This window comes from Klenkia brasiliensis, from assembly GCF_900100695.1.
GTDB classification, from domain to species: domain Bacteria; phylum Actinomycetota; class Actinomycetes; order Mycobacteriales; family Geodermatophilaceae; genus Klenkia; species Klenkia brasiliensis.
Window position 1 is genome coordinate 562302 of sequence record NZ_FNCF01000001.1, and the last position, 57290, is coordinate 619591.

General features: G+C 74.7%; 51 protein-coding genes and 2 tRNA genes (2 of these 53 cut by a window edge). 19 read left to right on the forward strand and 34 right to left on the reverse strand.

The features are described 5' to 3' along the window. Both BLT39_RS02855 and BLT39_RS02860 read right to left on the reverse strand, forming a co-directional pair. Positions 1-361: the 5' portion of a tRNA adenosine deaminase-associated protein gene (locus tag BLT39_RS02855; protein ID WP_091058251.1), read on the reverse strand. 101 nt of this gene lie to the left of the window's left edge; the window shows 361 of its 462 coding nt (coding positions 1-361); the start codon lies at positions 359-361; its stop codon lies off the left edge, out of view. After that, complete coding sequence (locus BLT39_RS02860) at positions 361-1023, reverse strand: O-methyltransferase (RefSeq protein WP_091058255.1); 663 nt, start codon at positions 1021-1023, stop codon at positions 361-363. Before BLT39_RS02860 ends, BLT39_RS02855 begins: the two co-directional genes overlap by 1 nt. Before the next feature lie 10 nt (positions 1024-1033). Here BLT39_RS02860 and BLT39_RS02865 point away from each other — a divergent pair, with 10 nt between their 5' ends. The 3 genes from BLT39_RS02865 (at position 1034) to BLT39_RS02875 (ending at position 2871) form a co-directional block, all read left to right on the forward strand. Then, positions 1034-1606, forward strand: a complete 573-nt coding sequence (locus tag BLT39_RS02865) for a hotdog fold thioesterase (RefSeq protein ID WP_091059343.1) — start codon at positions 1034-1036, stop codon at positions 1604-1606. Continuing rightward, on the forward strand, positions 1603-2511 hold the full coding sequence (locus BLT39_RS02870; protein WP_242658109.1) for a prephenate dehydrogenase/arogenate dehydrogenase family protein: 909 nt from the start codon (positions 1603-1605) through the stop codon (positions 2509-2511). The genes BLT39_RS02865 and BLT39_RS02870 overlap by 4 nt, the downstream gene beginning before the upstream one ends. A gap of 123 nt (positions 2512-2634) precedes the next feature. Beyond that, the gene (locus BLT39_RS02875; protein WP_207507535.1) at positions 2635-2871 is read left to right on the forward strand and encodes a DUF2630 family protein; all 237 of its coding nucleotides are present in this window, start codon (positions 2635-2637) and stop codon (positions 2869-2871) included. A 1-nt stretch (position 2872) separates the two neighbouring features. Here BLT39_RS02875 and BLT39_RS02880 read toward each other — a convergent pair whose 3' ends face one another. Continuing rightward, positions 2873-3421 (reverse strand): MarR family winged helix-turn-helix transcriptional regulator, encoded by a 549-nt coding sequence (locus BLT39_RS02880; protein ID WP_242658110.1) that lies wholly within the window; start codon positions 3419-3421, stop codon positions 2873-2875. Between the two features lie 3 nt (positions 3422-3424). Continuing rightward, positions 3425-4543, reverse strand: coding sequence for a hypothetical protein (locus tag BLT39_RS21750; protein WP_109502085.1), 1119 nt, complete (start codon positions 4541-4543; stop codon positions 3425-3427). A gap of 202 nt (positions 4544-4745) precedes the next feature. On the opposite strand from BLT39_RS21750, the gene BLT39_RS02890 reads away from it, so the two are divergent. From BLT39_RS02890 to BLT39_RS02910, 5 genes are all read left to right on the forward strand, one after another. Beyond that, positions 4746-6026, forward strand: coding sequence for an alpha-hydroxy-acid oxidizing protein (locus BLT39_RS02890; protein WP_091058261.1), 1281 nt, complete (start codon positions 4746-4748; stop codon positions 6024-6026). Positions 6027-6040: 14 nt separating this feature from the next. Then, on the forward strand, positions 6041-7432 hold the full coding sequence (locus BLT39_RS02895; protein WP_242658111.1) for an amino acid permease: 1392 nt from the start codon (positions 6041-6043) through the stop codon (positions 7430-7432). A gap of 136 nt (positions 7433-7568) precedes the next feature. Further along, positions 7569-7850 (forward strand): MSMEG_0570 family nitrogen starvation response protein, encoded by a 282-nt coding sequence (locus BLT39_RS02900; protein ID WP_091059358.1) that lies wholly within the window; start codon positions 7569-7571, stop codon positions 7848-7850. Positions 7851-7873: 23 nt separating this feature from the next. Next, positions 7874-9340, forward strand: a complete 1467-nt coding sequence (locus BLT39_RS02905) for an NAD-dependent succinate-semialdehyde dehydrogenase (RefSeq protein ID WP_242658112.1) — start codon at positions 7874-7876, stop codon at positions 9338-9340. An 88-nt stretch (positions 9341-9428) separates the two neighbouring features. Further along, positions 9429-10538, forward strand: coding sequence for an ROK family protein (locus BLT39_RS02910; RefSeq protein ID WP_131801384.1), 1110 nt, complete (start codon positions 9429-9431; stop codon positions 10536-10538). On the opposite strand, the gene BLT39_RS02915 is transcribed toward BLT39_RS02910, so the two are convergent. The 4 genes from BLT39_RS02915 to BLT39_RS02930 form a co-directional block, all read right to left on the reverse strand. Beyond that, positions 10528-11667, reverse strand: a complete 1140-nt coding sequence (locus BLT39_RS02915; protein WP_479723790.1) for an ABC transporter ATP-binding protein — start codon at positions 11665-11667, stop codon at positions 10528-10530. The two genes, BLT39_RS02910 and BLT39_RS02915, sit on opposite strands and share 11 nt — an antisense overlap. A 154-nt stretch (positions 11668-11821) precedes the next feature. Beyond that, a tRNA-Arg gene (locus tag BLT39_RS02920) sits at positions 11822-11894 on the reverse strand. 21 nt (positions 11895-11915) lie between these two features. Beyond that, positions 11916-12005: transfer RNA gene (locus tag BLT39_RS02925), tRNA-Ser, on the reverse strand. A 74-nt stretch (positions 12006-12079) separates the two neighbouring features. After that, the gene (locus tag BLT39_RS02930; protein WP_091058270.1) at positions 12080-13267 is read right to left on the reverse strand and encodes an MFS transporter; all 1188 of its coding nucleotides are present in this window, start codon (positions 13265-13267) and stop codon (positions 12080-12082) included. A 141-nt stretch (positions 13268-13408) separates the two neighbouring features. Between BLT39_RS02930 and BLT39_RS02935 the strand changes: the two genes are divergently transcribed. Continuing rightward, positions 13409-13939: a CGNR zinc finger domain-containing protein gene (locus tag BLT39_RS02935; protein WP_091058272.1), complete on the forward strand. Its 531-nt coding sequence runs from the start codon at positions 13409-13411 to the stop codon at positions 13937-13939. A 153-nt stretch (positions 13940-14092) separates the two neighbouring features. On the opposite strand, the gene BLT39_RS21975 is transcribed toward BLT39_RS02935, so the two are convergent. After that, positions 14093-15127 carry a hypothetical protein gene (locus BLT39_RS21975; RefSeq protein WP_091058275.1) on the reverse strand — a complete coding sequence of 345 codons (1035 nt, stop codon included), beginning with the start codon at positions 15125-15127 and terminating at the stop codon, positions 14093-14095. 131 nt (positions 15128-15258) lie between these two features. Between BLT39_RS21975 and BLT39_RS02945 the strand changes: the two genes are divergently transcribed. Further along, complete coding sequence (locus BLT39_RS02945) at positions 15259-16704, forward strand: bifunctional phosphatase PAP2/diacylglycerol kinase family protein (protein WP_207507536.1); 1446 nt, start codon at positions 15259-15261, stop codon at positions 16702-16704. Here BLT39_RS02945 and BLT39_RS02950 read toward each other — a convergent pair. Further along, complete coding sequence (locus BLT39_RS02950) at positions 16686-17330, reverse strand: hypothetical protein (RefSeq protein ID WP_131801385.1); 645 nt, start codon at positions 17328-17330, stop codon at positions 16686-16688. The genes BLT39_RS02945 and BLT39_RS02950 overlap by 19 nt on opposite strands. Before the next feature lie 132 nt (positions 17331-17462). Here BLT39_RS02950 and BLT39_RS02955 point away from each other — a divergent pair, with 132 nt between their 5' ends. After that, the gene (locus tag BLT39_RS02955) at positions 17463-18068 is read left to right on the forward strand and encodes a DoxX family protein (RefSeq protein WP_242658113.1); all 606 of its coding nucleotides are present in this window, start codon (positions 17463-17465) and stop codon (positions 18066-18068) included. Further along, positions 18065-19093 (forward strand): PHP domain-containing protein, encoded by a 1029-nt coding sequence (locus BLT39_RS02960; protein WP_091058286.1) that lies wholly within the window; start codon positions 18065-18067, stop codon positions 19091-19093. Before BLT39_RS02955 ends, BLT39_RS02960 begins: the two co-directional genes overlap by 4 nt. A 9-nt stretch (positions 19094-19102) precedes the next feature. On the opposite strand, the gene BLT39_RS02965 is transcribed toward BLT39_RS02960, so the two are convergent. From BLT39_RS02965 to BLT39_RS02980, 4 genes are all read right to left on the reverse strand, one after another. Continuing rightward, positions 19103-19804, reverse strand: a complete 702-nt coding sequence (locus BLT39_RS02965; protein WP_091058290.1) for a hypothetical protein — start codon at positions 19802-19804, stop codon at positions 19103-19105. A gap of 75 nt (positions 19805-19879) precedes the next feature. Continuing rightward, positions 19880-21199, reverse strand: coding sequence for a UDP-glucose dehydrogenase family protein (locus BLT39_RS02970; RefSeq protein ID WP_091058292.1), 1320 nt, complete (start codon positions 21197-21199; stop codon positions 19880-19882). Between the two features lie 41 nt (positions 21200-21240). After that, positions 21241-21984 (reverse strand): hypothetical protein, encoded by a 744-nt coding sequence (locus tag BLT39_RS02975; RefSeq protein ID WP_091058295.1) that lies wholly within the window; start codon positions 21982-21984, stop codon positions 21241-21243. Between the two features lie 80 nt (positions 21985-22064). After that, positions 22065-22526: an FAD synthase family protein gene (locus tag BLT39_RS02980; RefSeq protein WP_091058299.1), complete on the reverse strand. Its 462-nt coding sequence runs from the start codon at positions 22524-22526 to the stop codon at positions 22065-22067. A gap of 311 nt (positions 22527-22837) precedes the next feature. Here BLT39_RS02980 and BLT39_RS02985 point away from each other — a divergent pair, with 311 nt between their 5' ends. The 3 genes from BLT39_RS02985 to BLT39_RS02995 are packed head-to-tail and all read left to right on the forward strand — an operon-like array spanning position 22838 to position 26611. Then, positions 22838-24235 (forward strand): YveK family protein, encoded by a 1398-nt coding sequence (locus tag BLT39_RS02985; protein ID WP_165640104.1) that lies wholly within the window; start codon positions 22838-22840, stop codon positions 24233-24235. Continuing rightward, entirely contained in the window at positions 24232-25476 is a 1245-nt protein-coding gene (locus tag BLT39_RS02990; protein ID WP_091058308.1) for a hypothetical protein, read from the forward strand. Before BLT39_RS02985 ends, BLT39_RS02990 begins: the two co-directional genes overlap by 4 nt. Beyond that, positions 25469-26611, forward strand: coding sequence for a glycosyltransferase (locus BLT39_RS02995; RefSeq protein ID WP_091059370.1), 1143 nt, complete (start codon positions 25469-25471; stop codon positions 26609-26611). Before BLT39_RS02990 ends, BLT39_RS02995 begins: the two co-directional genes overlap by 8 nt. A gap of 12 nt (positions 26612-26623) precedes the next feature. Here the strand turns inward: BLT39_RS02995 and BLT39_RS03000 are convergent, their stop codons facing one another. The 7 genes from BLT39_RS03000 to BLT39_RS03030 all read right to left on the reverse strand — a co-directional run bounded on the left by BLT39_RS03000 (position 26624) and on the right by BLT39_RS03030 (position 42124). Next, on the reverse strand, positions 26624-27877 hold the full coding sequence (locus BLT39_RS03000; RefSeq protein WP_242658114.1) for an MATE family efflux transporter: 1254 nt from the start codon (positions 27875-27877) through the stop codon (positions 26624-26626). 61 nt (positions 27878-27938) lie between these two features. After that, positions 27939-31208 carry a PKD domain-containing protein gene (locus BLT39_RS23225; protein WP_131801386.1) on the reverse strand — a complete coding sequence of 1090 codons (3270 nt, stop codon included), beginning with the start codon at positions 31206-31208 and terminating at the stop codon, positions 27939-27941. 227 nt (positions 31209-31435) lie between these two features. Further along, positions 31436-37159, reverse strand: coding sequence for a PKD domain-containing protein (locus BLT39_RS03010; protein ID WP_091058314.1), 5724 nt, complete (start codon positions 37157-37159; stop codon positions 31436-31438). Between the two features lie 221 nt (positions 37160-37380). Further along, a complete protein-coding gene (locus BLT39_RS03015) occupies positions 37381-38019 on the reverse strand; it encodes a DUF4352 domain-containing protein (RefSeq protein WP_091058318.1) in 639 nt (212 codons plus the stop codon). After that, positions 38016-38801, reverse strand: coding sequence for a CDP-alcohol phosphatidyltransferase family protein (locus BLT39_RS03020; RefSeq protein WP_091058321.1), 786 nt, complete (start codon positions 38799-38801; stop codon positions 38016-38018). The genes BLT39_RS03015 and BLT39_RS03020 overlap by 4 nt, the downstream gene beginning before the upstream one ends. Next, positions 38798-40000, reverse strand: a complete 1203-nt coding sequence (locus BLT39_RS03025; protein WP_207507537.1) for a DUF1972 domain-containing protein — start codon at positions 39998-40000, stop codon at positions 38798-38800. The genes BLT39_RS03020 and BLT39_RS03025 overlap by 4 nt, the downstream gene beginning before the upstream one ends. A gap of 579 nt (positions 40001-40579) precedes the next feature. Then, positions 40580-42124: a sugar transferase gene (locus tag BLT39_RS03030; RefSeq protein ID WP_091058328.1), complete on the reverse strand. Its 1545-nt coding sequence runs from the start codon at positions 42122-42124 to the stop codon at positions 40580-40582. 328 nt (positions 42125-42452) lie between these two features. Here BLT39_RS03030 and BLT39_RS03035 point away from each other — a divergent pair, with 328 nt between their 5' ends. After that, the gene (locus BLT39_RS03035) at positions 42453-43562 is read left to right on the forward strand and encodes an LCP family protein (RefSeq protein ID WP_091058332.1); all 1110 of its coding nucleotides are present in this window, start codon (positions 42453-42455) and stop codon (positions 43560-43562) included. On the opposite strand, the gene BLT39_RS03040 is transcribed toward BLT39_RS03035, so the two are convergent. After that, positions 43542-44198 (reverse strand): GNAT family N-acetyltransferase, encoded by a 657-nt coding sequence (locus tag BLT39_RS03040; RefSeq protein WP_131801387.1) that lies wholly within the window; start codon positions 44196-44198, stop codon positions 43542-43544. The genes BLT39_RS03035 and BLT39_RS03040 overlap by 21 nt on opposite strands. Beyond that, on the reverse strand, positions 44179-45639 hold the full coding sequence (locus tag BLT39_RS21980) for a hypothetical protein (protein WP_091058339.1): 1461 nt from the start codon (positions 45637-45639) through the stop codon (positions 44179-44181). Before BLT39_RS21980 ends, BLT39_RS03040 begins: the two co-directional genes overlap by 20 nt. A 187-nt stretch (positions 45640-45826) precedes the next feature. Here BLT39_RS21980 and BLT39_RS23230 point away from each other — a divergent pair, with 187 nt between their 5' ends. Further along, positions 45827-46363 carry an acyltransferase gene (locus BLT39_RS23230; protein ID WP_278246931.1) on the forward strand — a complete coding sequence of 179 codons (537 nt, stop codon included), beginning with the start codon at positions 45827-45829 and terminating at the stop codon, positions 46361-46363. Here BLT39_RS23230 and BLT39_RS03055 read toward each other — a convergent pair. The 4 genes from BLT39_RS03055 to BLT39_RS03065 form a co-directional block, all read right to left on the reverse strand. Next, a complete protein-coding gene (locus BLT39_RS03055; RefSeq protein ID WP_242658115.1) occupies positions 46357-47829 on the reverse strand; it encodes a sugar transferase in 1473 nt (490 codons plus the stop codon). The genes BLT39_RS23230 and BLT39_RS03055 overlap by 7 nt on opposite strands. Before the next feature lie 176 nt (positions 47830-48005). Continuing rightward, positions 48006-48152 (reverse strand): hypothetical protein, encoded by a 147-nt coding sequence (locus tag BLT39_RS22195; RefSeq protein WP_165640105.1) that lies wholly within the window; start codon positions 48150-48152, stop codon positions 48006-48008. A gap of 69 nt (positions 48153-48221) precedes the next feature. Further along, positions 48222-48806 (reverse strand): arsenate reductase/protein-tyrosine-phosphatase family protein, encoded by a 585-nt coding sequence (locus BLT39_RS03060; protein ID WP_091058341.1) that lies wholly within the window; start codon positions 48804-48806, stop codon positions 48222-48224. A gap of 3 nt (positions 48807-48809) precedes the next feature. Further along, positions 48810-49226, reverse strand: coding sequence for a hypothetical protein (locus BLT39_RS03065; RefSeq protein WP_091058344.1), 417 nt, complete (start codon positions 49224-49226; stop codon positions 48810-48812). 113 nt (positions 49227-49339) lie between these two features. On the opposite strand from BLT39_RS03065, the gene BLT39_RS22200 reads away from it, so the two are divergent. Then, a complete protein-coding gene (locus BLT39_RS22200; protein WP_165640106.1) occupies positions 49340-49723 on the forward strand; it encodes a hypothetical protein in 384 nt (127 codons plus the stop codon). A gap of 11 nt (positions 49724-49734) precedes the next feature. Here the strand turns inward: BLT39_RS22200 and BLT39_RS03075 are convergent, their stop codons facing one another. Continuing rightward, complete coding sequence (locus BLT39_RS03075) at positions 49735-50388, reverse strand: arsenate reductase/protein-tyrosine-phosphatase family protein (protein WP_109502089.1); 654 nt, start codon at positions 50386-50388, stop codon at positions 49735-49737. Positions 50389-50745: 357 nt separating this feature from the next. On the opposite strand from BLT39_RS03075, the gene BLT39_RS03080 reads away from it, so the two are divergent. Beyond that, on the forward strand, positions 50746-51837 hold the full coding sequence (locus tag BLT39_RS03080; RefSeq protein WP_165640107.1) for an LCP family protein: 1092 nt from the start codon (positions 50746-50748) through the stop codon (positions 51835-51837). 51 nt (positions 51838-51888) lie between these two features. On the opposite strand, the gene BLT39_RS03085 is transcribed toward BLT39_RS03080, so the two are convergent. The 6 genes from BLT39_RS03085 to BLT39_RS03110 form a co-directional block, all read right to left on the reverse strand. Further along, on the reverse strand, positions 51889-52557 hold the full coding sequence (locus BLT39_RS03085; protein WP_131801388.1) for a hypothetical protein: 669 nt from the start codon (positions 52555-52557) through the stop codon (positions 51889-51891). 122 nt (positions 52558-52679) lie between these two features. Then, positions 52680-53348: an arsenate reductase/protein-tyrosine-phosphatase family protein gene (locus BLT39_RS03090; protein WP_165640108.1), complete on the reverse strand. Its 669-nt coding sequence runs from the start codon at positions 53346-53348 to the stop codon at positions 52680-52682. Between the two features lie 63 nt (positions 53349-53411). Continuing rightward, positions 53412-53615 carry a hypothetical protein gene (locus tag BLT39_RS03095; RefSeq protein ID WP_131801389.1) on the reverse strand — a complete coding sequence of 68 codons (204 nt, stop codon included), beginning with the start codon at positions 53613-53615 and terminating at the stop codon, positions 53412-53414. Between the two features lie 69 nt (positions 53616-53684). After that, positions 53685-55067 carry a sugar transferase gene (locus BLT39_RS03100; RefSeq protein ID WP_242658116.1) on the reverse strand — a complete coding sequence of 461 codons (1383 nt, stop codon included), beginning with the start codon at positions 55065-55067 and terminating at the stop codon, positions 53685-53687. Positions 55068-55397: 330 nt separating this feature from the next. Continuing rightward, entirely contained in the window at positions 55398-56783 is a 1386-nt protein-coding gene (locus tag BLT39_RS03105) for a tyrosine-protein kinase domain-containing protein (RefSeq protein WP_091058363.1), read from the reverse strand. 238 nt (positions 56784-57021) lie between these two features. Next, positions 57022-57290, reverse strand: partial view of an O-antigen ligase family protein gene (locus BLT39_RS03110; RefSeq protein WP_091058366.1) — the 3' end only. It continues 1015 nt past the right edge of the window; only the last 269 of its 1284 coding nucleotides appear in the window; its start codon lies beyond the right edge, outside the window; its stop codon occupies positions 57022-57024.

Consider the following 57290-nt stretch of genomic DNA (forward strand, 5'->3'; position numbering starts at 1 on the left):
CCAGGTCGGCCCGGGGCAGCCCGGCGTCGGCGAACAGGTCCAGGTCCCCGGCCGGGTGCTCGGACTCGTCGTCCGCGTCGACCTGCACGCCCTCGATCCCGTAGCGCTCCATCACCTCGGCGGCGAGCAGGAACTCCGGCAGCGCGCCGTCGCTGATCATCGCCCGCACCATGCCCCCGGGTCCGGTGGTCAGCGCGACGAAGTAGAGCCGGCTGTCCACGACGAACACGAACGGCCCGGGCCACTCCCCGGTGAGCGCGGCCTCCAGCGCCGGCAGCTCGGAGGCCGCGTCGTCGGCCAGCAGCCGCGCCGCCCAGCCGGTGCCCGACCGGGCGACGTGGACGGCGAAGGAGGTCAGCATCAGCGCACCCGCAGCAGGGTCAGCCCGTCGGCGACCGGCAGCAGCACGGTGTCGAAGCGGGGGTCGGTGGCCAGCGCGGCGTTGAGCGCGGCGATGGCCCGGTCGTCGGCGTCGGCGGGGTCGAGCACCCGGCCGGCACGCAGCGTGTTGTCCAGCACCAGCAGGCCGCCGGGGTGCATGCGGGGGTGCAGGGCGTCGACGTAGCCGGCGTACCCGGTCTTGTCCGCGTCGACGAAGGCCAGGTCGAAGGTGGGCCGCAGCGGCAGCGCGGCGACCAGGTCGGCGGCCTCGCCCAGCCGCAGCTCGATGCGGTCGGCCACCCCGGCGCGGGCCCAGTACCGGCGGGCGACGTCCGTCCAGTGCGCGTCCCGGTCCAGGCACAGCAGGCCGCCGTCCTCGGGCAGACCCCGGGCGATGGCCAGCGCGGACAGCCCGGTGAACGTGCCGACCTCGACCGCCCACCGGGCGCCGGCGACGCGGGCCAGCAGGGTCAGGAACGCCGCCTGCTCGGGTGCGACCTGGTAGGTCGGGCGGCCGTCGCCGGCGGCGGTCATCCCCGCGGTCTCGGCCACCAGGTCGGTGACGACGTCGTCCGGCGGGTCGGCGCAGCCGCGGACGTAGTCCGCCAGCTGGGCGCTCAGGAGGAACGACTGCGGCGTCATGGGTGCGATCATGGCCGACGTGCCCGAGCCCGACATCTCCCCGGAGCTGTTCGCCGCGCTCGCCGCGGACCCGCTGGCCGCGCAGCTGGGCATCGTGCTGGAGCAGGTCTCCCCCGGCTACGCCCGCGCGTCGATGACGGTGGGCCCGGCGCACCTGAACGCCGCGGGCACCGCGCACGGCGGGGCGACGATGGCGCTGCTGGACGTGGTGCACGCGGCGGTGAGCAACAGCCACGGCACGCTCGCGGTCGCCCAGGACGTGCACACCGAGTTCCTCTCCCCCGGCCGGCCCGGGGACGTGCTGGTCGCCGAGGGCACCGAGGTGCACCGCAGCGCCCGGACGGCGGTCTACCGGATCGAGGCCCGCGCGTCGGACCACCGCCTGGTGGCCACCGCGCTGGCCCGGGTGTTCCGGCTGGGCACGCCGTGGGAGCTCCCCGGCGAGGAGGAGGTGGTGGCGATGACCGCCCCACCGCCGGTGCCGCCGACGATGCAGCTGTCGCAGGTGGCGCAGCCGCTGCCCACCCCGGGCGAGGGCACCAACCCCTCGGGCGAGCTCCCCCCGCCGGACGAGCTGCGGTGACGCTGCCGGTCCCCACCATGGAGGCACCGCCGGTCGCGGTGGTCGGGCTGGGCCAGCTGGGCGGGTCGCTGGCCGCCGCGCTGGTCGCCGCCGGGCGCACGGTCACCGGCTGGGACACCGACCCCGCCGCCCGGGACGCCGCCGCGGCGCGCGGGGTGCGGATCGCCCGCGAGCTGGCCGGGGTGGTCGTGCTGGCCACCCCCATCCCGGCGCTGGCCACCGCGCTGGACGAGCTGGACGTCGACCCCGCCGCGACCGTCACCGACCTCGGGTCGGTCAAGGTGCCGGTGCTGGCCGCGCTGGGCGAGCGCTTCGGCGGCCGCTACGTGGGCGGGCACCCGATGTGCGGCACCGAGCGCAGCGGGCACGCCGCGACCGACCCCGAGCTGTTCCGCGGGGCCCGGTGGGCGGTGTGCCTGGAGCCGGGCACCGAGCTGCCGCGCTGGCTGCGGGTGGCAGAGGTGGCGCTGGCCGCGGGCGCCTCCGCGGTGCCGGTGACCGCCGCCGAGCACGACGCCGCGGTCGCCGCGATCAGCCACGCGCCGCACCTGCTCGCCGCCGCACTGGCCGCCGCGGCCGCCGACGCCGGGCCGCTGGCGCTCGCGCTGGCCGCCGGCAGCTTCGGCAGCGGCACCCGGGTGGTGGGCAGCGACCCGGCGTTCGTCACCGCGATGGTCGAGGGCAACGCCGGTCCGACCGCCGCCGCGCTGGGCCGGGTGCGGGCCCAGCTGGAGCGGCCCTGGCCCGAGCTGGTCGCCGCCGGGCACGCCGTGGTCACCCGCCCGCAGGACCGCCGCACCGTGCGCGTGCCGCTGGACCGCGCCGCGCTGCTGGCCCTGGGCCGCGCCGGCGGCGCCGTGGAGCGCCGGCTGGCCGCCTTCGTGGAGGGCTGGCTCCCCGCCTGACGCCCGCCCGGGGGCCGTCGGGTGACGGCGGGGGCCCGGAACGGGCCGATTCCGGGCCGCAGGCGTCAGATGACGCCCGACGGGGGACGGTGGGGGGACGAGACGACGCCTGAGGAGGCAGTGGTGGACGAGAAGGACATCCTGGGCCGCATCCACGAGCTGGTCGAGGAGGAGCACCGGCTGCGCGACACCGCCCACGAGCACGGGGACGACGAGCGCACCCGGATGGCCGAGCTGGAGCGGCACCTGGACCAGGCGTGGGACCTGCTGCGCCAGCGGCGGGCCAAGCGGCAGTACGGCGAGGACCCGGGCGAGGCCGCCGAGCGGCCGGAGTCGCAGGTGGAGACGTACCTGCAGTAGGTCAGCGGGGCGGTCGGGCCGCCGCGCCCAGCCGGGTCAGCGCATCGGTGACCGGGCCGGCGGCGGCGCCCAGCGCGCCCAGCAGGTGGGCCAGCAGCCGGTCGTGGGTGCCCCCGGCCTCCGCCATCCGCTCGCGCCCGCGCTCGGTGAGCCGGGCGCAGGTGGTGCGCCGGTCGGTGGCGCCGCGCTCGCGGGTGACCCAGCCGTCCTCGGCGAGCCGGGCGAGCGCCTGGCCCACCCCCGCCGGGGAGGACCCGACCTCGTCGGCCAGCCGGCCCACCGACATCCGCTCGCCGTGCACGGCGTCGACCAGCCGGAGCAGCCGCAGGTCGGCCAACGAGAGCCCGTGCTGGGCGCGCAGCGCGCCGTCCAGCCGGCGGGAGACCCGCTCGTGCGCCTGCCCGATCCGCAGCCACGTCTCGGCCGGACCGGGGGCGGCGCCGGCCATGCCGCGCAGGTCCCGCGGGGGGACGGCGGCACCGCCGGCCCGCCCCGCGTGGGAGGGGCGGGGCCGGCCGTACCGGCCGTGGCGTTCCTGGTCGGCGGCCACGGCTCAGCCCGCCGCGCCGGCGGGCGGCTGCCGGTCGTCGGCGCGGGGACGGCGGGCGGCGAGCACGGCCAGCGCGGTGGCCAGCGCGAGCAGCAGCAGGCCGGCGGCCATCAGCGGCAGCGGCGTGCGGCCGGTGCCGCCGGGGACGTCGCGGGCGGCGACCTGCAGGGCGACCTCGGTGGCCGAGGAGGAGTCCCCGCCGACCAGCCGGACGACGGCGGGCCCGAGGACGGCGTCCTGCGGGATCTGCACGACCGCCTCCACCCGGCCCCGGTCATCGGCGGTGACCGTGGCCAGCGGCGCGGTGGTGCCGGCCAGCGTCAGGGTGACCTGCTCGCCGGGGGTGAACCCGGTGCCCCGGATGGTCAGCACGCCGCCCGGCGCCACCTGACCGGTCGAGGACGATCCCCCGACGGTGGGCGGCGGGGCGGGCACCGAGGTGGACGGCGCCCCCGGGGTCGTCGTCGGGGCCGGCCGGGACGGGGTCGGCGACGGCGTCGTGGGGCGGGGCGCGGTGGTGGTCGGCGCGCTCGGCGCGGGCCGGGTCGTCGGGCCCGACGAGGTGGACGGCGCCGTGCCCGACGGGGAGGTCGGCGCCCCGGTCGTCGGTGCCGGGCTGCCGGTCGGCCCGCTGGTGGGTCCGGTGGGCCCACCGACGGTGGCGCACTCCTCGGCGGTGGGCCGGGTCCAGCTGCCCAGCTGCACCGGGGCCTCGGCGCCCTCGGTGCCGGTGACCGCGACCGCGACGTCGGCGGTGGCGCCGGGGGCCAGCTCGGCGCTCTCCAGCACCACCTGAGCGCCGGGGGCCAGCGGCTGCGGCGCGCCCTGGGCGGCGCCGTCGAGGGTGAGGGCGACGGCGTGCTCCTCGGTGCCGTTGGTGACCTCCGCCCGGACGAACCCGTCGGAGCAGTTGGGCCCGTGCACCAGCCGGGCGGTGGGCCGGCCGGGGTCCACGACCGCGGAGGCGCTGGGCGTCGGCTCCGAGGTGGCGGTGGGGGTGGCGGTGGGCGTGGAGGTGGCGGTGGGCTCGGCGAGCGCGGGGCCGGCGAGCAGCACGCCGGGCAGCACCACGGCCAGGGCGAGCACCCCGCCCTGCAGCAGGGTCGGCAGGCGCAGGGGCACCGGTCGTGCCGTCGCGCTGCGCACCCCGCACCTCCCCGTGACTGGTCGACCGGGGGCGCGGCCGCGGGCCCCGGGCACCCCATGATGACCCGTGGCTCCCCCTGGTCGTCCAGGGGTACCTGCAGGTCCCGGGCGTGTCACCGGCGTGTCGGGGCGGGTGGGGCCGGTGGTGCGACGGCGCCCCGGTGGTTAGCGTCGCGCAATGCATGCAGGGGCGGGCACCGGTCGGCGGCGGCAGGACGAGGTCTACCGGGCGGGCGTGTACGGCCGCCGTCCGCGGGTGCCTACGGTGCACACCGCGCTGGCGGAGGCGGCCCGCCGGCGGCTGACCGACCGGGCGCTGGGCTACGTCGCGGGCGGGGCCGGCGGCGAGGCCACGGTGCGCGCCGACCGCGCGGCGTTCGACCGCTGGCAGGTGGTGCCGCGGGTGCTGCGCGACGTCAGCTCCCGGGACACCTCGGTCGAGCTGTTCGGCCGGCGGCTGCCGGCACCGCTGCTGCTGGGGCCGGTGGGCGCGCTGGAGCTGGTGCACCGGGAGGCCGACCTCGCCGTCGCCCGGGCCGCGGCGGCCACCGGCATCCCGATGGTGTTCTCCAACCAGGCGTCGGTGCCGATGGAGACCACCGCCGCGGCCATGGGGAACTCGCCGCGGTGGATGCAGCTGTACTGGTCGACCTCCGACGAGCTGGTGGAGAGCCTGCTGCACCGCGCCGAGGCCAGCGGCTGCGAGGCGGTGGTGGTCACCCTGGACACCACGATGCTGGGCTGGCGGCCCCGCGACCTGGACCTCGGCCACCTGCCCTTCGCCCTCGGCAAGGGCATCGCGCAGTACACCTCCGACCCGGTGTTCCGCCGGCTGGTCGCCGAGCGCGCCGCCGCCGCGGGGCCCCGCCCCCCGCAGCCCCGGCCCACGGTGGCCGCCGTCCGGGCGCTGGTGGGCATGGCCCGGGCCTGGCCGGGGTCGCTGGCCGACAACCTGCGCTCCCCCCTCCCCCGCGCCGCGGTCGAGACCTTCCTGGCCATCTACTCCCGGCCCTCCATCACCTGGGCCGACCTGGCGTGGCTGCGCTCCCGGACGTCGCTGCCGCTGGTGCTCAAGGGCGTGCTGCACCCCGACGACGCCCGCCAGGCACTGGACGCGGGGGTGGACGGGCTGGTGGTCAGCACGCACGGCGGCCGGCAGGTGGACCGCTCGGTCGGCGCGCTGGACGCGCTGCCCGGCGTGGTCGAGGCGGTCGGCGACCGGGTGCCGGTGCTGCTGGACTCCGGCGTCCGCAGCGGCGCCGACGTGCTGGTGGCCACCGCGCTCGGCGCGCGGGCCTGCCTGCTGGGCCGCTCCTACGTCTACGGCCTGGGGCTGGCCGGGGAGGCCGGGGTCCGCCAGGTGGTGGAGGACGTCGTCGGCGAGTTCGACCTGACCCTGGGCCTGACCGGGCACACGGCGGTCGACCAGCTCTCCCCGGGCGTGCTGCGCCGGGCCTGACCTACCGTGCGGCGGTGACGTCCCAGCTGCTCCGCCGCAAGCCGGCGTCCGCCGAGCCCGACACGGGCCTGGCCCGCAGCATCGGCACCTTCGGGCTGATGGCGCTGGGCATCGGCGCCACGATCGGCACCGGCATCTTCTTCGTGCTCAGCACCGCGGTGCCCGAGGCGGGGCCGGCGGTCACCGTCGGGTTCGTGCTCGCCGCGGTCACCGCCGGGTTCACCGCGCTCTGCTACGCCGAGCTGGCCTCGGCCATCCCGGCGTCGGGTTCGTCGTACTCCTACGCCTACGCGACGCTGGGCGAGCTGGTCGCCTACGTCGTGGGCTGGTGCCTGGTGCTGGAGTACGCGGTGAGCTCGGCGGCGGTCAGCGTGGGCTGGTCGGAGTACCTGGACCAGCTGCTGCGCGACACCCTCGGCGTGCAGCTCCCCGCCGCGCTGGCCGCCGCCCCGGGCGCGGGCGGGGTGGTCAACGCCCCCGCCCTGGTGCTGGTGGCGCTCTGCGCGCTGCTGCTGGTCCGGGGCGCCAGCGAGTCGACGACGGTGAACGCGGTCATGGTCGTGGTGAAGGTCGGCGTGCTGCTGCTGTTCGTCGTCCTGGCCCTGACCGGGTTCGACAGCGGCAACCTGACGCCGTTCGCCCCGCTGGGGGTGGCCGGCATCAGCGCGGCGGCGGCGGCGATCTTCTTCTCCTTCATCGGCCTGGACGCGGTGTCCACCGCCGGCGAGGAGGTCCGCGACCCGCGGCGCACGCTGCCCCGCGCGGTGCTGGGCGCGCTGGTCGTGGTGACCGTGGTCTACCTCCTGGTGGCGTTCGCCGCGGTGGGCGCGCAGCCGGCGGGCGACTTCGAGGGCCAGGAGGCGGGCCTGGCGGTCATCCTCGAGCGGGTCACCGGCGCGACCTGGCCGTCGGTGGTGCTGGCCGCCGGGGCGGTCGTGTCGATCTTCTCGGTGACGCTGGTGACGATGTACGGCCAGACCCGGGTGCTCTACGCGATGAGCCGGGACGGCATGGTGCCGCGGGTGTTCTCGCGGCTGCACCCGCGCACCCGGGTGCCCGTGCGCGGCACGCTGTTGGTGGCGCTGTTCGTCGGCGCGCTGGCCGGCTTCCTGCCGCTGGACTTCCTCGTCGACCTGACCTCGATGGGCACCCTGGTCGCCTTCGCCGTCGTCTCGGTGGGCGTGCTGGTGCTGCGCCGCACCGACCCCGACCTGCCGCGCGGGTTCCGGGTGCCGGGCTACCCGGTGGTGCCCGTGCTGTCGGTGTTGTTCTGCCTGTACCTGGTCGCCGGGCTGTCGGCCACGACCTTCCTGCTCTTCGCCGGCTGGCTCGCGCTGGCGGGGGTGCTCTACGTCGGCTACGCCCGCCGGCACTCCACCCTGCGGGACACGCCGGACAGGGGTTGACGCCTCCGAGTGGCCTGGGTCACAGTGGTCGTGGGCGGGGCAGCCGGCAGATGAGATGGCTCCTCAGCACCACCGACGGAGACCGACCAACGCGGCCAGACCGCCAGGACCGGCGCCCCGCCCCACAATGACCGCCATGCCCGAGGTCGAGTTCGACGTGCACTGGCCCGACGGCCGCTCCGAGTGGGTCTACTCGCCGTCCCTGGTGGTCGAGGACGTCTTCGCCGCCGGTCACCCGTACCCGGTCGCGGAGTTCGTCGAGCTGGCCCGCTCGGCGATGGCGACCGCGAGCGACCGGGTGCAGGCCCGGTGGGGGTTCCCCTGCTCCCGGGCCGCCGCGACCCTGGCCCGCATCGAGCACCGCGCCGCCGGGTTCGCCGACGGCGAGGTCACCGTGGTCGCCTTCCGCCGGCGCTGACCGATCGTCCTAGGGTGGCCGCCGTGACCTCCAGCGTGCGCCTGACCGGCATCGAGTCCCCCGTCCCCACCGGCCTGTTCGTCGGCGGGGAGTGGCGGGCGGCGTCGTCGGGGGCGACGTTCGACGTCCTGGACCCGGCCGACGGCTCGCTGCTCGCCCAGGTCGCCGACGGCACGACCGACGACGTCACCGCCGCCGTGGACGCCGCGGCCGCCGCGCTGCCCGGGTTCGCCGCCACCCCGCCCCGGCAGCGCTCGGAGATGCTGCGCAGGGCCTTCCAGATCATGACCGACCGGGCCGACGAGTTCGCCCGGCTGATGAGCCTGGAGAACGGCAAGGCGCTGCCCGACGCGAAGGCGGAGCTGACCTACGCCGCGGAGTTCTTCCGCTGGTTCGCCGAGGAGGCCGTGCGCATCGACGGCGACTACCGGGTCGCCCCGGCCGGCGGCACCCGCACCGTGGTCACCCACCAGCCGGTCGGGGTCTGCCTGCTCGTGACGCCGTGGAACTTCCCCGCCGCGATGCTCACCCGCAAGCTCGGCCCGGCCATCGCCGCGGGCTGCACGAGCGTGGTCAAGCCCGCCGAGGACACCCCGCTCACCGCGCTGCTGCTCGCCCAGGTCCTCACCGAGGCCGGGGTGCCCGACGGCGTGGTCAACGTCGTCCCCACGATGGACGCCAAGGAGGTCGTGGCCACCGCGATGGCCGACCCCCGGCTGCGCAAGATCAGCTTCACCGGGTCCACCGAGGTCGGGAAGGTCCTGCTCAAGCAGGCCGCCGACCAGGTCCTGGTCTCCTCGATGGAGCTCGGCGGCAACGCGCCCTTCGTGGTCTGCGCCGACGCCGACCTCGACGCCGCGGTCGACGGCGCGATGCTGGCCAAGATGCGCAACGGCGGCGAGGCGTGCACCGCGGCCAACCGGTTCTACGTGCAGGCCCCGGTCGCCGAGGCCTTCGCCGGCAAGCTCGCCGAGCGGATGGCCGCGATGACCACCGGCCGCGGCACCGACGAGGGCGTGACCCTCGGCCCGCTGGTCAACGAGGAGACCGTCGCCAAGGTCGACCGGATCGTCACCGACACCGTCGGCGCCGGCGCGCGGGTGCTCACCGGCGGCACCCGGCCGCAGGGCCCGGGCTTCTTCTACCCGCCCACCGTGCTGGTCGACGTCCCCGTGGGCGCCCCGGCGCTGACGGAGGAGACCTTCGGCCCGGTCGCCCCGATCACCACCTTCGACACCGACGAGCAGGCCCTGGCGCTGGCCAACGCCACCCCGTTCGGCCTGGTCGCCTACGTCTTCACCGGCGACCTGGCCCGCGGCCTGCGGTTGGCCGAGGCCCTGGAGTCGGGCATGGTCGGCATCAACCGGGGCGTGGTCTCCGACCCCGCGGCCCCCTTCGGCGGGGTCAAGCAGTCGGGCCTGGGCCGCGAGGGCGGGCACGAGGGCATCGGGGAGTACCTGACGACGAAGTACGTCAGCTTCCCGTTGTGACCCCACGGCTCCCCGCTGTGGTTCCACGGCGGAAGACACACGTGTGACGGGGATCACACATCTCGCGGAGGCGGACAGTGCCGGTCAGGTGGCCCGGCACGTGCTGCGCTTCGGCCCGGTGCCGCGCGGGGCCGTGGCGCGGGCGCTGGGTCTGTCCGCGGGCAGCCTGACCCGGTTGGGCTCGGCCCTGCTGGACGCCGGGGTGCTGGTGGAGACCGACCCGGTGACCGACCCGGTCACCCGCCGCCCCACCCGGCCGCTGGACGTCGCCCTGGCGGCGCACCGCGTCCTCGGCGTGGCGCTGGCCGGCGGGGCGGCGTGGGGCGTGCTGACCGACCTGCGGGCGGGGGTGCGGGCCCGGGCCCGGGTGCCGCTGGGCGGGGCGTCGCCCGACGCCGTCGTGGCCGCGGTCGCCGCGCTGGCCGGCGAGCTGGGTGTGCCGCGGCCCGACGCGGTGGGCCTGGCCGTCGACGGCCAGGTGGACGCCGACGGGCGGGTGCAGGCCGACGTGCTGGGCCGCCGTCCCCCGGTGGACCTGGCCGGCCCGCTGCGGGCGGCGACCGGCGCGGAGGTCGTGGTCGGCGACGAGCTGACCTGCGCCACCCGCACCGAGCACTGGACCGGCCTGGGCCGGGAGCACACGGGGTTCGCGGTGCTGGCGCTGGGCGCGGGCGTCGGGCACGGCCTGGTGGTGGCCGACCGCGTGGTGGACAGCCCGGACGCCGGGCTGCAGCCGCTGGGCCACCTGCCGCTGGAGTCGACCGGGCCCCGGTGCCCGCGGGGGCACCGCGGCTGCGCCACCGCCCTGCTCGGCACCCCGGCGCTGCTGGCGGCGGCCCAGGTGGCCACCGGCCTGCCGGTCACCTGGGCCGAGCTGCTCGCCGACGCGGTGGACGGCGACCGGCGGGCCCGGCAGGTGCTCGACGACGCCGCCGCCCACCTGGGCCGGCTGGTCGCCCTGGTCGCCGGGGTGACCGGGGTGGACCAGGTGCTGCTGGTCGGCGAGGGCGCCGACCTCGCCGTGGTGGGCTACGAGGCCCTGCGCGCGGCCCTGGACGGCCACCGGGACCCGCGGGCGCGCCCGGTGGAGCTGACCGTGCGCGACCACGACCCGCACGACTGGGCGCGCGGGGCCGCGGGGGCGGCGGCGCAGGCGTTCGCGACCGGCCCCCGCTGGCTGTCCGGGGTCAGGCGCTGAGCCGCCGGCCGGTGGCGGTGTCGAAGACGTGCAGCTCCTCGGGGTCGATCCGCAGGTGCACGGTCTCGCCCTTCATCGGCACCTGGCGGGCCGGCACGCGGACGGTGACGAGCTTGTCCCGGCCCTCGGCCTGCGCGCCGGTGAAGGTGCCGTAGGCGAAGGCGTCGCTGCCCAGCTCCTCGACCACGGTGACCTCGAAGGGGATGCCGTCCCCGGCCGAGGTGAGCGTGGTGGCCTCGGGCCGGAAGCCGATCGTCACGCCTGCGCCCTGCGCGGCAGCGGCGGCGGCGCGGGGCAGCGGGATCGTCGTGCCGCCGACGACGGCCTGACCGCCGGAGACGGCGACCTCGACCAGGTTCATCGCCGGGGAGCCGATGAAGCCGGCGACGAAGAGGTTGTCGGGGCGGTCGTAGAGGTTGCGCGGGGTGTCCACCTGCTGCAGCAGCCCGTCCTTGAGCACGGCCACCCGGTCGCCCATCGTCATGGCCTCGACCTGGTCGTGGGTGACGTAGACGGTGGTGGTGCCCAGCCGGCGCTGCAGGGCGGCGATCTCGGTGCGGGTCTGCACGCGCAGCTTGGCGTCGAGGTTCGAGAGCGGCTCGTCCATCAGGAAGGCCTGCGGGTTGCGCACGATGGCCCGGCCCATGGCCACGCGCTGGCGCTGACCGCCCGACAGCGCCTTGGGCTTGCGGTCCAGGTACTCGGTGAGGTCGAGGACCTTGGCGGCCTCCTCGACCCGGGCCCGGATGTCGGACTTGCCCATGCCGGCGATCTTCAGCGCGAAGCCCATGTTGTCCGCGACCGTCATGTGCGGGTAGAGCGCGTAGTTCTGGAAGACCATCGCGATGTCGCGGTTCTTCGGCGGGACGTGGGTGACGTCCTTGTCCCCGATCCGGATGCTGCCGTCGGTGACGTCCTCGAGGCCGGCGAGCATGCGCAGGGAGGTGGACTTGCCGCAGCCCGAGGGGCCGACCAGCACCAGGAACTCGCCGTCGGCGATCTCCAGGTCCAGCCCGTCGACCGAGGGCCGCTCGGCGCCCGGGTAGGTCAGGGTCGCGTGGTCGTAGGTGATGGAGGCCATCGTCGGCGGTCCTTCCTCGCAGGTCGTCGCGACCGTGGCGCCGGTCACGCGGAGGAAGGTAGCCGGGGTGGACGGCGCCCGCCGGGGCCCGTCCCGCGCCTCGCGGCCCGGAGCTTCCGTCGCGGAAGCCTCACTGGTCGGGGGAAGACACCGGCCCCGCACTCGCGAGGAGTGCGGGGCCGGTGGCTGTCTCAACCTGACGTGCACCCGAAGGGATTCGAACCCCTAACCTTCTGATCCGTAGTCAGATGCTCTATCCGTTGAGCTACGGGTGCGTGCTGTGTTCAGTTGTTGCGCGGAGGCTCCGGGATTTGAACCCGGGATGGGGGATTACCCCAAACCGCATTAGCAGTGCGGCGCCATAGACCGGACTAGGCGAAGCCTCCCGGGGTCCGAGTTCCCCCGTAACCACCGAGGAGGAAGGCTACCAGCGCTCCTCCCCGGTGGCGCCAGGGGGGTCTCAGGCCGGCACGGCGACCGGCACCCGCCGGCCCGGCAGCAGGGTGACGACGACGGCCAGCGCCGTCATGGCCGCGGCCAGCAGCAGGGCGCCGTCCACGCCGTAGGAGGTCTCCACGACCGCGCCGCCGATCGCCGCACCGATGGCCGAGGCGCCGAACGCGACGGTGGACAGCCAGGTGAAGGCCTCGGTGGTGGCGTCGGCCGGGGCGATGGAGCCGACCAGCGAGCTCTGCACGGTCAGCGTCGGGGCGATCGCGGTGCCGCCCAGGAACAGCAGCGCCCCCAGCAGCAGCGGCGAGGACACGGCGGCCAGCGGGAGCATGCCGATCGTCGTCCCCAGCAGGCCCCAGCGGTAGAGCCGCGGCAGGGACGCCGAGACGACCCGCGCGCCGAACCACAGCCCGCCGGCGACCGACCCCAGCGACCACACGGCGAGCAGCACGCCGGACAGCCCCGGGGAGCCGGCCGCGTCGGCGAAGGCCGGGACGGCGACCTCGATGGCCCCGAAGCCGAGCATCAGCGCGGTGCCCGACACCAGCACCCGCGGCATGCCGGGGACGGTGACGGTGGCGAACAGGCTCCTGTGCACCGTGGGCGCCGGCCGCCAGGCCCGCATCGCGCCGGAGAAGGACAGGCCCAGCGTGCCGACGACGGTGAGCACCCCGGCCAGCGCGATCGCCGCCACGGGGCTGGCCAGCAGGGTGAGCGCGGCGACCGTGGTGGGGCCGGCGACGAAGACCAGCTCGGTGGTGGTGGCGTCCAGCGCGAAGGCGGTGGGTCGCACCCGCGCGTCGACCCGCGACCACAGCGCCCGGACCGTGCCGCTGACCAGCGGGGTCGACAGGCCGGCCGCGGCCGAGGCGGCGACGATCGCCGGGGCCCAGGATGTGGAGAGCACGACGCCGGCCAGCAGCACCAGCAGCAGCGGGTAGGTGACCGCCTGGGTGAGCAGCACCAGCCGCGGCCCGCGGCGGTCGGCCAGCCGGCCCAGGACGGGGGCCATCACGGCCATCGCGATGCCGTAGGTGGCCGAGGCCAGGCCGGCGACGGCGTAGGACCCGGTCTGCTGCTGCACCAGGAGCAGCAGCGCCAGGGGGACCATGGCGGACGGCAACCGGCCGGCGAAACCGGCGACGAGCAGCACCGGCGCGGAGGGAAGCCGCCACACGGTGAGGTAGGAACGCATGACACAGCTCGCTTCAGGACGTACGGGGAGGGAATCGTAGGGGTCGAACAGCAGTTGACCCCCTACGTGTTCCCGACGCTACGAGATGCCGCGTAGGGAGTCAAAGCGCCATGACCTCCTACACACCGACAGGGGTGTGAGATGGACTACGACGACTACGGGTCCGACGCCGTGGAGCTGGCGGTCGACCTGGCCAACGCCGACCGGACCGACCCGGAGTGGGCGTCGGCGTTCGTCGCCGCCCACCACGAGTGGTTCACCGAGGGCACCGACCTGGAGCTGTCCCGCAAGCACGGCAAGGCCGCCGGGACCACCGCCGACCTGGTGCGCGAGGTCGCCCTGGCGTCCTCGCAGAGCGAGGTGGTGCAGCGGCTGAACGCGCTGCTCGCGCTGGCCAGCCCCAAGCCCTACGCCACCGACCACGACGGCGCCCTGCACCTGCACTACGCCGCCCCGGAGGCCGGGGCGCTGGAGCAGCTGGCCACCACGGTGGCCATGGGGCTCTCGCAGGTCGTCGTGCAGCACGGCTGGGAGCGGCTGGGCGTGTGCGCCGCCGACGGGTGCGGCAACGTCTACCTGGACACCTCGCGCAACGGCAGCCGCCGGTACTGCTCGAGCACCTGCTCCTCCCGCTCGACGGTCGCGGCCTACCGCGCCCGCAAGAAGGGCTGAACCCCCTCCGCGGAACCGCCGACCAGCCCCCACCGCCGAGGCGAGGGAGCCCCCACCCCCCGGACGGCGTCGGTCCGGTGGGTGGGGGCTCCCCTGCCTCGGCGGCGGGCGGCGGAAGGCGGAGGGCGGCGGCGGAGGGTTGAGCGGCGGGCCTCAGACCAGGCCGGCGCGGACGGCGGCGACGCGGCGGCGGACGGTGGTGCGGCGGTGGCTGACCGCGGTCGAGCCGGCCACCCCGAACCCCAGGACGACGACCCCGCCCAGCGCGAGGGCCGCGGCGGCGTCGGGCAGCGGGGTGGTCGAGGACGCCGGGTCCAGCCGGTCCACCCGGCGCACCAGGGTGGCGACGGCGTCGTCCACCGGCGCGACGGCCTGCTGCACGACGGCGAGCGCGGCGGTGGCCCGGTCGACCGAGACGCCGGCCGCGGTCACCACCTGGGCGGCGTAGTCGGCCTGCGCGGCGACGCCGGCGGCGGTCTGCGGGAGCGCCAGCACCTGCCGGTGCGCGTCCTCGGCGGCGGCGCGGGCGTCCTGCGCGGCGGTGAGGGAGGCGGTGACGGCGGTGACCTGGTCGGCGACCAGCTGCTGCACCGCGCGGGCGTCGGCGAGCGCGGCGGCGACCTCGGTGGCGGGGGCGCCGAGCTCGACGGCGGCCGCCCGGTTGGCGCGGGCGGTGTAGGTGGTGACCAGCAGCTCCCCGGCCTCGGCCTCGGCGGCCGACTGCGCACCCGAGCGGGCGGCGGAGGCGGCACCGGCGGCCAGCGCGGAGGCGGCACCGGCCTCGGGCGACCCGCCGGTGGTGGGCTGCTCGGGCAGGTCGGCGACGACGCGGGTCGTGGTCCGGCCGGCCGGCGTGCGGGGCGCGCGGGTGGCGGGGGCGGCGGCGACGGGCGCCGAGGTCGGGGCGGCCGCGGTGGGCTGCGGGACGACCGGGGCCTGGGTGGGCTCGGCGACGACCGGCGGGGCCTCGGTGGTGGGGGCCGCGGTCGAGGTGGGGGCGGCGGTGACCGGCGGCGCGGGGTCGCTGGTGGGGGCGGCCGTGGTCGGGTTCGGGGCCGTGGTGGGGGCGGCGGTCGGGGCCGCGGTGGTCGAGGCGGGGTCCGGCGCGGCCGCGGCCGGCCCGGCGGTGGCGACGGCGCCGATCGCGACGGCGGCGAGCAGGGGCAGCAGGCGGAGGCGGGTGCGCACGGGGTTTCCCTCGATCAGGTGACGGGTCGGCTCCCCCTGCATCGACGCGGCCCGGCCACCGGCCCACCCCCTCGGGGTGCCATCTCACCCCGACGGGTGGGGTGCCGGTTCCGCGGCTAGCGTGCGCGGGCGTGCCCCGGTTCCCCCGTCTGTCCGCCCGCCGGCTCGATGCCCGCCTGCAGGCCCGGGTGGGCCGGCTGCCCGCCACCCGGCTGGACGGCGGGCTGCGCCGGCTGTCCGAGGCCGCCGACCACGGCAAGCTCTGGCTGGGGGTCGGTGCGGCCCTCGGCGCGAAGGCGGGGGCGCCGCGGCGGGCGGCGGTGCGCGGGGTCGGCTCGCTGCTGGTGTCCAGCGCGCTGGTGAACGTCGTCCTCAAGCCGGTCTTCGGCCGGGTGCGGCCCGACCCGCGCGGGCTGGCCCCCGGCCGCTCGCTGGACCGGTCGCTGGACACGCTGTCCTTCCCCAGCGGGCACTCGGCGTCCGCGGCGGCGTTCGCCACCGGGGTGGCGCTGGAGAGCCCGTGGGCCGGTGCCCTGGTCGCGCCGGTGGCGCTGGGCGTGGGCTACTCCCGGGTGCACGTGGGCGTGCACTACCCCGGCGACGTGCTGGCCGGCATGGCGGTCGGCGGCGCCGTGGCGCTGGCCACCCGGCACTGGTGGCCGGTGCGGCCGAGCACGCCGGCGAAGGTGCGCGACACCGAGCGGGCGCCGGCGCTGCCCCGCGGCGAGGGCCTGGTGGTCGCGGTCAACCCGCGGTCGGGCCGGTCGGACTACGACCCCTCGGCCGACATCACCGCGATGCTGCCGGCGGCGCGGGTCGTCGAGGTCGACGAGGAGCACTCGGTGACCGACGTGCTCACCGAGGCCGTGCGCTCCGGCGCGCTGGCGCTGGGCGTGGCCGGCGGCGACGGGTCGGTGGCGGCCGCGGCGGCGGTCGCCCTGGAGCACGGCCTGCCGCTGGCGGTGCTGCCGGCCGGCACGCTCAACCACTTCGCCCGCGACGTCGGCGTGGCCACCCCCGGGGAGGCCGCCGCAGCCGTCGAGGCCGGCGACGGCGTGGTCGTGGACGTCGCCGCGGTCAACGGCACCCCGTTCCTGAACACCGCGAGCATCGGCAGCTACCCGGAGATGGTGCGCCGGCGCGACCGGCTGTCCGGGCGGCTGGGCAAGTGGCTGGCGCTGGCGGTGGCGACCGGGCAGGTGCTGCGGGACGGCCGGCCGGTGGAGCTGGACCTGGACGGGCGCCGGGTGAGCGCCTGGATCCTGTTCGTCGGCAACGGCGTCTACACCCCGCGGGGGCTGTCCCCGGCCTGGCGGCCCTCGCTGGAGGACGGGCTGCTCGACGTGCAGTACCTGCGCGCGGACCTGCGGTTCGGCCGCACCCGCGCGGTGCTGGCCACGGTCCTGGGGGCCAGCGAGCACTCGAGGTCCTACGCCCAGTTCCAGGTGCAGCGGCTGCGCGTGGTGTCGCTGTCCGGGCCGCAGCCGGTCGCGTACGACGGCGAGACCGGCGAGGCGGCCACGGAGTTCGTGTTCACCAAGCGGCAGCGGCTGGTGGTCTACCGCTCGGCGGCGTGACGGGACCGCCCGGGCAGCCGCCGGACGACGACGGCCAGCACGCCGAGGGCGGCCAGCGCCTCCCCCAGCTCCTCGACGAAGGTGGCGGCGGCGTCGGGCAGCGGTGAGGGGTCCAGCCCGGCGACCAGCCCGGTGAGCTGGTCCAGGCCGAGCGCCGCGAGGGCGTAGACCGCCAGCGCAAGGACCACGGCGCGCGCGCCGGGCACGCCCCACGCCCGGCCGAGGCGGGCCAGCAGCGGCAGGCCGACGACGGTGGCCACGGTGCCGACCAGGAGGGTCAGGCCGCGCCCGTCCACGCCCTCCATGACCGAGTGCGCGCTCACCAGCTTGGCGAACACCAGGCCGACCCCGATCAGCGAGACCGCGGCCCACCACAGCCGGCGGAGCCCCGCGCTGCGCGCGGCCACCCGGACGGCGACCACGGTGGCGGCCAGGAACAGGGAGGTGGTGAACAGCCGCGGCAGCCCGCCGATCGCGTCCAGGTCGAACAGCCACTCGTGCCGGCCCAGGGCGCACGTCCCGCGGGTGCACTGCCAGCGGACCACGAACCCCAGCCCGAACAGGCCCAGGGCCAGGCCGGCCAGCGCCCACACCCAGGTGTCGTCCCGCACCCTGGTCGTGGTCACCGGTCGAGTGTGGACGCCGATTGTTGCCATCAGCTGCCAGCTCTCCGGAGGCGGGCCGGGACGGTGGTCACTACGGTCCTCGGGAGGGTTGCCGACCGGTCCGACCGGGCAGGCACCGCACCGACGCCGTCGATGGAAGAGGTCCCCATGCTGGTCCGCCGGATCGCCCGCCCGTTGCTCGCCTCGTCGTTCGTGTACGGGGGGATCGACACCCTGCGCAACCCCGGGAGCCGGGTGCCCGGCGCCCGGCCGGTCGTCGAGCAGATCGCCAAGACCGCCGACGAGCAGCTGCCCGTCGAGGTGCCCCGCGACGTGGAGCAGTGGGTCAAGATCGACGCCGGCGTGAAGGTGGGCGCCGGCATCCTGTTCGCCCTGGGCAAGTTCCCCCGCCTGTCGGCCCTGGCGCTGGCCGGGTCGATCGTGCCCACCACGCTGGCCGGGCACCGGTTCTGGGAGGACAGCGACGACGAGAAGAAGTTCAGCAACCAGGCGCACTTCCTGAAGAACGCCGGGCTGCTGGGCGGGCTGCTCATCGCCGCGGTCGACACCGAGGGCAAGCCGTCGGCCGGCTGGCGGGTGCGCCGCGCGTCCGACACCGCGATCGCCAAGGCCGAGGCCAAGTTCGAGAAGGCCCAGAAGAAGGCCGAGAAGGCGCAGAAGAAGGCTTCCCGCGGCCGCACCCAGCGCAAGCTGAAGAAGCAGGCCAAGAAGGTCGGCAAGGAGATCGGGCTCTCGTGACCCCGGCGGACGCGCTCCGGAGGATCGCCTTCCTCCTGGAGCGCGCCCGCGAGCCCACGTACCGGGTGTCGGCCTTCCGCACCGCGGCGCACGTCGTGGATGGCCTGTCCGACACCGAGCTGGACCGGCGGATCCGCACCCGCACGCTGACCGACCTCAAGGGGATCGGGGCGAAGACCGCGGCGGTGGTGCTGCAGGCGCACGCCGGCGAGGAGCCGGACTACCTGGCCGACCTCAAGGCCCAGCACCCGCCGGTCGAGCTCGAGGGCGCGGCCGGGGAGCTGCGCCGGGCGCTGCGGGGGGACCTGCACACGCACTCGGAGTGGTCCGACGGCGGCAGCCCGATCCGCGAGATGGCGCTGGCCGCGATGGGCATCGGGCACGAGTACCTGGCGCTGACCGACCACTCCCCCCGGCTGACGGTGGCCAACGGCCTGTCGGCCGAGCGGCTGGCGCGGCAGCTGGACGTCGTCGCCGAGCTCAACGAGGAGCTGGCGCCCTTCCGCATCCTCACCGGCATCGAGTGCGACATCAACGCCGACGGGTCGCTCGACCAGACCGACGAGCTGCTGGCACGGGTGGACGTGGTGGTGGCCAGCGTGCACTCCGACCTGCGCGCGCCGGCGTCGGAGATGACGCCGCGGATGCTCGCCGCGGTGGCCAACCCGCACACCGACGTCCTGGGGCACTGCACCGGCCGGCTGCTGGTGGAGCGCACCCAGCGCGGCGGCAAGCAGCAGAAGCCGCGGCCGGAGAGCGCCTTCGACGCCGAAGCGGTGTTCCGCGCCTGCGTCGAGCACGGCACCGCCGTGGAGATCAACTCCCGCCCCGAGCGGCTGGACCCGCCATCCCGGCTGCTGGCGCTGGCCGCGGAGCTGGGCTGCGAGTTCTCCATCGACACCGACGCGCACGCCCCGGGTCAGCTGGACTGGCAGGCCGCCGGGTGCGAGCGGGCGGCGGCGGCCGGCATCACCGCCGACCGGGTCGTCAACACCCGCACCGCCGAGGAGCTGCTGACGCGCTGAGGCCGGGGCTCAGGCGCGGCGGGAGACCTCGCGGGCCTGGGCGGCGACGGCGGCGAGCAGGCCGACGGCGGACAGGCCCTCCGCGGTCTCCTCGACCCAGCTGGCCAGGTCGCCGGGCAGCGTGCCCGCGCCGGCCAGCACGACCGACACCGCGGCGAGGCCGACGGAGGCGAGCGCGTAGAGGGCCAGCCAGGTCACCACGGCCACCCGGGTGCCGCGCCGGACCCACCGGCCGCTGACCACGGCCACGGCCAGCCCGGCGAGGCTGACGACGAGGAAGACGAGCTGGGCGTCGGGCAGCCGGTCCTCCAGCACGGAGTGCAGCGAGGTCAGCTTGGCCGCGGCGAGCACGCTCGCGCCCAGGCCGAGCACGGCCCACCAGATGCCGGCCCCGTGCCGGCCGGCCCGCAGCACCGCCCACCAGCAGCACAGCGCGACGACGGCGAGCACCGAGGTGACCAGCAGCCGGGGCACCGAGCCCAGCGCGTCGAGGTCCAGCCGGGCGGTCCAGGGGGCGCAGGTGGTCGCGCGGCAGGTGAGCCGGGTGACCAGGCCGACGGTCTCGGCGAGGACGACGAGGCCGGCCAGCACCGCGGTCGCGGCAGCCGACCGGCGCAGCGGCAGGACGAGGGCCGCGCGCACCAGCTCCGCCAGCGGCTCCGCGGTGGCGGTGCCGGTCAGCGGGGGGCGGACGTCCTCGGTGGTGGCCACCTCCCGGTGGTCGGCACGGCGGCACCCCGCCCGGAGGGTGCGGGGCCGAGGACTCCCCCGCCGGGGTGAGCGCGGTCAGCCGGCGCGGCGGCCCAGGGCGCGGTAGGACCAGCCGGCCGCGGTCCACGCGTCGCGGTCGAGGGCCTGCCGGCCATCCAGCACCGCCCTGCGGGCCACCACCTGCCCGAACGCGACCGGGTCCAGCTCCCGGAACTGCTTCCACTCCGTCAGCACCAGCACCGCGTCGGCCCGGGCCGCGGCCTCCTCGGCGGAGTCCACCACGTCCAGCTGCGGCCACGACCGGCGGATGTTGTCCCCCGCCGCCGGGTCGGTCACCCGCACCGTGGCGCCCTGCAGCTGCAGCTGGGCGGCCACGTTGAGCGCCGGGGAGTCCCGGATGTCGTCGGAGTCGGGCTTGAACGCCGCCCCCAGCACCGCGATCCGCTTGCCCAGCAACGACCCGTCGCAGACCTCCCGCGCCAGCTCCACCATCCGGATCCGGCGGCGCATGTTGATGTTGTCCACCTCCCGCAGGAACGTCAGCGCCTGGTCCGCACCCAGCTCCCCGGCCCGCGCCATGAACGCCCGGATGTCCTTGGGCAGACAGCCCCCGCCGAACCCCAGCCCCGCGTTGAGGAACTTGCGGCCGATCCGGTCGTCGTAGCCGATCGCGTCCGCCAACTGCTTCACGTCGGCACCCGTGGCCTCGCACAGCTCGGCCATCGCGTTGATGAAGGAGATCTTGGTGGCCAGGAACGAGTTCGCCGCGGTCTTCACCATCTCCGCCGTCGCGTAGTCGGTGACCACCTGCGGGGTCCCGTCGGCCACGATCGCGGCGTACACCTCGTCCAGCAGCGCCCGCGCGGTGTCGCCGTCGGCGCCCGCGGGCAGGCCGTAGACCAACCGGTCTGGGTGCAGGGTGTCGGCCACCGCGAACCCCTCGCGCAGGAACTCCGGGTTCCACGCCAGCAACGCCCCGGGCACCTTGCCGGTCACCAGGTCCGCCAGCCGCGCCGCCGTCCCCACCGGCACCGTGGACTTGCCCACCACCAGCTCACCGGGGGCCAGCACCTCCAGCAACGACTCGGTCGCGGACTCCACGTAGCGCAGGTCCGCGGCGTACTCCCCGCGCTTCTGCGGCGTGCCCACGCACACGAAGTGCACCTGCGACCCCGCCGCGTCCGCCATCGACGAGGAGAACCGCAACCGGCCAGACGCCAACGACGAGCTCAGCAGCTCGTCGAACCCCGGCTCGTGGAACGGCGCCCGCCCCGAGGCCAGCAACTCGGCCTTGGGGACGTCGACCTCGATCCCGACGACGTCGTGGCCCAGCTGCGCCATCGACGCCGCGTGCACCGCACCCAGGTACCCGCACCCGATCACCGAGATCTTCATGATGTCCCCACCCGTCGACGGACCGTCGGGGACCGATCCTGTCAGGCGCCCGGCACCCGCCGGTCCGGTGCGGGGCTCCCGATGTCGTCCGTGCGACGCAGCTCACGCCCGGCCGGGAAGACCAGGCGGGGGGCACAGCCGACCAGGACGGCGACCAGCACCCCGAGCGCGGTCAGCGCCTCGGCGCTCTCCTCGACCAGGACGAAGCCGGCGGTCAGCGCGCTGCCGTGGCCCCACGCGGCCTCGGCCAGCGCCGACGGGATCGTCAGCCCGCCGGCGGCGACGCCGTAGGCGGCCAGCCAGCGCAGCACCCGGCGCCGGTCGCGGCGCTCCTCCCGGCTCAGCCAGAACAGCCCGGTGAGGACGACGACGCCGACCACCGCCGAGCCGACGAGCGTGCGCAGCGGGTGGGTGTAGCCGTCGACGGCCTCCAGCACCGCCTTGTGCACCGTGCTGCCGGCCTTGACCACCGCGGCGAGCGCGCACAGCAGGGCGACGGCGGTCCACCAGGAGCGCCGCCGGGGCAGCCGGGCGGCACCGGCCGCCGCCGCGACGGCCGCCAGCACGAACACCGTCGCGATCAGCAGCCGCGGCAGCGAGAACGGCAGCTCCATCGACAGCGGGTGGCTGATGCTGCGCGGGGCGCCGAGCACGCGCAGGCCGAAGCCCAGCAGCTCGGCACCGACCAGCAGCAGCGCGGCCACCCGCGCCCACGGCGGCACCGGGACCCGCCAGCGGGCCGCGGCCGCCGCGGGCCGCGAGGTGTGAAGCAGGCTCCCGGTCACCGGGACTGCCTACCGGGCCAGGACACCCCGTGCACGCAGGCTCACCGTGCGTGCACCCGTGTGGGTGACCGGTCCGTCGCTCAGGAGGTGAGGGCGCGCGCGACCCGGCCGACCGGCTCCGGGGCGTCGATCGCGTCCAGGGCCCGCCGCAGGATCGTGCTGGAGGTGTGCATCGTGTAGGGGAAGTAGTGCACCCGGACCCCGACCGCGGCGAAGTCGGCCTCGAGCCGGTCGCCCTTCTCGGTGCCGCGCCAGTCGTCGCCCTTGAAGATCACGTCGAACCCGCCGACCTGCCGCCAGGTCTCGACCTTGTCCGGGACGACCTCGGCGTGCACCTGGTCGACGAACCGCAGCGCGCCCACGATCTCCATGCGCTCGGCGAGCGGGATCACCGGCAGCCGGCCCTTGGTCTGCTCCAGCACCTCGTCGGCGACGACCCCGGCGATGAGGTGGTCGCAGTGCTCGGCGGCGTGCCGCAGCACGTTCAGGTGACCGATGTGGAAGAGGTCGTAGGCGCCGGGCGCGTACCCGATGACGGGCAAGGGATCCTCCAGGGCTTCAGGTGGAGCGAGGGACAGCGTAGGCGACGGCGACCACTCTGCGTAGTGCTCGGCGCGGCCGCTCGACAGCTCACCCGGAAGAGTTGGCTGATCACAGCGGGGGTGTCGTCACGGGACGACCACCGAGAGTGATGCGGAGTCTGGCACCATCGACGCGGGCGCGGGGAGTCCTCTCCCCCGATCGGGTGGCCGGCTCCTGCTCCAGGGGGTCCACGGGCGGCTTCCCGCCGTAGGTTCCTGCACCGGACGTGGCCGTTGGGTCACGGGGAGTCGATCGTCACGGAGGACCGAGGGTGGAGCTGCGCGAGTACGTCGCGGTGGTGGGACGGCGCTGGCGCTGGCTGGCGGCCTGCCTGCTCGCCTGCCTGCTGGTCGCCCTAGCCGCAGCCCTGCTGAGCCCGAAGACCTGGACGGCGCAGACGCAGGTCTTCGTCTCCAGCACCACGGAGAGCACCAGCCCCCAGTTCCTGCAGCAGCGGGTGAAGAGCTACCCCGACGTCGCCAGCAGCGCCGAGGTCCTCGACCCGGTCCGCGACACCCTGGGCCTTTCCATGTCCCTGGCCCAGCTGCGCGCCGCCGTCGAGGCCGAGAACCCGGTCGACACCTCCCAGATCAACATCTCCGTCACCCTGCGGGACCCGCAGCAGGCCGCCGACGTGGCCGACGCCGTCGCCGAGGAGTTCAGCTCCGCCGTCGAGCGGCTGGAGACCACCGGCTCGGGCAGCAGCCCGGTCACCCTCACGGTCACCAACCCGGCCGCCGTCCCCACCTCGCCGGCCAGCCCGCAGATCCCGCTGCTCGTCGCCCTCGGCCTGGTCTGCGGTCTGGGCTCGGGCATCGCCGCCGCCGTCGTCCGCGACCGCTGGGACACCCGGGTCTGGACGCCGGACGACGTCCGCGCCGCGTGGGGCGCCACCGTCCCCGACGTGCTCTCCAGCGGCGGCCGGCGCGAGCCGGGCGACCGCGCCGCCCAGGTGCTGGCCCGCCGGGTCGAGCGCCGGGCGCAGAACGGCCCGGTGCGGGTGCTCATCGCCGCCCCGACCGACCGCGGCACCCCCGCCGTGGCCGAGCTGACCGCCGACCTCACCGACGTGCTCACCCGCCGCGGCCTGCTCGTCGGCGGCCCCGACGAGCAGACCACCACCCCGGACACCGACGCCCCCGCGTCCGACGCGCCCGCGGCCCGCCGGCCCGACGTCGTGTTCACCACCGTGCCCCCGGACGCCGCCCTGAGCACCTGGCGCGACGAGGTGGCCAGCAGCGACGGCGTCGTCGTCGTCTGCCCGCCGGGGTCGGCCGACCGGGTCGACGTGTTCGAGCTCGGCCAGCTCCTCGACGGCGTCGAGGCCGTCGTGGTCGGCATCGTCTTCACCGACCCCACCCGGCGTCGCCGCCGCCGCGGCGACGAGGCCGCCGCCCCCGCCGCCGTCCCCGCGGCCCCGGCCCGCCCGGCGATCGCCCGCCGGCCGGCCACCGAGGACACCGGCTGGACCCGGCTCACCTCACCGGTCAAGCCCGCGCCCGTCACCGACGAGCCGGCCGAGGCGGCCCGCCCCGCCCGCCCGGCGCGGGTCGAGCCCGCCACCGCCCGCCCGAACCGCGTCAAGGGCGCCTCGCGCCGGGTGTCGGCGCTGTCCCGGAGGACCGGTCCCCGGGTCACCGTCCGCATCCCGCCCACGAACGAGTGGTGAGCGCCGCCCCGTCGCTGCTCGCCCGGCCCCGGGCGGCCGCGCTGCTGCCCGTCCTCCTCGTGGTGGCCGGCAGCGTGGCCTGGCGCCGCGGGGACGTGTTCTCCGGCGGCGTCGACCCCGTGGTCGCCGCGAAGGCGCTGGTCAGCCTGGTCGCGCTGGCGCTGGCCTTCCGGCTGGACCACCGCTCCACCGCCGGCCGCCGGGTCGGCACCGGCAGCACCTGGGTGCTCGCCGTCGTCCTCGTCGCGTCCGTGCTCGGCGCCCTCGGCCACGGCACGCTGGTGCCCTCGGCCGTGGTCGCGGTGCGGGTGGCCATCCTCGCGGTCACCGTCCGGCTGCTGGTCCGGGCCCTGGGGCCGGCGGTCATGCTCGCCGCGGTCGTCTGGGCCTGCGGCCTGGTCGGCGGGGTCGCCGCGCTGTCCGGCCTCCCGACCGCGCTGGCCGGCGGGCGACTGTTCGGCGGCATCCCGCCGCTGAACCCCAACGAGATCGCCCTGCTGGCCGGGGTCGTCGTCCTCGGCGCCGCCTGGCCCACCATGCTCGGCCGGGGCACCGCCCGGCAGGCCGTCGTCGCCGTGGGCGCGCTGGCCGTGCTCTGGCTGACCGGCTCCCGCACCTCCCTGGCGGTGCTGCTGCTCGCCCTGGCCGTGGCCGCTGTCCGGCTGAGGCGGCCGCAGGTCGGCCTGGTCGTCGGGCTCGGCCTCGCGGTCACCCTCGGCGCCCTGGTGGTCGGCTCCACCAGCGCGGTCAGCTCCTTCACCGACCGCACCGACGCCTCGGGCAACAGCACCCTGGACTCCCGCTTCGTCGCCTGGGGCGCCGCGCTGGACTTCGCCTCCTCGGCCTGGCAGTGGGCCTTCGGCGCCGGCCTGTCGGTCAAGCTGATCCCGGTCGCCGGGCAGTGGTGGAACGAGCAGCTGCTGGACAGCAGCTGGGTGTCGGTCTTCGTGCAGGCCGGCGTCGTCGGCGGGCTCGTCGCGCTCTGCTGGGTCATCGCCTCTGCCCGCGGGCTGGCCCGGCTGCCCGCCCCCCTGTGGCCGGTGGCCGCCGGCCTGCTGGTCTTCGTCGTGCTGCGCAGCGTGCTCGAGAGCGGGTTGTTCGACGCCACCCCGGCCCTGCTCGTGCTGCTGACGGTCGCCCTCGCCGGGGAGCGCGGCACGCACGACTCCCCTCCCCCGCAGCTGGGCCGCACCCTCGCGCCCGGCGCCCTCGACCGTGGACCGGTGCACCTCCGTGGCTGATCGAGCTCGCCGGGCGCTGGTCGCCCACCCCTCCTCCGACGTCTACGGCTCGGACCTCCAGCTCGTGGAGAGCATCCACGGCCTGGTCGCCGCCGGCTGGGACGTCACCGTGACCCTGCCCGCCGACGGGCCGCTGACCGGACCGCTGCGCGGGGCCGGCGCCGAGGTCGTGTGGCTGCCGGTCCCGGTGCTGCGCAAGGCGCTGCTGCGCCCCCGCGGCCTGCTGACCCTGGTCGGCGACACCCTGCGCTGGGTGCGCCCGGCGTCGCGGCTGCTGCGCGCGCAGCGCCCCGACGTCGTCTACGTCAACACCGTCACCGTGCCCACCTGGCTCGGGCTGGCCGCGGCCCTGCGGGTGCCGGCGCTGGTCCACGTGCACGAGGCGGAGTCCGACCTGCCCCGCTGGCAGCGCTTCGTGCTCAACGCCCCGCTGCTGCTCGCCCGGCGGGTGGTGGTGAACAGCCACGCCGCCCGCGACACCCTGCTCGACGCCGTGCGCGGTCTGGCCGGGCGCACCCGCGTGGTGCACAACGGCATCGCCGGCCCGCCCGCCGAACCCCGGCCGGCCGACCGCGGCGACGGCCCGGCCACGCTGGTGCTGGTCGGGCGCCTGGCCCCGCGCAAGGGCAGCGACGTCGCCGTCGAGGCCGCGGCGCTGCTGCGGGAGCGCGGCGTCGACGTCCGGCTGGAGCTGCACGGCAGCGTCTTCCCCGGCTACGAGTGGTTCGAGGACGAGCTGCGCGAGCGGGCGTCCCGGCCGGACCTGGCCGGGCACGTCGAGCTGGCCGGCTACACCTCCCCCACCTGGCCGGTGCTGGCCCGGGCCGACGTCGTGCTGGTGCCCTCGCGGGCCGAGCCGTTCGGCAACGTGGCGGTCGAGGGCCAGCTCGCGCTGCGCCCGGTCGTCGCCAGCGCCGTGCAGGGCCTGCGGGAGATCGTGCTGGACGGCGAGACCGGCCGCTCGGTGCCCCCGGACGACCCGGCCGCGCTGGCCGACGCCGTGCAGGAGCTGCTCGCCGACCGCACCGCCGCGGCCGCGCTGGCCGCCGCCGGGCGCGACCGCGCGGTGGCGCGGTTCGGGGTGGACCGGTACCGGCAGGCCGTCGTCGACCAGGTCACCGAGCTCGCCCGCTGAGCCGCCGGCCGGTCAGGCAGCCCGGCTGCGCGGCACCAGCACCCGCCACCGGACGGCGGCCGCCGCGGCCACCGGGCCCAGCGCGAGCACCGCGGGCGCCCAGTCGGCGGCCCCCGGCCGGAGCACGACCAGCGCCAGGACGCCAGCCAGCGCCGCCATCTCCACCGCGCGCCAGCCCAGCACCGCGCGCTGCGCCCCGTGCACCGAGGCCAGGCCGGCGTAGGGCAGCAGCAGCGCGCCGGTGACCGCGTAGGCGCCCCAGCCGGCGACGGCGGCGGCCGGCACGGCGTAGTCCCCGGCCGACAGCAGGGGGCCCAGCCAGGGCAGCAGCGCGACGGTGACCAGCACGACCAGGCCCACCCCGACCGCGGCGGCGCCCGCGGCCCGGTCGGCGCGGCGCAGCAGCTGCGCGGCGGGGCGGTGCCGGGCGCCGGCGAACCAGGGCAGCAGGAACGAGCCCAGGCCCGCGACCAGCACGAGGGTGGGCGAGGTGAGCACCCGGGCGGCCTCGACGGGTCCGTAGGCGGCGGCACCGGCGGCGCCGATGACCACCCCCCGCAGCAGGGTCAGCGTGGCGGGGCGGACGGTCTGCCCCGCGGCGCGCCACACCCCGAAGGCCAGCACGGTGCCGACGGCGGCGTCGCGCCAGGGGCCGGCCGGTCGCTCGCCGCGGGGCAGCAGCGCCAGCGCGACCGCGCAGGAGACGAGCTGGCCGACGGCGAGGGCGACGAACAGGTCGGTGACCTCCAGCGGCCCCCCGGCCCGCAGCGCGACCACCACCGCGAGCGCGGCCCCTGCGCCGGACAGGTCGACGGCGGGCAGCCGCCAGTACCGGCCGGCGGCCTGCAGCAGCCGGCGCAGCAGGTCCTCCAGCACGAAGGAGACGGTGGCGACGCCGATCCACACCCCGGCCCACGCCGACCCCCAGCCGGTGAGGACCACCAGCAGGCCGCCGGCCAGGCCGGTGCCCCCGGCGGTGCCCAGCGCCAGGCGGTGCAGGGCGGCGCGCACGCCGGGGTCGTGCCGGTCGAGCACGGTGAGCGAGTCACCGACCAGACCGCTGGTGACCGCGGTGGCCAGCACGACCGCGCCGTAGACCAGGGAGAACGCGGCCAGCCCGGCCGCGCCGAGCTCCCGCGCCGCGGCGACCTGCAGCACCAGCCCGGCCAGCGCGAGGGTGCCCTGCCCGACCAGCGCACCGACCAGCCGGCCACGTCCCCCGCGGGCGGGGGCCGGGGCGGTGGCCGGCGGCGCGGGGGTGGTCACGGGGCCCACCCCAGCACGCCGGTGCCCGGGCCGGGCACCGGCGCGCCCGGGTGGTCGCAGGTCACGCGCCGGCGGTGACCGTCAGCGGCCCGAACCGGACGACGGTCCCCGCGGTCGAGGACCCGGTCAGGTAGGCCGCCAGGCCCACCCCGCCCGGGGCCTGCAGGGCCACGGTGTCGTCGGTGCGGCTCAGCGAGGGCGCGGCGGGCCGGGGGGTCCCGGCGGCCCAGACCGTCCCGGCCACCGTGGTCGTCCCCGACCCGGCGGCCGACACGTCGACGGCGAGCGGCTGGCCGGGCACGTAGCCGGTGGCCACGACCACCTCGGTGCCCACCAGCGCCTCCGTCGACGTGCCCGACAGGCGGGTGACCCCGGCCCGCACGGTCCCGTCGGTGAGGAAGCGCAGCCGCACCCGGTACTCCAGGTTGGTGCCGACCCGGCGCGGGGTGACGTACACCGAGGTGCCGCCGCCGGTGGGCGCCGAGGTCAGGGTGACCGTGGTGGAGACGTCGGCCGAGGCGGCGGAGACGTCGCCCAGGTAGGCCGCGGTCAGGTTGCCCGGGGCGGTGAGCCCGAAGGCCGCGGCCCCGTTGTCCACCGAGAGCCGGGACGCGCCGTTGGCCGCCGTCCAGACGCCGCCGGTGTCGGCGGTGCCCAGGCCACCGGTGGTGGTGCGGGCGAAGGCGTCCGACGCCAGCACCCACACCGCGGGCCGGGTCACCGTGACGTCCTGCGCGGTGGTGCCGGTGGCACCCCGGTCATCGGTGACGGTGAGCGCGACCCGGTAGGTGCCGGGGGTGTCGTAGGCGTGGGTGACCTGCGCGCCGGTGGCGGTGCTGCCGTCGCCGAGGTCCCAGGACCATGCGGTGACCTGGCCGTCGGCGTCGGCGGAGGCGCCGGCGTCCAGGGCGGCCGACAGGTCCGTGGTGGTCGCGGTGAACGACGCCGTGGGCGCCTGGTTGGGCAGGGCGGCGCGGCGGTGCGCGGCGACCTGGTCACCGGTGAGCACGGTCGGGTAGACCGCGACGGCGTCCACGGAGCCGACCAGGTCGGTGCGGCCGGCCCCGGGCCAGAGGGTCAGCGGCCCGCCGCCGACCTGCCAGTACCCGGTGTAGCTGCTGCCCGCGGTGACCGCGGCGTTGGTGGCGACCTGGGTGCCGTCGACCCACAGGGTCATCCCGCCGGAGCCGAGGGTGGCCACCACGTGGTGCCAGGCACCGTCGTTGAACCCGGCCGCGCTGGACACCGTGCGGCGCGAGGTGGAGTTGACGCCGAAGTAGACCCGGCCGGCGGCGTCGAGGTAGACCTGCCGGTCGTAGGTCAGGTTCGACCCGCTCGAGGAGCTGCCGTAGCCGGCCAGCCGCCCACCGGTGGTCGAGGTGGTGGAGAACCACAGCTCGAGGGAGAACGTCGAGGGTGCGGCCTTGGCCCCGGCGGACGCGCCGGCGACCATGCGCGAGCCCGACGTGCCGTCCAGCCGGAAGGAGCCGGTGTCGTCGCCGGCGACCGCCCCGGTGGGCTGCGACCGCACCGCGGCGGGCACGGTCAGCGGCGCCCGGCCGGTGGCGTCGGGGCTGGTGCCGCCGGTGACGGTGCCCAGCGGCCAGGCCGAGGTGGCGCCGTCGGCGACCACGCGCTCGGTGTAGGCCGAGGGCAGCGGCTCGGCGCTGACCGTGCCCGAGGTGGCGGGGCTGGTGACCGCGTTGCCGGTCGCGTCGACGGCGCGCACCACGTAGGAGTGCGTCGAGGACGGCGTCTGCCGGCGGTCGACCAGCGTGACGGTCTGCGGCTTGAAGAACAGCGAGTCCACCTGCTGGCTGGCCACGGGGGTGGTGCCGCCGTCGCGGTAGAGCTCGTAGGTCAGGAAGCGGTCGTCGCGGTCGGACGTCGTGGTCACCGCCACCGACAGGGTGCCGGCGCCGGTGGCGGTCACGGTCGGGGCGGCGAGGCTGTCGGCGGCCGGGCCGACCTTGTTCGGCGCCAGCGACCGGACGGCGAAGCGGACCAGGCCCTGCTGGCCGGTGCCGTTCACCCGGGGGAACTCACCGCCGTAGACGACGTACTGCGAGGTGCCGGTGACGCTCCAGCCGGCCTGGCCCTGGCCGGTGACCGTGCCCGGGGTCAGCTGGGGGTACCAGTCCATGACCGACGGGGCGGGCGCGCCGCGGAAGTTCGCGTTGCCCCAGGTGCCGTTGCCGACGGTGCCGCCGACGGCCTGCGAGTACGCCAGGCCGAACCGGCTGACCCGCGGGGTGACCTCGGGGAAACCGCCGATGTTGCTGCAGACGTGGGTGTGGCCGGACAGGTAGACCGCGCCGCCCATCGGGAAGGTGGAGTACGTGTCGCCGCGGCAGTCGGCGTCCCAGACCAGGGCGCCGCCGGCGGCCTGCACGGCGAGGACGCCCTCGGCGTTGCCGGGGCCGGAGAAGTCGTAGGCCGACAGCCACACGGTGGTGCCGTCGGTGGCCAGGCTCGTCACGCCGCTGTCGTCGCCCTGGTTGGTGATCCGCTGGCCGATCGCGAAGGGCCGGACCTCGCCGGTGGTGGCGTCGACGGCGCCGACGCCGCTGGTGGCGGTGCCGTTGATCGACCCGAACCGGCCGCCGACGACGACCTGGCCGGCGGTGAGCGCCAGCGAGCTGACCGCGGCGCTGGCGGCGGTGCTGCCGTCGCGGTTGCGGCCCACGCCGGTGGACGGCGCCCACGGCAGCAGCTGGCCGGCGGGGGAGAAGGCGGCCAGCCGCAGCCGCTCGACGCTGCCGACGGCGTTGAAGTCACCGCCGACGTAGACGGTGTCGGCCGAGACCGCGATGGCCCGCACCGAGGCGGTGACGGCGGGGGCGAACCCGGGGACCAGCGCGCCGGTGACCGGGTCGAGCGCGGCGACGCGGCGGCGGGTCTCGCCGTTGACGGTGGTGAAGTCGCCGCCGACGTAGATGCGCGAGCCGTCGGGCGCGGCGGTGATGGTGAGCGCCTGGGCGTTCAGCGAGGGCGCCCAGCCGGGCACCAGCACGCCGGTGCGGATGTCGTAGGCGAGCAGGTTGGCCCGCGGGGTGAGGTTGGTGCCGGCGGCGGCACCCGCCGGGCGGGCCTGGGCGAACCGGCCCGCGACGTAGACGGTGTTCCCCACGACGACCTGGGACCACACCACGCCGTCCACCTGCACGGTGGGCAGGGCGTCGGCCGAGACCGTGGTGGCCGGGGCGGTCGACCCGGTCGGGGTGCTGCCCTCGGCCCGGGCCGGGGTGCCGGCCACGGTGGCGGCCAGCAGGCCGGCCAGGACGGCGACGAGGAACCGGGCCGGACGGCCGGGGAGCTCGGCAGTGCGCATCAGGGTCTCACCGTTCACGAGGGGTGCCGGGCCGGGTGCGGCCCAGGACGAGCGTGCTCCGCGACGGTCACTCTCGGTACTGCCCATCGGGGTGAAGGCTCCCGACCGGGTGACGCCGTCGCGGGTGGGTCCGGTGCCCGGTCACCCGCCGTGACGGGGCCGGACGCCCGGACGGGCCGCACCGCCGGGTGGCGGTGCGGCCCGTCCGTCCTGCTGTCGTGCTCAGGTCACGGCACGTCGGTGACCGTGAGGGCACCGAAGCGGGCCACGGTGCCGCTGGTGGCCGACCCGGACAGGTAGGCCGTCAGGCCCACCGAGCCGGCCGCCTGCAGCGAGGCGGTGGTGTCGGTCCGGCTGATCATCGGTGCGGTCGGGGCGGCGCTGCCGTCGGCCCAGACCGAACCGCTGATCGTCGTGGTGCCCGTCCCGGTGACCCGCAGGGACACCTGGAGGACCTGGCCGGCGGTGTACCGGCCCGGCAGCGTGACCTCGCTGCCCAGCACGGTCTCCGTGGCCGAGCCCGCCAGCCGGGTGACCGCGACGCCGACGGCGCCGTTGGCCTGGTAGCGCAGCCGCAGGCGGTACTCCTGGTTCAGCCCCACCCGGCGGCCGGCGACGTAGACCGTCGTCCCGCCCCCGGTGACCGCACCCGACAGGGAGACCGAGGTCCGCACGTCCACCGCGGTGGACGCGACACCCTGCAGGTAGGCGCCCGTCTGGTTGGTCGGGCTGGTCAGCGCGAGCTGGGCCGTGCCCGGCGTCACCGAGAGGCGGGCCGCACCGTAGGAGGCGATCCAGGCGCCGCCGACGTCGGCGGTGCCCATGCCCCCGTTGACCGTCCGGCCGAAGGCGTCCGACGCCCGCACGGTCGGCGAGGCCGGGGCCACGGTTACCTCACGGGTGGTGGAGCCGGTGGCCCCGCGGTCGTCGGTCACCGTCAGCGTGACGGTGTAGGCGCCCGGCGTCGCGTAGGTGTACGACGCCGTGGACCCGGTCGCCGTGCCGCCGTCGCCGAACGACCACGCCCAGGAGGCGACGGTGCCGTCGGGGTCGGAGGACGCGCGGCCGTCGACGGAGACCGTCAGGGCGCTGCCCGACACGCTGACCGAGGCCGACGGCGCCCGGTTCGGCGGGTCGGTGGCCACGACGTCGCGGGTCGCCGTCGAGGTCGCGCCCTTGTCGTCGGTCACCGTCAGGGTCACCGTGTAGGTGCCCGCCGTGGCGTAGGCGTGCGTCGCCGTCGACCCGGTGGCGGTGGCCCCGTCGCCGAAGGCCCACGACCACGACGCGATGGTGCCGTCGGTGTCGGTGGAGCTGCGGCCGTCGACGCTGACCGTGCGGTCGCTGGTCGTCGCCGTGAGGGCGGCGGTCGGCGCCACGTTGGCCGGCGGGGCCGGGGCCACGGTGACCTGGGTCGTCGTGGTGCCGGTCGCGCCGTCGTCGTCGGTGACGGTCAGCCGCACCGTGTAGGTGCCGCCCGCGGCGTAGGTGTGCGTGGTCTGCGCACCCGTGCCGGTGGACTGGTCACCGAAGTCCCAGGCGTAGCCGGCGACGGTGCCGTCGGCGTCGGAGGAACCGCGGCCGTCCAGGGTCACGACCAGGTCGGCCGTGGTCGCCGTCGCCACCGCGGTCGGCGCCTGGTTCGGCGCCGCCACCGTCACCGACTGCGTCGTCGACGCCGTGGCGCCGTCGTCGTCGGTCACCGTCAGCCGGACGACGTAGGTGCCGTCGGAGGCGTAGGTGTGCGTGGCGGTCTTCCCGACCTGGGTGCTGCCGTCGCCGAACTCCCACGTCCAGTCGACGACGGTGCCGTCGCTGTCGGTGGAGCCGGAGGCGTCCACGGCCACCCCGAGCCCGGTCGCGGTCGCCGTGAAGGCGGCCGCGGGGGCGCGGTTCGGCGGCGGGGCCGTCGTGGTGACCGTCTGGGTCGAGGTGGAGGTCTGGCCCTTCGAGTCGGTGACGGTCAGCGTGACCTGGTGGTCGCCGGCGGTGGCGTACCGGTGCGTGACCGGCGTGCCCGTCGAGCTGCTGCCGTCGCCGAAGTCCCACGTGTAGGTGGCGATGGGGCCCTCGACGTCGGAGGAGGTCGAGGCGTCGAAGGTGGCGCTCATCCCGTCGACGGTCGCGGTGTACCGGGCCACCGGGGTGGCGTCGGGGCCGAGGCCGGAGGCGGTGAAGTGCGCGGCCACCTCGGCGGCCGGGAGGACCCGGTCGTAGACCGCGACCTCGTCGATGGTCGCCTTGACGTAGGGGTCACCGGACCAGCTGTTGTCACCACCGACCCGCCAGTAGCCGGCGTAGTCCTGCGCACCGGTGTTGGGGTTGGTGCCGACCAGGTTGCCGTCGACGTAGAGCTTCATGCCGTCGGCGCCCATGGTGGCGGTCACCTGGTGCCACTTGCCGTCGTTGTAGGCGGCGGGGCTGGTGACGGTGTTCGCCTGGCCGGTCCACGCGCCGAAGGTCAGCTGACCCGACGGCTCGAGGTAGACGTGGCGGTCGTAGCCGCCGCTGCCCCCGGACTGGTTGGTGCCGAAGCCGATGAGCTTCCCGCCCCGGGTCGTGGTCGTCTGGAACCACAGCTCGGTGGTGAAGGTGAGCGGGTTGACCACCTGCGTGCGGGAGTACAGCCCGTCGTCGACGCCGTCGAAGGACACCGCGGTGTTCGCCGACGTCCCGGTCAGGGGCGGACCGGCGACCGCGAGGGTCGGGTTGCCGGTGTAGGTGCCCCGGCCGCCCGCCGGGGCGGACCCGGCGGCGGCGGAGGAGCCGGCCGCGTCGTCCATCCGCCAGAACAGCGTGGGGTTGGAGTCCCACACGGCGGCGCCGTAGGCGTCGGCCGGCTTCGTCGGGGTGGACGAGGCCTGGCCCGCGGCGGTCCAGTGCGCCGCCACCTGGGCCGGGGTCAGCACCTTGTCGAAGACGGAGAACTCGTCGACGAGGCCGTCCAGGGAGGCCGTGCCCGCGCCGCCCCAGATGTTGTCGGCACCCACGCGCCAGTAGCCGTCGTAGGCGTCGACGTTGCTGCCCGGGCCGGAGCCGACGAGCTGGCCGTCGACGTAGAGCGCCATGCCGTTGGCACCGAAGGTGGCCACGACCTGGTGCCAGTCGCCGTCGTTGTAGCTGCGCGGGGTGTCGATGACCTGCTCACCGGGGCCCCAGACGCCGAAGCGCAGGCGGCCGTCGCTGAACATGTAGACGAACCGGTCGTAGTTGTTGCTCCACTGGTCCTGGGTGCTGCCGAAGCCGACGATGCGGCCGCCCTGGGTGGAGGTGGTGTTGAACCAGGACTCGACCGAGAAGGTCGAGGGGCTGTCCGACCGGTTGGCCGCCACCACGTAGCCGAAGCGGTTGTCCAGGTCCACGGCGGTGTTGCCGGTGACGCCGACCAGCGGGACGCCGGCCTGGCCGCGCGGGACGTCGCCGCGGTAGGAGCCGGTGTTGCCGTTGCCGGAGAGGTCGGCCGCGCTGTCCTGGCCGGCGGACTCGCCGAGCCGCCAGAACAGGCTGGGCTCGTCGGCGACGACCGCGGCGCCGTAGGCGTCGGCCGGGGCCGGCGCCGTGGTCAGCGTGCGACCGGTGGCGGTGTAGTGGTCCCGGACCTGCGCGGTGGTCAGCGCGGTCGGGTAGACCGCGGCCTGGGCCAGCTGGCCGCTGAAGTCCGAGCGGTCGGCCCAGCCACCGAGGTTGCCGGAGCCGAGCTGCCACCAGCCGCGGTAGTCCTGACCCGCGGTCACCCGCCGGTCGGTGCCGATCTTGACGCCGTCCACGTAGAGGACCTGGCCCTCGGGCGAGAGCTCGGCGACCGCGTGGTGCCACTGGCCGTCGTTGACCGCCTGGCTGGTGCGGATGGTCTCGGTGGCGCCGGTGTAGACGCCGAAGACCAGGTGCCCGCTGCCGTCCAGGTACAGGTGGCGGTCGTAGGAGCCGTTGCCACCGGTGTTGGAGTTGCCGTAGCCGGCCAGCCGGCCCGAGGGCGACGTGGTGTTGAACCACAGCTCGAGGCTGAAGGTGTTCGGCGCCTGCACGGCCGCGGCCGAGGAGGCCGCGGTGCCGCGGGCCCCGCCGGTGCCGTCACCGGTCAGCGAGGTGGTCGAGGTCGGCGAGCCGTCGGACTGGGTCAGCCCACCGGCCGTGGTGACGTCGTTCAGACCCACGTAGTCGTAGGTGGTGGTGCCGGTGACCGACTCCAGCGGCCAGTAGGCGGTGGCGCCGTCGGCGATCACGCGCTGGGAGTAGGCCGGCAGGGTCGCCGAGGAGGCCCGCACCGTGGCGCTGCCGCGGGTGACGCTGTTGCCGTCGGGGTCGACCACGGTGACCCGGTAGGTGTAGCTGGTCCCCGCGGTGACGTTGCGGTCGACGAAGCCCAGGGTCGGGCGGGTCCACCAGGCCGAGGTTGCGGTGGTCTCGTAGACCGGGGTGCTCGGCTTGTCGGAGCGGAAGACGCGGTAGGTCAGGTTCGCGTTGTCGTTGTCGTAGGCCGAGGCCCAGGTGACCCGGACCGAGCCCGCGGCGACCGACAGCGCGGTCGGGGTGATGCCGGCGTCGGAGACCGGGCCGACCTTCTTCGGGGCGACGGACGGCATCGCGAAGCGGACCAGGCCCTGCTGGCCGGTGCCGCCGGCGCGGGTGAACTCGCCGCCGTAGAGCAGGTAGTCACCGGAGGCGGTGACGTCCCAGCCGGCCTGGTAGGCGCCGGTGATCGAGCCGACGTTCAGGTCGGGGAACCAGTGCAGCAGCTGCGGGGACGGCCGACCGCCCCACGAGCCCCACGGCAGGGTGCCCTGGGGGGTCAGCGACACGGCGGTGGCGTACTTGCTCACCCGCGGGTCCTGCTCGGGGTAGCCGCCGATGACCTCGCAGGTGTGCGGGTGCCCGGCCATGTACAGGGCGCCGTTGAACGGCACGCTGGAGTAGGTGTCGCCGTGGCAGTCGTTGACCCACTGCAGCACGCCGCCGGCGGCGGTGGCCGCGAAGGAGCCCTCGAGGTTGCCCGGCCCGTAGTAGTCGTAGCCGGTGCCGTAGACGGTGGTGCCGTCGGTGGACAGGCTGTAGACGGCCGAGTTGATGCCCTGGTTGGTGATCAGGGTGCCCATCTGGAACGGGTTGGTCGCACCGGTGGCCGCGTCGAGGGCGCCCACGCCGGAGGCCGCCTGGCCGTTGAGCGTGTAGAAGTTGCCCGAGACCACGACCTGGCTGCCGCCGTTGGTGAGCACCAGCGACTTGACCTCGTTGCTGGTCTGGGCGTTGCGGGTCGGGTTGTCGGGCAGCCGGTTGCCGTCGGTCGGGCCGACGCCGGGCACCGGGGCCCAGGGCAGCAGCGCGCCGGCGGGGGTGACGGCGGCCAGGCGGGTGCGGCTGGTGCCGCCGACGGCGGTGACGGTGCCGCCGAAGTAGACCGCCGAGCTGGTCGCGCCGATGGCCTTGACCACGCCCGAGACGCTCGGGGCGAAGGAGGTCAGCGCACCGGTGGCGACGTCGAAGGCCGCGATGCGGTTGCGCGTCGTGGCGCCCACCTTGGTGAACTCACCGCCCACGTACAGCGTCTTGCCGTCGGGGCTGGCGGCCAGGGCGTAGGCCTGCGCGTTGAGGTTGGGGTTGAACGAGGAGACCAGGACGCCGGTCTGCAGGTTGTAGGCCAGCAGGTTGTTCCGCGACACCTCGTTGCTGCCCGCCGCCGACCCGGCCGGGCGCGCGGTGGTGAACCGGCCGGCCACGTAGACGGTGTTGCCGATGACCAGCTGGTCCCAGGCCACACCGTTGATCTGGGTGGTCGGCAGCGCGTCGGCGGTGACCGTCGACGGCGGGGTGGTGCCCGTCGTCGGGTTCGCCACCGGTGCCGTGTCGGCGTGGGCCGGGGTCGGCGCCCCGGCCAGGACACCGACGGACAGGGCCGCGGCCAGCAGGCCGGCGGCCGCGGCGCGGAACGCGCCGGGGAGTGCAGTGGTGCGCATGGGTCTCTCGATCTCGCTGGCCGGCATGCCCCCAGGCGCCCGGCATCGGGTTATGACTCTGCGTGGTGTTTGAATCCGACACCAGAGGGAATCCGCCCCCGTTCGGGTGAATTCGCACGTGTCGGAGCGGTTGCGCTCCTGCCCGGTCGCGCTGGGTGACCCCGGGTACCGGTGGTACCGGGTTCTCGCAGGTCGACCGGGCGTGTCTCAGACCCGGCGGGTCACGACACCGCGCCCCTCCACACGAGGTACGGGGCACCGGCCTGGTAGCCGACCTGGATCGTGACGTCGCCGCGGTCGGACTCCGGGACGTAGAACACGTAACTCCCCGTGACCGAGTCACCCGGATCCACGGTCCCCCGGAGGGGGTTGGCCTGCGGGTCGTCCAGGAGCGTCGCCGGGACCATGTCCGCGCCGGTGTAGGCCTCGGCGGCGACGGCGTCGAAGGAGACCGGGGCGTCGGTGCCGTTGGTCAGCTCGACGGTGACGAGCAGGGACGGGCCGTCGACGTTGCCGACGCCGTTGCCGCTGCCCTGGACGGCCTCGACCGACACCAGCCGGCCGGTCACGCCGTCGCCGACCGCGGCCTGGTCGGACAGGCCGACCGCGGACAGGGTCGGCGGCAGGTCCGTCGCGTCGGCCGTGGGGCCCGAGGGCTCCGGCGTGGGCGGGTTGGTCGGCGCCGGCTCGGAGCTCACCGGGTCACCGGGGACGGTGGTCGGGGTGGCCGCGGCGGTGTCCTGCCCGCCGTCCCGGGTGGACAGGAACAGGGCGACGGCCGCCAGGACGACGACCACCCCCGCCCCGACCAGGGCCAGCAGCCGGCGGGAGGGCCGCCGGGTGGTGGTGGGCGAGCTCATGACGTCGTCCCGTCCTGGCGACCGAGGGCCGCCATCTCGTTCCGCCAGCGCGGGAGCGCGAGCAGGAGGTAACCGGTGGTGCCGAGGGCCAGCAGGCCGTAGGCGGCGAGGAACAGCGGCGTCGCGCCGAGCAGCACGAACACCAGGCACAGCACGCCGTAGTCGGTCGGCGCGACGAGCAGGGAGCGCAGCACGCTGGGCCGCTCCCCGGGGACGGCGCGGGCCGCCCGGGTGCGGGCGCCGTGCTGGGCGCGCAGGGCCTCGTTGAGCAGGGTCAGCGAGAAGTGGGTGACCGCGACGACGGCGAAGCCCAGCGGCACCAGCAACCAGCCGGGGGCCAGCTCACCGGTGCGGTAGAGGCCGACCAGGACGCAGAGGTGGACGGCGACGACCTTGGCCGAGTCCACCGCGTGGTCCAGCCACTCCCCCGCCGGCGACCCGCCCCCGCGCAGCCGGGCCAGCTGCCCGTCGGCGGAGTCCAGCGCGTAGCCGAGCACCAGCAGGGCGGTGACCAGCACGCCGGTCAGCCAGGTGTGCGGGGCGAGGGCGACGACGGCCAGGCCGGTGAAGGTGCACACCGCGCTCAGGCCGGTGACCGCGTCGGGGGTCAGCCCGCGGTGGAAGGCCAGCGCGGCCAGCACCCGGCCGATGGGCCGGTTGACGAACCGCGAGTAGGCGGGGGCGCCCTTGGCGCCCTTCTGCGCGCCGGCCAGCCGGCGCACGGTGGCGCCGACGGTCTCCCCCGGTTCGGGGCGGCGGGCAGGGGACAGCACGGCGGTCACGCGACGGAGCGCAGGTCGGCCGGCCCGTCGCCCTGCGGCGTCGGCTCGACGACCGGAGGCTCGGGCTGGGTCGCCCGCTTGCCGGCCGGACGGCGGCGCGGGAACTCCCGGGCGGCCAGGCGGCGGGCGAGGTCGGCGTAGCGGGCGGCGACGTCGTCCCAGTCGTAGGCGGCGGCGCGCTCGCGGGCCTGCGCACCGCGCTTGCGGGCGTTGGCCGGGTCGTCCTCGGCGCGGGCCAGCAGCGCCGGGATGTCGCCGGCGGTGGCGAAGAACCGGCCGGCGACCCCCAGCACCTCGCGGTTGAAGGACACGTCGAAGGCCAGCACGGTCGCGCCGGCGCCCAGGGCGCGCAGCAGCGAGGGGTTGGTGCCGCCGACGGAGTGCCCGTGCAGGTAGGTGGTGGCGTGGGCGTAGAGGACGTCGAGCAGGTCCTGGTCCCACACCCCGCCGAGGAACCGGACGCGGCCGTCGGCCAGGCCGTGCACCCGCGCGGTGTACTCGTCGGAGTAGGGGGCCGAGCCGACGACGACCAGCGGCTGGGTGGCGCCGCTGGCGGTGTAGCCCTCGACGATCTCGGCGACGTGGTTCTCGGGCTCGAAGCGGGCGACGACCAGGTGGTAGCCGCGGGCGGTGAGCCCGAGCTCGGCGAGGCGGTCGGCGGGCGGGTCGATGACCGGGGCGCCGTAGGTGATGAGGTCGGTCGGGGCGCCGAACTCCTCGGTGTAGTAGTCGGCGATGCCCTGGGCGTCGGCGATGAGGGCGTCGGACCAGCGGACGGCGAGGGACTCGGCCATCCGGTAGTACTTCTGGCCGGTGCCGCTCCACTTGGTGCGCTTCCACTCCAGGCCGTCGACGTGCGTGGCGACCGGGATGCGCGCGGCGCGGATGACCGGCAGCAGCGGGGCGTTGGCGGCGTTGAACACGAACGCGGCGTCGGTGCGGTGGGTGACCAGGTGGCCGACGGACAGCGCGGTGTGCGACAGGGTCTCCAGCGCGCGCTTGCGGGCGGCGGGCAGGTGCACCAGGCGCATGCCCAGGTGCGTGGCCGGCTGCTCGGCGGACGAGCCGGGGGTGGTGCGGCAGTACACGACGACGTCGTGGCCGGAGTCGGCGAGCCTGCGGCCCACCTCCTCGACGGCCGTCTCGAATCCGCCGTACGCGGCCGGGACACCTCGGGTGCCCACCAGTGCGATGCGCACGGTCGCCTCCATCTGTTCTCGTTGCGGGAGTGCTGAGTCTCGGACCCATCGGCCCTGGTGGAGCCGGTCTGGAGCTGCCCGTCACCCGCCCGGGTGGGGCCGGCTGGGGTTCGTGGGGCGCGCGGGACCCGGATCGGGCGGTGACCTCACCCACACGGAGCAGGCCGCGCCCTCACCCACCGTCACGTGACGGTGCGGACCGGGTGGCGTGGTCCGGACCCGGTGGGGCCGGTTCCGCGCCGTCGTCCGTGGCCGGGGTGTGGACGGCCGGGGTACGGCCGGCGACCGGGACGGCAACAGTGCGTGCGACCGATCACGCTGCGTGCACGCGCGCCGGTGCGCCCACCCGAACCGGTCCAGAACTGGCCCTTCCGGGTGAGACCGGAACCGTGCAGACTGCGCCGGGCGAGCCGGACCGGTCTCGCCGGACTGGACGGGGAGCCCGATGATCGAGACGCGTCGCGCGCGGTTGCACCTGCACTGGTTCCGCCCGGCCACCACCGCGTGGTGCGAGCCGAGCACCCGGTACTCCTGCCGCTGCGGGGCACGCCGGCCCGGCATCTGAGCCGACCTCCCGCGTCAGTAGGCGCCGGAGGAGGACAGCACGGCGCGGCCGGTGCGCCAGAGGATCGAGGCGTCCATCGCCAGCGACCAGTTCTCCACGTAGCGGAGATCCAGCCGCACCGACTCCTCCCAGGAGAGGTCGCTGCGCCCGGAGATCTGCCACAGCCCGGTGAGGCCGGGCTTGACCAGCAGGCGCCGGGTGGTCGAGCCGTCGTAGCGGGCGACCTCCACCGGCAGCGGCGGCCGGGGCCCGACCAGCGACATCGACCCGCCGAGCACGTTGAACAGCTGGGGCAGCTCGTCCAGCGAGAGCCGGCGCAGCCAGCGCCCGACCCGGGTGATCCGCGGGTCGCGGCGCATCTTGAACAGCAGCCCGTCGGACTCGTTGGCCGCCTGCAGCCGCGCCAGCTGCACCTCGGCGTCCACCACCATGCTGCGGAACTTGATCATCGAGAAGGTCCGGCCGTCCTTGCCGACCCGCTCCTGGCGGAAGAGCACCGGCCCGGGGCTGTCCAGCCGGACGGCGACGGCGAGGGCCAGCAGCACCGGCGCGAGCACCAGGACGGCGGCCAGCGCGAGACCGCGGTCGACCGAGGTCTTCACCACCCGGCGCCAGCCCTCGAAGCGCGGCTGCTCCACCGCCAGCAGCGGCAGGCCGTCGTAGGGGCGGATGTGCAGCCGCGGGCCGGCGACCTCGATCAGCCCGGGGGCGACCAGCAGCTCGAGCCCGGTGCCCTCCAGGTCCCAGGACAGCCGGCGCAGGTACTCGGCCGCGGTCTCGCTGGCGCTGGTGACCGCCACGGTGTCCGCCCCGACCTCGAGCGCCAGGGACCGGACGTCCTCCAGGCCGGCCACCGGCAGCCCGGTCACGCCCGCGACGTGCCGGCGGTCGGCGTCGGTGACGCACGCACCGACGACGTCCAGCCCGGACGACGGGTCGGCGGCCAGCCGCTCGGCCAGCCCCAGGACGGCGGTGCCGCGGCCGACGAGCAGCACCCGCTTGGTGCAGCGGCCGGCGCGGCGCAGGGCGCGCAGCCGGGCTCGGGCGACGTAGCGCACGACCAGGGAGGCCACGACCAGGCCGGGAAGCACGACCGCGACGAGCAGCCGGGACAGCGACAGCTCGAAGGCGTAGGAGGTGAACCCGGTGGCGGCCAGCACGACCACCCCGGCGCGCAGCACGCGGGAGAGCTCCTCGCGGCCCAGCGCCGCCACCCGGGCGGCGTACCCGCCGGCGAGGCCGACGAGCACGGGCCACAGCAGCGGCAGCGCCGCGCACACCCAGAACAGGACGTCGCGCGGGTTGCTCCAGGTCTGGGTGACCACGACGACGCCGGCCAGCGCGCCGAGGGCGGCATCAGCGCCGACCAGCCCGGCGAGGTAGCCGCGGACCCAGGAGCCGGGCCGCGGCGAACGGTCGGCGCGGCCGGGGTCGCCGACGGGAGCCGGCGGGCGGAGCTGGTCACCCGGACGGGCGAGGAGTGCACGCTGGGTGACGAACGAGGTGGTCCCGCTCGCGTCCACCGCCGACGGCCCCCCGCCGTGCAGCTCCACCCGCATGCGTCGTCCCCTCACTCGTCGTGACCGGTCGCAGCGGCCCCCGCCGCCGTGACCACGCCATCGGCGGGTGAACACCGCCTGACGTCCGGGCACACAGTGACCGTCCGTGAGGTGTCGGGCAAGGGGTTCCTGCGCGGACCACCCCAACGTGTGCCGACCCACGGCGTGACGGATCGTCACGGAGCTGCTGCCACTACGCCAGGTCACGGACCGGTCGCTCTGAGGTCATCCAGGTCGCCACCCCATCGGGTGGTGCGGAGCACACGGTCGGGGCCGGTGGACCGGCCGCCCGTCTAACCTCGGCGCGACCACGAGACAGGGGACGACCGTGCGCGACGACCAGCAGCCTCCCGACGACCCGGAGCACCACCCGGTCTTCGGCGCGCCCGAGGACGAGGACGGGCCCGCGCCGGCGCCCGGCCGGTCGAGGCGGCGCCGCGCGCTGCGCACCGCACTGGTGTCCCTCGGCGTCCTCACCCTGGTGCTCGCCCTGCTGGTCGGCGGGGGCGCCTGGTTCCTGGCCGACCGCTACGGCGGCAACGTCGCCCGCGTGCAGGACGTCTTCGCCGGCCTCGACCCCGCGACCCGTCCGGCCGCGGCGACCCCGGCGACCGCGACCGACGCCGCGCCGGTGACCTTCCTGCTGGTCGGGTCCGACACCCGCGCCGAGGTCGTCGACGGCCAGCTGCCCGACGCCCGCTCCGACGCGATCATGGTCGCTCGGCTCTCCGGTGACCGGCAGCACGTGCAGTTCATCTCGATCCCGCGCGACTCCTGGGTGGACATCCCCGGCCGCGGCAAGAACAAGATCAACGCCGCGTACGCGTACGGCGGGCCCAGCCTGCTCATCCAGACCGTCGAGCAGCTCACCGGCGTGCGCATCGACCACTTCGCCGCGATCAGCTTCGACGAGCTCATCTCGATGACCGACCAGCTCGGCGGGGTCGACGTCGAGGTCGCCGAGACGACCACGAACGGCCCGTACACCTTCCCGGCGGGGAAGAACCACCTCGACGGCGACCAGGCCCGCTGGTACGTCGGGCAGCGGCACGGCCTGGCCGGCGGTGACTTCGACCGGGTCAAGCGGCAGCAGAACTACCTGCGGTCGATGTTCGGCAAGCTGTTCGCCGCCGGCACCTTCGACAGCGTCGGCCAGGTGGACTCGGTGCTGCGCATCGTCACCGGCTCCGTGGCGGTCGACGACTCGCTGGGCACCACCGACCTGCTCGAGCTGGCGCTGTCGGCGCGCGGCGTCACGCCCGAGGACATCGACTTCTTCACCGCCCCGGTGCTGGGCACCGGCATGGAGGGCGCGGCGAGCGTGGTCTACCTCGACGCCGTCGCCGGGGCCCGCATGTGGGGCTACCTCAACAGCGACTCGCTCGGCCAGAACGCGGCCGAGTTCGCCGACGAGGCGCTACCCGACGTCCCGCGCTGACCCCGGGTCCGGGGTCATCGACGGCAGCCGCCGGCTCCACGGCTCGAACCAGTGCTGCAGGTGCGCGGCGAGCCCGGCGCGCCACGCCTCGCCGTCGTCGGTGCGGCGCCCGTCGCCGTGCAGCAGCGGCCGGCCGTGCGCGGCCTGCACGCCGAACGCGGCGGTGACCAGAGCGGTGGCGATGCCCTTCCGGCGGTGCTGCGGGGCGACGTAGAGCTGGTGCACCAGCCCGCTCCCGGTCCACCACCGGACGGCGGCCACCTGCTGGTCGCCGCGGACCCCGGCGGCCTGTGCGTCGGCCGCGGTGAGCACCTCGCCGTGGGCGTGGCGGGCGTCGGAGAAGGCCAGCAGGGTGGCCGCCGGCGGGTCGGCGGCCGGTTCGTCGAGCTCGACGAACCACAGCAGCGGAACGCCGGGCTGGTTCACCAGCACCCGGTGCACCCGGCCGGCGTCGGAGCGGGTGACCGAGACCGCCCACCCCGGGGGACGGCGGTCGTCGGGCTGCTCGACGTCGCTGCCGAACGGGTACTCGTCGCTGTCGACCCCGGTCAGGGTGACCAGCGCCGGCGAGCCCGGTGCCGCCGGGGAGCGGTACCGGGCCCACCAGCCGCGGGGCTCAGACGCGCTGGCGGGCACGGCGCCGCAGCACGCCGCCGGTGGCCAGCGCCCCGGCGCCGAGGGCGACCAGGCCACCACCGAGCAGCGCCATGGTCTCGACCGGGCCGCCGGTGGTGGCCAGCGCCGGGGCCGGAGCAGCGGCCGGAGCAGGGGCCGGAGCGGCCGCGGCGGCGGAGGTCCCGGTGGGGACGGCGACCGCGGTCGTCGTGGTCGGGGCGGCGGAGGCGACGTCGCCGCCCGGGACGCCCGGCGCCGGGGCACCGCCGGCGAGCGGGCCGGTGACCGACCGGCTGATCTGCGCCGGGGTGCCTGCAGCGGCCTCCTGCGGGGTGGTGACGATGCCGAAGGCGTCCGCCGCGTCCGGGGTGAACCCGGCGGGCAGGTGCTCCGGGGTCAGCAGGTAGCCCTCGGCCGGGAGGAACCAGCCACGGAAGGTCAGCGAGCCGTCCGCGTCGGTGGTCTGCGTGCCGTAGGAGTGCCGGGGCGCGTCCTCGCGGGCGAAGCCGTGCAGCTCGACGACGTCGGGGCCCGGGTCGGTCGTCGTGGTGGTCGGGTCGGTCGTCGCGTCGGTGCTGGTCCCGGCGTCCGACGAGCTGGGGGCCGAGGTGTCCGTGCTCCCGGCGGGGTCGGTGGTCATGGGGGCCGTGGTGGTCGGCGCGGCGGTGGTGGTCGGCGCCGTCGTCGTGGGCTCGGTGGTCGCCGGGAGGCACGCGGCCGGGACCGGGTCGGCGGCGGGCACCGCGGGCACCGGGCCGCCGTCGTGCGGGTAGTCCGGGCCGGTCAGCTCGTAGGCCGCGCAGGCGACCGGCGCGCCGGTGGCGGAGTCGGTGACGGTGGTGACGAGCTCGGTGCGGAACAGGGAGTCGTCGCCGACGACGGCGGAGTGCTGCAGCTGGCCCATCCCGCAAAGGATCGAGTCGCAGATGGTGAAGGTGGCCGAGCCGGTGTTGGCGGCCAGGCCCGGGGAGGCGGTGACCTGGGTGAGCGTGAAGGTGCCGGTCGGCAGCGAGGCGTCCGAGCCCTCGGCCGTGAACGTGAGCCACGGCTCGTCGTCCGCGGCGGGGCCGTGGAAGGTGCAGGAGCCGTCGACGTCGGTGGTGCACTCGTACGTGGTGCCGGTGGCCGGGACGGGGGCGGCCCGGAAGACCCCACCCGACAGGTCGAGGTCAGCGGGGGCCGGGCCGGTCGGGGCGACCTGGACGCTGAAGTCCTTGCCGGTGCCGAAGTCGCCGGTCAGCGGCGCGGCGAGGACGACGTCCGCCTCGGCCCCGGTCTCGGCGGGGGTCTCCTGCAGCGGGACGGGGGTGCCGTCGAGCTCGGCGGGCTGGCCGGCGGCGTCCTGGGGTTCGTCGATGGCGAACGCGGCCGGGGCGCTGATGCCGCCGGCGACGAGCAGGCCGAGGCCGAGGGCCGAACCGCGCAGCACGCGGCGGGTGGTGCGGGGACGCGACAGCGCCACGGTTGTTCTCCTTCGCACGCCGCCGGTCCTCCGGCGGGATCGTGCGCAGCATCGGCAGTCCCCGTGTGTGGACTGTGCAGTTCCGCAGCGAACGGGCGAGCGTCCTGGTTCCGGATTCACACCGGGCACACCCGTCACGGGTGGGCGACCCCCCGGTGACCCGGGTCACCGTGGAAATGTCCGGCTCGTGCACTTCACTCCCGCAGGGGCCCAGCGGCTGACGGGCAAGCTCGTCGCGGAGGTCTCGATGTGGCCGGTGTGGCCCGTCGTCCTCCGCCGCCGACTGCTCGTCGCGGCCGGCCTCCAGCTGGCGCCGACGGTCGACGTGAAGGACCGCGTCCGTTTCGTCAGGCGCAATGTCTCGGTGGGCGACGGGACGCGGATCAACCGCTACAGCTACTTCGAGGACCACGCCGGGGTGCACATCGGCCGCGAGGTCTCGGTGGCCGCGCACTGCAAGGTGCTGACCACGACGCACACCCTGGGCCCCGCGGCCCGGCGGGCCGGCCCGCTCGAGGAGCGGCCGGTCCGGATCGGGGACGGCTGCTGGCTGGGCACGGGGGTGACGGTGCTGGCCGGGGTCACCATCGGCGACGGCTGCGTGGTCGCCGCGGGCTCGGTCGTGACGTCGGACTGCGAGCCGCACGGCCTGTACGCCGGGGTGCCCGCCCGGCGGAAGAAGGACCTGTTGCCTGCCCGGGAGTCGGCCGCGGCGGGTCAGTAGGCGCCCGAGCCGCTCACCACGGCGCGGATGGTCTTGCACAGGATCATGAAGTCGAAGGTCAGCGACCAGTTCTCCACGTAGCGCACGTCGATGCGCACCGAGTCGTCCCACGACAGGTCCGACCGGCCACTGATCTGCCACAGGCCCGTGATCCCCGGCTTCACCAGGAACCGCCGGTGCATGTCGAACCCGTACCGCTCCACCTCGCTCGGCAACGGCGGCCGCGGCCCCACCAGCGACATGTCGCCGCGCACCACGTTGAGCAGCTGCGGCAGCTCGTCCAGGGAGCACCGGCGCAGCACCCGGCCGACCCGGGTCACCCGGGGGTCGGTGCGGGACTTGAACAGCACGCCGTTGCCGTCGTCGGGCGCGGCGATGCCCTCGGCCCCGGCGACCATCGAGCGGAACTTCAGCATCGAGAACACCTGGCCGTCGCGGCCCACGCGCTGCTGCCGGAAGAACACCCCGCCCCGGCTGGTCAGCCCGACCGCGGCGGCGATGCCGACCAGCACGGGCAGCATGAGCAGCAGCGCCAGCGCCGAGGCCGAGCGGTCGACGGTCTCCTTGGCCAGCCGCCGGACACCGCGCAGCTCGGGCTTCTCCATGTGCAGCAGCGGGAGCCCGCACACCGGCCGGATGCGCACCCGCGGCCCGACGATCTCGGTGACCGCCGGGGCCAGCAGCAGCTCGGCGCGGGTCTTCTCCAGCTCCCAGCCCAACCGCCGCAGCCGCGGCCCGTCGAGCTCGGGGCAGGGCAGGACGGCGACGGTGTCCACCTCGAACCGCGCCACGACCCCGGCGACGTCGTCCAGCCCGCCGAGCACGGGGACGCCGGCGAAGACGCTCTGCTCGGGCAGGCCCTCACCGCCGGGCAGCAGGCACCCGACGACGGTGTAGCCGTGGTGCCGCTCGCGCTCGACCTGCTCCTTGAGCGCGGCCACCCCGCTGCGGTGCCCGACGAGGACGGCGGTCTGCAGGTACCGGCCGCGAGAGCGGGCCCGGTGCAGCCGGTCGCGCAGCAGCCAGCGGACGGCGAGGGTCAGCACGGTGGCCAGCGGCAGCGTCACGACGACGAAGCCGCGGGCCAGGTCGAGCTTGAGCGCCCAGGACACCGTGCCCACCGTGGCGAGCATGAGCATCGCGGCGAAGAAGACCCGGCGGAACTCCTCGGCGCCGATCCAGAGGAAGCGCTGCTCGTAGGCGCGGGCGACGAGCATGGCGCCCACCCAGGCCAGCGGCAGGGCGGGCAGGACCCACACGGGCAGGTGGCCCAGCGACCCGGTGCCGAACCGGGCGGCGTAGCCGGCGACCGCCGCGACGACGGCGCACAGCAGGTCGGCGAGGACGACGGAGCGCACATAGCCCGACTGCCAGGAGCGGCGGGCCTCGGTGCCGGCGCCCCGCAGGCGGGACGGCGCGAACAGGCTGCGCCGGACGTCGGACGCGCGCGGCTGCGTCGTCGTCACCTGCACCCCCGTGCGGTCGCCTTCGGGGGACACGTGTCAGGGCCAGGTGGCCGCTCCCCCGGGTGCGGCGCCCCGAGGGAGTGTAGGTGAATGCGAGCCGTGCCCGGTCCGGATCATGGACGTTCCTGTACCGCCACGGGTGTCGTGACGCGGAGTGCGCGGTCCGCGGCCCCGGGTCAGGCGGCGGTGAGCACCTCGGGCTCGACCACGGCGTCGTCGTCGGCCCAGCCGCGGCGGGCCTCCGCCACACGCACCGCGCCGCCGATCGCCAGGGCGAGCAGCAGCCCGCCGAGGACCCAGGCGGCGAGGATGAGGACGATCACCTCCCCACCATCGACCTCCGGGGGGTGGAGCTGTAGCCCCCAGAAGGGGGGTCACGATGGGGTGAGCGGTCACCCAGCGCGACGGTCGACCTCCGGGCCGGCGAGAGCCCGCAGCAGCGGCAGCAGCGCGGCGGCGATGTCGCTGCCCACCTGCGCGTGCACCTCGGGCGGTCGCCGGTAGGGGTCGGTGATGTCGGTGGCGCCGCTGCTCCCCCGCCAGTCGTTGCGCCGCCGGGCCAGCGCGGCCACGAGGTGCCGGCCGCGCTCGTCGAGGTCGGTCGCCGTGGGCAGGTCGGTGGGGCGCAGCAGGCCGAGGACGGCGGAGGCCTCCCGCAGCGTGAACGTGCGGCGCAGGGCGCGGGGGGCGCGTTCGAGCACGGTGCTGCGGTGCCCGCGCTCCAGGGTGAGCACCAGGTCGGCCTGCTCGGCCATCCAAGGCAGGAACGCGCGTGCCCCGAAGCCGTCGGCGTCGCCGCCGAGCCCGGCGAGGACGACGGCGGCGTCGGGGTCCATCGGTCGGCCGACCAGGGCGCCGGTGCCGGCGCTGGTGGCGGTCAGCCCGGGGACGTCGGCCTCGGCCGCGAACGCGGTGGTGAGCCGTTCGGCCAGCGGGGAGCGGCAGATGTTGCCGGTGCAGACGAAGAGCAGGTGCACCGCTCAGCCCCGGCGGGCGTAGGCGGCCAGCGCGATGACCAGCAGGAACACCACCACCGGGACGGCGACGGCGAGCCAGACCGAGACGACGAGCAGCAGGCCGGCCAGGACGACGGTGAGGACGGTGGTGAGCACGGCGAGCAGGACGACGGCGGTCCAGCCCAGCGCGGTCATCACCGGACGGCGGGCGCGGGTGGGCTCCTCGGCGCGCGCCTCACCGGAGGCCGCGCGGCGGAACCCGCAGACCTTGCAGCGCTCGTAGACCTTCTCGTGCGCGTCCCAGAACGGGTTGACCTTCGCCAGCCCGGTGCGGACGTCGCGGGAGCGCATGAGCCGCAGCTCCTCGCGCTCGCACCGCGGGCAGCGCACGGCGGCGCGGGACAGCACCACCCGCACCCGGTCCTTCACCCCGTCGGCCATCACGACATGTTCGCTGGTCAGACGCCTGCGGTTCAATCGGCGTGACGGAGACGACGGGTCGCTGCACCCCGTAGGGGTGACGTTCCGCAGGGTCACAGGCCACCATGGACCCCGTGGCGGACAGGAAGCGACGGCGGACGATCATCGGCTACTCGGAGATCCCGTGCCCGCACTGCGGCGGCGGACCGCTGGTGTTCACCTCCTCCAGCACGAAGCGACGGGTGCGCGACCTGCTCAACCCGCGCTTCGACGCCAAGACCGCCTACCGCGAGACCTGCCAGGCCTGCCGCGTGCGGTTCTCGGTGCACCCGGACGCCCGCCAGCCCGTCGTCCGCGCGGCCGCGCCGGCCGGGGTGGCGGCCGCACCCGCCGCGCCGCTGTTCGGCGGGGCCGACCCGGTCGACGACGAGCCGGTGCGCCCGGTGACCGACCTGACGTCCAAGAAGCCCACGCAGGCCGCCTTCTTCACCGACGACGACGAGCTCGACGAGGACTGACCCGTCGCCGGTCAGGCGGCGGAGCGGACCGCGACCGGCTTGGCGGTCACCGGCTGCGGCACAGCGGCCGGGGCCCACAGCTCGGTGGCGAACTCGGGCAGCACGAGGGCGCGCAGCAGCTTGCCCAGCCGCTTCTCGATGACCTGGGCGACCTCGACGTGCGCGGCGGCGGGCTTGCCGATCGGGTCAGGGACGTCGTCCTGGCCGGGTTCGGTGACCCGGTTGCGGCGGGCGTCGGCGAGCATCGTGATCAGTGCGCGGGCGTGGGCGTCGCCGTCGTTGGCCAGCGGGGCGGCGACCGGCGGCAGGGTGCGCAGCAGGCCGACGGCCTCGCGGAGGGTGAAGACCTTGCGCAGCCCGCGGGGGTAGGTGGCGAGCACGGTGGCCCGCTGCTCCTCGGTCATGGTGATGACCAGGTCGCTCTCGGCCACCATCTCGACGGTCAGCTGCTGGGCCAGGTGGCCCTTGCCCTCGACCCCGCGGGCGGCGAGCGCGGCGCGGGAGGCGGGGTGCATGGCCGAGCCGACGACGGCGGCCGTGCCGGCGCTGGCGACCTGGATCTGGTCGGCGTCCCCGGGCAGCCAGTCCTGCAGCCCACGGCGGGTCATCCGCTCGGCCACGGCGGAGCGGCAGATGTTCCCGGTACAGACGAAGGTCAGGCGCACGGACAGAACGGTAGGGACCGATCAGTCACAAAGTGTTACGACACGCATCTTCTGCGTCGTGATGTGCAGAGTTTCGAGGCCCGGATCCAGCCCGTCCCGGCTGTCACAAAGGCCCCATCCGCCACGGTCAACTGCCCACATCCGTGATCACGGTAGCTGTGCGATGGTGCCAACGAGCGCCGCGCCGCTCTTGTCGTCCTCATCGGCAGACCCGCCCTTGACCGGCACCACGGAGCCGACCGCCAATCTGGCCGAGCTGCGGGGTCGGGTCGGCAGGCTCCCTGTTCAAAGCATGAACCGGATCATCCCTGCTGGTCAGCCGCCTACCCTGGATCCCCGACACGGGGAGGGTGCCGCATGAGCAGGTCCGGTGAACCGGACGCCGACGAGCTGTTCGGCAACGAGGACGAGGTCGCGGCCGCGCCCGAGCAGCGACGACGCCGGCGCGGGCCGCTGCGCCGGCTGCTGATCGGTCTCGGTGCCCTGACCGTGGTGCTGGCCCTCGCCGTCGCCACCGGCGGCTGGTACCTGACCGATCGGTACGCCGGCAACGTCGACCGGGTGCAGGACGTGTTCGCCGGCCTGGACCCGGAGCAGCGCCCGGCGCCATCCACGCCGACCACGCAGACGACGGCCGACCCGGTGACCTTCCTGCTCGTCGGCTCGGACACCCGGGCCGAGATCGTGGACGGTCAGATCCCCGACGCCCGGTCCGACGCCATCATGATTGCGCGGTTGTCGGGCGACCGGCAGCACGTGCAGGTGGTCTCCATCCCCCGCGACTCCTGGGTGGACATCCCCGGCTACGGCAAGAACAAGATCAACGCTGCGTACGCGTTCGGCGGGCCGAGCCTGCTCATCCAGACCGTCGAGAACCTGACCGGGGTGCGCATCGACCACTTCGCCGCGATCAGCTTCAACGGGCTCATCTCGATGACCGACCAGCTGGGCGGGGTCGACGTGCAGGTGGCCGAGACGACGCAGAACGGCCCGTACACGTTCACCGCCGGGCTGAACCACCTCGACGGCGACATGGCCCGCTGGTACGTCGGGCAGCGCTACGACCTGCCCGGGGGCGACTTCGACCGGGTGAAGCGGCAGCAGAACTACCTGCGGTCGATGTTCGGCAAGCTGTTCGCCGCCGGCACGTTCAACAGCCCGGGCCAGATCGACTCGGTGCTGCGGGCGGTGACCAGCTCGATCGCGGTCGACGACTCGCTGAGCAATGGTGGCCTGCTGGAGCTGGCGCTGTCCGCGCGGAGCCTGACGCCCGACGGCATGGACTTCTTTACCGCCCCGGTGCTGGGCACCGGCACGGAGGGCGCGGCGAGCGTGGTCTACCTGGACCAGACGACCGGCGACCGCATGTGGGGCTACCTGCAGACCGACTCGCTGGGCCAGAACGCCGCCGAGTTCGCCGACGAGTCCCTGCCCGCGACCCCACGCTGAATGGCGCAAAGTAGGTCCCACGCAGCCATCCGATGGTCACTCTTGAAGCCGTCAGGTGGTTTCCGCGAACTCAAGAGCCCGGTAGACGCCGCGGACTCGTTCTCCATAGCGCCTCCACCGGTTGGTCGTACCGATGCGGAACGCCCGCTCCTTCACATTTACGTCTGTGTAGGCCTGGGAGGCCTTGTAGAACTGCTTGCCCGTCCAACCGTCATTGACCAACACCTGGACGCGAAGATGGGCCGGTTCGATGCTCCTACCACGGCTGTCGCGTTCCGCGCCGCGCAGCAGCAACAAGTCCTCCAGGCTGCGAGCGTCGTTGTCCGCGACCTCATGGAAGCCCAAATCTTTCAGCTGCAGCTTCGCCCCCGGAGGGAGGCTTGCAGGATCGATGGCCCATGCCATGTTGCCTCCTGGACGAACCCGCGGCCGCTCGGCCGTGCTCATCTCCAGGCGGAACGACGTCCACGACAACGATTTCTCCGGGTCGAGACCCTGAACTGAGATGACCGCCCGCGCCTGGAGATCAAGAGCGCTGCGGAAAACCCCAACGTTCTGCAATTTGACGCGGTATCGATAACCGCAAGGGCTATGGGGCGAGTCCTTCTTGCTGACGCCTTCGGAAAACCTGATCCGAGGCTGCAGAAGCGTTTGGGTGAGCAGCCAAGCGACTATGGAGGTTGCCAAGCCCGTGAGGATCCCAATCATGAGCTCGCTCATCGACGCATTGTGGCAGCTACCGGCCATCAGACGAATAGCTGGAGAGCGAGTCGGGACCCCCGGCTCACTCATCAGCCTTTCGGCGCAGCCACCTCGACCGGGTCTCGCGACGCAGCAGCAAGTCAGCTAACGAGATAGAGGCGCGGCTTGCCGTCGCCGTCGTCGGGGTCCTCGGCGGCCGCGGGGGCGGGGCGGAGGGCCACCAGCCGGTCGAGCAGCGGGATGAGCGACTCGGCGATGGTCTCGGCGACCTCCTGGTGCACCTCGAGCGGCCGGCCGATGGGGTCGGTGATGTCGTCGGCGGCGTCGGAGGGCCGGCGGGAGCGGGCCGCAGCCATCCGCTTGACCAGGGAGCGGCAGCGCTCGGCGAGGTCGTCGCCGCCGAGGGCGGTGGCAGGGTCGACGAGGGCGACCAAGTCGGTGGCTTCCCGGAGCGCGAAGGTGCGCTGCAGAGCGCGCGGGGCGGCCTTGAGGACGGCGCGGCGGTGGGTGCGGGTGAGCGCCAGGGTCAGGTCGGCGTCGATGGCCATGTCGTCGAGCAGCTGACGGGCGACGTGACCCGTGGGGTCGCCGCCGAAGCCCCCGAGCACCGTTGCGCTGTCGGGGTGGACGCCGGCGCCCTTGACGGCGTGCGTGCCGGCGCTGACGACCTGGATACGGTGCGCGTCGTCGCCGAGGGCCTCGTCGAGGTAAGCGCGGGCGATCCGCTCGGCCATGGCGGAGCGGCAGATGTTCCCGGTGCAGACGAAGAGCACGGTGAACACCGGGTTCGGGGACCAGTGCCGTGCCACGCGGTCAGTCTCCCCCATCGCTGCGTCGCTGACCGGTTGCGCGGCGTGTCCACTGCTGGGACGTCAGCGGATGCCGGCGGCCGCCACCTCGTAGTTCTTCGCCCCGCAGCCGCGGCACAGCTCGTAGCGGTGCTCGTGCGGGTCGAAGGCCGGGTTCAGCAGCGCCAGCCCGCGCCGGACCAGCCGGGTGCGCACGGCCACCACGTCGTCGCTGCCGCACAGCGCGCAGGGCCGCTGCCCGCGCCCCACCGTCTCCCGAGTCCGCACGAGAAGAGCGTGGCCGACCCGGGTGACCGCCAGGTGACGGGCGCCTGGGAGTTCCCTGATGGGCGGCGGTCAGTACGCCCCGGAGCCGCGGACGACGGCGCCCAGGGTCTTCCACAAGATCATGAAGTCGAAGGTCAGCGACCAGTTCTCCACGTACCGCACGTCGATGCGCACCGAGTCGTCCCACGACAGGTCCGACCTTCCCGAAATCTGCCACAGCCCCGTGATGCCGGGCTTGACCAGGAACCGCCGGTGCATGTCGAACCCGTACCGCTCCACCTCCGACGGCAACGGCGGACGTGGACCCACCAGCGACATGTCACCCCGCACTACGTTGATCAGCTGCGGCAACTCGTCCAGGGAGTAGCGGCGGAGCACCTTGCCGATACGGGTGACGCGGGGGTCCGTGCGCTGCTTGAAGAGGACGCCGTTGCCGTCGTTTTCCCCGGCGAGGTGGTCGGTCATCTGCTCGGCGCCGGCGACCATGGAGCGGAACTTCAGCATGGAGAAGGTCTGGCCGTCTCGGCCCACCCGCTCCTGCCGGAAGAAGACCCCGCCCCGGCTGGTGAGACCGATGACCGCGGCGAGGACGAGCAGCACCGGCAGCATGAGGAACAGGGCCAGCGCAGCGGAGGACCGGTCGACGGTCTCCTTGGCCAGCCGGCGGACGCCGCGCAGCTCGGGCTTCTCCATGTGAAGCAGCGGCAGCCCACAGACAGGGCGGATCCGCACCCGCGGACCGACGATCTCGGTCACCGCCGGCGCGAGCAGAAGCTCGGCCTGGGTCTTTTCGAGCTCCCAGCCCAGCCGCCGCAACCGGGGGCCGTCGAGCTCCGGGCAGGGCAAGACGGCGACGGTGTCGACCTCGAAGCGGTTGACGACGGCGGTGACGTCGTCGAGGCCGCCGAGTACGGGTACGCCGTTGAAGAGGCTCTCCGCCGGGAGGTGCTGGCCGCCCGGCAGCAGGCAGCCGATGACCCGGTAGCCGTGGTACTTCTCGCGCTCGATCTGAGTCCTTAGCGCAGCCACGCCGTTGCGGTGCCCGACGAGGACCGCGGTCTGCGTGTACAGCCCACGACGGCGAGCCCGATGCAGCCAACTCCGCATTGCGTACCGAGTCAGCAGCGTCGCCATCGTGGCCAGCGGCAGGGCGACGATGACGAATCCGCGTGCAAGGTCGAGCTTGAGCGCCCAGGACACCGTGCCGACCGCGGCGAGCATGAGCATCGCGGCGAAGAAGACCCGGCGGAACTCTTCTGCGCCGATCCAGAGGAACCGCTGCTCGTAACTGCGGGCGACCAGCATGGCGCCGACCCAGGTAAGGGGGAGAGCGGCAATCACCCAGAACGGGACATGGTCTGGGCTCAGGGAGTCCGACCCGAATCGGAGGGTGTAACCGGCGACCGCCGCCGCCAGTGCGCAGACGACGTCGGCCAGCACGATGCGCTGCACGTACCGGCACTGCCAGCTGCGGCGCTCCCTGGTGCCCGCCCCGCGGAGCCGGCTCCGGCTGAATAGCCGGCGCCGGTCGGTGGCATCAGCCACCCGCGCGCCATCCAGGACATCAACCAAAGCCACGCAGTGCACCCCCGTGCGATCCGGCCCGGGGTGCCGACCCCAGGGTTGCCCATGCAAGCCCTGGAACCCCGCTGTTCGTCCGGCTGCTCAGCAACCTAGCGAACACAGGCCGTCACCGGCACCCCCCCTGGACCATGCGGACGGGTGAAGCGAGCCACGTTCAGCACTCGCGTTGCGTCACGGGTCGATTCAGTGCCGCACAACTCAGCTGGTGGTCGGCGCCGTCGGGTCCGGGTCGTAGCCGTAGTTGTAGCCGTACCCATAGGCCGAGGTCACCTCCGCCTTCGGCGGCACGATGTTCAACACGATGCCCAGCGTCTTCGCGCCAACGCGACCAAGCGTCGCCTGTGTCTGAGCTAATTGTTCCTTCGTAGTGCTGCCATACCGCAGGGACAGGACGACGCCGTCCACAAGTACAGCCAGGCCGCTGGCGTCCGCTACCGGCAGCAGAGGCGGCGCATCAAGGAGCACGAAATCATTCTTAACACGAAGATCGTCGATTAGCGAAAACATGTGAGACGAAGAAAGTAATTCGCTAGGATTTGGAGGCGTGGGACCAGCAGCAATGACCGTCAGGTCACCGTCCCCATAGGGTTGTTCCACGTCTTCTACAGCCGCCGAGCCAGTGAGAATGTTCGTGAGGCCAACACCCCCCACCATCCCCAGATATCGTGTTACCCGAGGACGTCGTAGGTCCGCCTCTATGAGAGTCACAGACCTTCCAGCTTCCACAAGCGACAGGGCGAGATTAACGGCAAGCGTCGTCTTCCCTTCAGACGGCACAGCGCTGGATACCATGATCACTTTCGGCGGCTCGTCGATGTTCAAAAACTGAAGATTAGTTCGCAATTGGCGGTAACCTTCGGCGGACCTACCCACTCCATTTCGCTCGATGGTGTGTTGGGCAGCGAGCGCCTCGTCTCGTACAATCACACCAATTACCGGGCTCCCGGACAGGGCACTAGCGTCCTCTGCGTCCCGCACGGTCCGGTCAAGCCGCAACCTCAAGATTGATACTGCCGCGCCTAGGAATAGTCCACCCGCCAATCCGATCGCCAGATTCCTCGCGATCTTCGGCGAGTCTGCGCTATCCGGCAGGTTGGGGCGATCGGTGACGGTTACGCGAACTGGCGGGGCTGCGCCAGTTTCTCCCGTAGCCTCTAATTCATCCACAAGATTCGAGAACTCAACCCCAACCGCCTCGGCAATGCGCTGCGCTTGACGTGGCGATGGATCCTCGACAGAAACGTCGATCAGAACAGTATCGACTACGGGGACGGCGCTGATCCGTTGCGCCAGCGTTGCAGGCGTCACACTTAGATCCAGGTCGTCCACTACACGAGACGCCAGATCTTCACCCTGCAAGAGCCGCGCGTAAGAAGCCACCCGCTGCGCGGAGAGTTGGCTGCCCTGAAACGCGTCCGATGTAGATACGACCTCGGTGGCAGACACAAAAAGCTGCGTGTTCGAGACATACATCGGCGTCTGAAGCAGGCTGACACCAAGGGCAAGCCCAGGACCGACGAGTGCGCCAACGAGCAGGAACCACCAGCCGCTACGCAGTGCTCGAAGAACCTCGTTGAGCTCCATGCTGTGGCCACCAATCCCGTTCGATAGTCGACAGACCGCCTAAGCCTAGATCACCGCTCGGCCGAACCGCCCTCACCCCGAGCTCCCAGCAAAACAGACTCAAGAGCGCCCTACTTTCAAGGCCATCACCCGGCAGCCAAAGTAATTCGCCTGGTCAATCTTGCATTTGAACTCCCGACACAGGAAGAACAAGCCACTCGCCTGCCGACCACCCGAACAAGCTAACGATGCTCAAGAATCATTTAGCTCCGGCCAACTTCAAACTGCACATCATTAATACAAGAAAACCGAAGTTACTCACAAACGACTGCTCCGTTACACCGTAGAGTAGTAGGCAACCGAAGGCCATACTCGACCAGACGACTGGCCGAGCCGCAGTCTCCTCCAGACGGCTCGTGTTCACGACGAAGCGACCTAGGGGGAATATTAAAAGCAGAACCAACCCAACAAATCCAACCTGCAAAATAACGTCGAGGAAGGCGTTATGAGCATGCGCGAAAGCGAAAT

Bases quoted from the DNA above. Each gene is read 5' to 3' on its own strand.
- BLT39_RS02860 (WP_091058255.1), bottom strand. From the start codon at position 1,023: ATGACGCCGCAGTCGTTCCTCCTGAGCGCCCAGCTGGCGGACTACGTC.
- BLT39_RS02865 (WP_091059343.1), top strand. From the start codon at position 1,034: ATGGCCGACGTGCCCGAGCCCGACATCTCCCCGGAGCTGTTCGCCGCG.
- BLT39_RS02890 (WP_091058261.1), top strand. From the start codon at position 4,746: ATGCATGCAGGGGCGGGCACCGGTCGGCGGCGGCAGGACGAGGTCTAC.
- BLT39_RS02900 (WP_091059358.1), top strand. From the start codon at position 7,569: ATGCCCGAGGTCGAGTTCGACGTGCACTGGCCCGACGGCCGCTCCGAG.
- BLT39_RS02930 (WP_091058270.1), bottom strand. From the start codon at position 13,267: ATGCGTTCCTACCTCACCGTGTGGCGGCTTCCCTCCGCGCCGGTGCTG.
- BLT39_RS02935 (WP_091058272.1), top strand. From the start codon at position 13,409: ATGGACTACGACGACTACGGGTCCGACGCCGTGGAGCTGGCGGTCGAC.
- BLT39_RS02955 (WP_242658113.1), top strand. From the start codon at position 17,463: ATGGAAGAGGTCCCCATGCTGGTCCGCCGGATCGCCCGCCCGTTGCTC.
- BLT39_RS02970 (WP_091058292.1), bottom strand. From the start codon at position 21,199: ATGAAGATCTCGGTGATCGGGTGCGGGTACCTGGGTGCGGTGCACGCG.
- BLT39_RS23225 (WP_131801386.1), bottom strand. From the start codon at position 31,208: ATGCGCACTGCCGAGCTCCCCGGCCGTCCGGCCCGGTTCCTCGTCGCC.
- BLT39_RS03010 (WP_091058314.1), bottom strand. From the start codon at position 37,159: ATGCGCACCACTGCACTCCCCGGCGCGTTCCGCGCCGCGGCCGCCGGC.
- BLT39_RS03015 (WP_091058318.1), bottom strand. From the start codon at position 38,019: ATGAGCTCGCCCACCACCACCCGGCGGCCCTCCCGCCGGCTGCTGGCC.
- BLT39_RS03030 (WP_091058328.1), bottom strand. From the start codon at position 42,124: ATGCGGGTGGAGCTGCACGGCGGGGGGCCGTCGGCGGTGGACGCGAGC.
- BLT39_RS03065 (WP_091058344.1), bottom strand. From the start codon at position 49,226: ATGGCCGACGGGGTGAAGGACCGGGTGCGGGTGGTGCTGTCCCGCGCC.
- BLT39_RS03080 (WP_165640107.1), top strand. From the start codon at position 50,746: ATGAGCAGGTCCGGTGAACCGGACGCCGACGAGCTGTTCGGCAACGAG.
- BLT39_RS03085 (WP_131801388.1), bottom strand. From the start codon at position 52,557: ATGAGCGAGCTCATGATTGGGATCCTCACGGGCTTGGCAACCTCCATA.
- BLT39_RS03105 (WP_091058363.1), bottom strand. From the start codon at position 56,783: ATGGAGCTCAACGAGGTTCTTCGAGCACTGCGTAGCGGCTGGTGGTTC.